Annotated in this window: 47 protein-coding genes, 1 pseudogene and 1 riboswitch; of the genes and pseudogenes, 24 read left to right on the top strand and 24 right to left on the bottom strand. The window is 35.9% G+C overall.

Features of this window, described 5'->3' with window-relative positions:
• Positions 1–263: 263 nt before the first annotated feature.
• From C7H19_RS19230 to glgX, 4 genes are all read left to right on the top strand, one after another.
• A complete protein-coding gene (locus C7H19_RS19230; protein WP_106458549.1) occupies positions 264–1,418 on the top strand; it encodes a glycosyltransferase in 1,155 nt (384 codons plus the stop codon).
• A 21-nt stretch (positions 1,419–1,439) separates the two neighbouring features.
• Complete coding sequence (locus C7H19_RS19225) at positions 1,440–2,732, top strand: glycosyltransferase (RefSeq protein ID WP_106458548.1); 1,293 nt, start codon at positions 1,440–1,442, stop codon at positions 2,730–2,732.
• Positions 2,733–2,737: 5 nt separating this feature from the next.
• Positions 2,738–3,562, top strand: coding sequence for an MOSC domain-containing protein (locus C7H19_RS19220; RefSeq protein ID WP_106458547.1), 825 nt, complete (start codon positions 2,738–2,740; stop codon positions 3,560–3,562).
• A gap of 105 nt (positions 3,563–3,667) precedes the next feature.
• On the top strand, positions 3,668–5,755 hold the full coding sequence (gene glgX / locus C7H19_RS19215; protein ID WP_106458546.1) for a glycogen debranching protein GlgX: 2,088 nt from the start codon (positions 3,668–3,670) through the stop codon (positions 5,753–5,755).
• 16 nt (positions 5,756–5,771) lie between these two features.
• On the opposite strand, the gene dnaN is transcribed toward glgX, so the two are convergent.
• Positions 5,772–6,926 (bottom strand): DNA polymerase III subunit beta, encoded by a 1,155-nt coding sequence (gene dnaN / locus C7H19_RS19210; RefSeq protein WP_106458545.1) that lies wholly within the window; start codon positions 6,924–6,926, stop codon positions 5,772–5,774.
• An 83-nt stretch (positions 6,927–7,009) separates the two neighbouring features.
• Positions 7,010–8,110: a glycoside hydrolase family 10-like protein gene (locus tag C7H19_RS19205; protein WP_106458544.1), complete on the bottom strand. Its 1,101-nt coding sequence runs from the start codon at positions 8,108–8,110 to the stop codon at positions 7,010–7,012.
• 50 nt (positions 8,111–8,160) lie between these two features.
• On the opposite strand from C7H19_RS19205, the gene C7H19_RS19200 reads away from it, so the two are divergent.
• Together C7H19_RS19200 and C7H19_RS19195 are read left to right on the top strand one after the other, a co-directional pair.
• The gene (locus C7H19_RS19200) at positions 8,161–8,832 is read left to right on the top strand and encodes a Uma2 family endonuclease (protein ID WP_106458543.1); all 672 of its coding nucleotides are present in this window, start codon (positions 8,161–8,163) and stop codon (positions 8,830–8,832) included.
• A 9-nt stretch (positions 8,833–8,841) separates the two neighbouring features.
• The gene (locus C7H19_RS19195) at positions 8,842–10,314 is read left to right on the top strand and encodes a phytoene desaturase family protein (protein ID WP_106458542.1); all 1,473 of its coding nucleotides are present in this window, start codon (positions 8,842–8,844) and stop codon (positions 10,312–10,314) included.
• A gap of 40 nt (positions 10,315–10,354) precedes the next feature.
• On the opposite strand, the gene C7H19_RS19190 is transcribed toward C7H19_RS19195, so the two are convergent.
• On the bottom strand, positions 10,355–10,678 hold the full coding sequence (locus C7H19_RS19190; RefSeq protein ID WP_106458541.1) for a hypothetical protein: 324 nt from the start codon (positions 10,676–10,678) through the stop codon (positions 10,355–10,357).
• Positions 10,679–10,751: 73 nt separating this feature from the next.
• Positions 10,752–11,399 (bottom strand): MarC family protein, encoded by a 648-nt coding sequence (locus C7H19_RS19185; RefSeq protein ID WP_106458540.1) that lies wholly within the window; start codon positions 11,397–11,399, stop codon positions 10,752–10,754.
• A 91-nt stretch (positions 11,400–11,490) separates the two neighbouring features.
• On the opposite strand from C7H19_RS19185, the gene C7H19_RS19180 reads away from it, so the two are divergent.
• Positions 11,491–14,967, top strand: coding sequence for a WD40 domain-containing protein (locus C7H19_RS19180; RefSeq protein ID WP_106458539.1), 3,477 nt, complete (start codon positions 11,491–11,493; stop codon positions 14,965–14,967).
• On the opposite strand, the gene C7H19_RS19175 is transcribed toward C7H19_RS19180, so the two are convergent.
• From C7H19_RS19175 to C7H19_RS19165, 3 genes are read right to left on the bottom strand one after another with little or no spacing between them, the layout of a single operon-like run.
• Entirely contained in the window at positions 14,957–15,385 is a 429-nt protein-coding gene (locus tag C7H19_RS19175; RefSeq protein WP_106458538.1) for a plastocyanin/azurin family copper-binding protein, read from the bottom strand. The two genes, C7H19_RS19180 and C7H19_RS19175, sit on opposite strands and share 11 nt — an antisense overlap.
• A 54-nt stretch (positions 15,386–15,439) precedes the next feature.
• On the bottom strand, positions 15,440–16,312 hold the full coding sequence (locus C7H19_RS19170; protein WP_106458537.1) for an S-methyl-5'-thioadenosine phosphorylase: 873 nt from the start codon (positions 16,310–16,312) through the stop codon (positions 15,440–15,442).
• Positions 16,313–16,366: 54 nt separating this feature from the next.
• Complete coding sequence (locus C7H19_RS19165) at positions 16,367–17,155, bottom strand: pentapeptide repeat-containing protein (protein WP_106458536.1); 789 nt, start codon at positions 17,153–17,155, stop codon at positions 16,367–16,369.
• Positions 17,156–17,387: 232 nt separating this feature from the next.
• Here C7H19_RS19165 and C7H19_RS27125 point away from each other — a divergent pair.
• The 3 genes and pseudogenes from C7H19_RS27125 to C7H19_RS19155 form a co-directional block, all read left to right on the top strand.
• A pseudogene (locus C7H19_RS27125) lies at positions 17,388–18,926 on the top strand (SNF2 helicase-associated domain-containing protein); the annotation flags it as partial.
• Positions 18,927–18,932: 6 nt separating this feature from the next.
• Positions 18,933–21,917: an SNF2-related protein gene (locus C7H19_RS26875; protein ID WP_342752309.1), complete on the top strand. Its 2,985-nt coding sequence runs from the start codon at positions 18,933–18,935 to the stop codon at positions 21,915–21,917.
• Positions 21,918–22,038: 121 nt separating this feature from the next.
• Complete coding sequence (locus tag C7H19_RS19155) at positions 22,039–23,460, top strand: serine/threonine-protein kinase (RefSeq protein ID WP_106458534.1); 1,422 nt, start codon at positions 22,039–22,041, stop codon at positions 23,458–23,460.
• Between the two features lie 7 nt (positions 23,461–23,467).
• On the opposite strand, the gene hisH is transcribed toward C7H19_RS19155, so the two are convergent.
• Positions 23,468–24,103, bottom strand: coding sequence for an imidazole glycerol phosphate synthase subunit HisH (gene hisH, locus C7H19_RS19150; RefSeq protein WP_106458533.1), 636 nt, complete (start codon positions 24,101–24,103; stop codon positions 23,468–23,470).
• 76 nt (positions 24,104–24,179) lie between these two features.
• On the opposite strand from hisH, the gene C7H19_RS19145 reads away from it, so the two are divergent.
• Both C7H19_RS19145 and C7H19_RS19140 read left to right on the top strand, forming a co-directional pair.
• Positions 24,180–24,692 carry a pyroglutamyl-peptidase I family protein gene (locus C7H19_RS19145; protein ID WP_106458532.1) on the top strand — a complete coding sequence of 171 codons (513 nt, stop codon included), beginning with the start codon at positions 24,180–24,182 and terminating at the stop codon, positions 24,690–24,692.
• 201 nt (positions 24,693–24,893) lie between these two features.
• Entirely contained in the window at positions 24,894–26,474 is a 1,581-nt protein-coding gene (locus tag C7H19_RS19140) for a CPBP family intramembrane glutamic endopeptidase (protein ID WP_106458531.1), read from the top strand.
• Positions 26,475–26,488: 14 nt separating this feature from the next.
• On the opposite strand, the gene C7H19_RS19135 is transcribed toward C7H19_RS19140, so the two are convergent.
• Complete coding sequence (locus C7H19_RS19135) at positions 26,489–28,798, bottom strand: NACHT domain-containing protein (protein ID WP_106458530.1); 2,310 nt, start codon at positions 28,796–28,798, stop codon at positions 26,489–26,491.
• Between the two features lie 461 nt (positions 28,799–29,259).
• Between C7H19_RS19135 and C7H19_RS19130 the strand changes: the two genes are divergently transcribed.
• The gene (locus C7H19_RS19130) at positions 29,260–32,013 is read left to right on the top strand and encodes a hybrid sensor histidine kinase/response regulator (protein WP_106458529.1); all 2,754 of its coding nucleotides are present in this window, start codon (positions 29,260–29,262) and stop codon (positions 32,011–32,013) included.
• An 18-nt stretch (positions 32,014–32,031) separates the two neighbouring features.
• Positions 32,032–32,922, top strand: coding sequence for a response regulator (locus C7H19_RS19125; RefSeq protein ID WP_106458528.1), 891 nt, complete (start codon positions 32,032–32,034; stop codon positions 32,920–32,922).
• On the opposite strand, the gene C7H19_RS19120 is transcribed toward C7H19_RS19125, so the two are convergent.
• Together C7H19_RS19120 and C7H19_RS19115 are read right to left on the bottom strand one after the other, a co-directional pair.
• Positions 32,913–33,167 carry a hypothetical protein gene (locus tag C7H19_RS19120; protein WP_106458527.1) on the bottom strand — a complete coding sequence of 85 codons (255 nt, stop codon included), beginning with the start codon at positions 33,165–33,167 and terminating at the stop codon, positions 32,913–32,915. The genes C7H19_RS19125 and C7H19_RS19120 overlap by 10 nt on opposite strands.
• Positions 33,168–33,251: 84 nt before the next feature.
• Complete coding sequence (locus C7H19_RS19115; RefSeq protein WP_106458526.1) at positions 33,252–34,250, bottom strand: glycosyltransferase family 2 protein; 999 nt, start codon at positions 34,248–34,250, stop codon at positions 33,252–33,254.
• Positions 34,251–34,308: 58 nt separating this feature from the next.
• Here C7H19_RS19115 and C7H19_RS19110 point away from each other — a divergent pair, with 58 nt between their 5' ends.
• Positions 34,309–35,301: a glycosyltransferase family 2 protein gene (locus C7H19_RS19110; protein WP_106458525.1), complete on the top strand. Its 993-nt coding sequence runs from the start codon at positions 34,309–34,311 to the stop codon at positions 35,299–35,301.
• Here C7H19_RS19110 and C7H19_RS19105 read toward each other — a convergent pair.
• Complete coding sequence (locus C7H19_RS19105; protein WP_106458524.1) at positions 35,290–35,760, bottom strand: DUF29 domain-containing protein; 471 nt, start codon at positions 35,758–35,760, stop codon at positions 35,290–35,292. The two genes, C7H19_RS19110 and C7H19_RS19105, sit on opposite strands and share 12 nt — an antisense overlap.
• A 153-nt stretch (positions 35,761–35,913) precedes the next feature.
• Positions 35,914–36,912, bottom strand: a complete 999-nt coding sequence (locus C7H19_RS19100) for a phosphoribulokinase (RefSeq protein WP_106458523.1) — start codon at positions 36,910–36,912, stop codon at positions 35,914–35,916.
• Positions 36,913–37,402: 490 nt separating this feature from the next.
• Here C7H19_RS19100 and petH point away from each other — a divergent pair, with 490 nt between their 5' ends.
• From petH to C7H19_RS19085, 3 genes are all read left to right on the top strand, one after another.
• Positions 37,403–38,605, top strand: coding sequence for a bifunctional rod-capping linker CpcD/ferredoxin--NADP reductase PetH (petH, locus tag C7H19_RS19095; protein WP_106458522.1), 1,203 nt, complete (start codon positions 37,403–37,405; stop codon positions 38,603–38,605).
• 564 nt (positions 38,606–39,169) lie between these two features.
• The gene (gene argJ, locus C7H19_RS19090) at positions 39,170–40,411 is read left to right on the top strand and encodes a bifunctional ornithine acetyltransferase/N-acetylglutamate synthase (protein WP_106458521.1); all 1,242 of its coding nucleotides are present in this window, start codon (positions 39,170–39,172) and stop codon (positions 40,409–40,411) included.
• Between the two features lie 53 nt (positions 40,412–40,464).
• Positions 40,465–40,521: riboswitch (Glutamine riboswitch) on the top strand.
• 36 nt (positions 40,522–40,557) lie between these two features.
• The gene (locus C7H19_RS19085) at positions 40,558–40,827 is read left to right on the top strand and encodes a hypothetical protein (protein WP_106458520.1); all 270 of its coding nucleotides are present in this window, start codon (positions 40,558–40,560) and stop codon (positions 40,825–40,827) included.
• 98 nt (positions 40,828–40,925) lie between these two features.
• On the opposite strand, the gene C7H19_RS19080 is transcribed toward C7H19_RS19085, so the two are convergent.
• Positions 40,926–41,495, bottom strand: coding sequence for a thylakoid membrane photosystem I accumulation factor (locus C7H19_RS19080; RefSeq protein ID WP_106458519.1), 570 nt, complete (start codon positions 41,493–41,495; stop codon positions 40,926–40,928).
• Positions 41,496–41,543: 48 nt separating this feature from the next.
• On the opposite strand from C7H19_RS19080, the gene C7H19_RS19075 reads away from it, so the two are divergent.
• Both C7H19_RS19075 and C7H19_RS19070 read left to right on the top strand, forming a co-directional pair.
• Positions 41,544–42,020, top strand: a complete 477-nt coding sequence (locus C7H19_RS19075; protein ID WP_106458518.1) for a J domain-containing protein — start codon at positions 41,544–41,546, stop codon at positions 42,018–42,020.
• A 23-nt stretch (positions 42,021–42,043) separates the two neighbouring features.
• Positions 42,044–42,316: a DUF3143 domain-containing protein gene (locus C7H19_RS19070; RefSeq protein WP_106458517.1), complete on the top strand. Its 273-nt coding sequence runs from the start codon at positions 42,044–42,046 to the stop codon at positions 42,314–42,316.
• A gap of 33 nt (positions 42,317–42,349) precedes the next feature.
• Here C7H19_RS19070 and C7H19_RS19065 read toward each other — a convergent pair whose 3' ends face one another.
• The 3 genes from C7H19_RS19065 to C7H19_RS19055 form a co-directional block, all read right to left on the bottom strand.
• Entirely contained in the window at positions 42,350–42,694 is a 345-nt protein-coding gene (locus C7H19_RS19065) for a hypothetical protein (protein ID WP_106458516.1), read from the bottom strand.
• Between the two features lie 137 nt (positions 42,695–42,831).
• A complete protein-coding gene (locus C7H19_RS19060; RefSeq protein ID WP_106458515.1) occupies positions 42,832–43,185 on the bottom strand; it encodes a hypothetical protein in 354 nt (117 codons plus the stop codon).
• 114 nt (positions 43,186–43,299) lie between these two features.
• A complete protein-coding gene (locus C7H19_RS19055; RefSeq protein ID WP_106458514.1) occupies positions 43,300–43,887 on the bottom strand; it encodes a hypothetical protein in 588 nt (195 codons plus the stop codon).
• A gap of 305 nt (positions 43,888–44,192) precedes the next feature.
• Here C7H19_RS19055 and C7H19_RS19050 point away from each other — a divergent pair, with 305 nt between their 5' ends.
• The gene (locus C7H19_RS19050) at positions 44,193–44,837 is read left to right on the top strand and encodes a calcium-binding protein (RefSeq protein WP_106458513.1); all 645 of its coding nucleotides are present in this window, start codon (positions 44,193–44,195) and stop codon (positions 44,835–44,837) included.
• Between the two features lie 90 nt (positions 44,838–44,927).
• Here the strand turns inward: C7H19_RS19050 and C7H19_RS19045 are convergent, their stop codons facing one another.
• From C7H19_RS19045 to C7H19_RS19035, 3 genes are all read right to left on the bottom strand, one after another.
• Entirely contained in the window at positions 44,928–45,302 is a 375-nt protein-coding gene (locus C7H19_RS19045) for a response regulator (RefSeq protein WP_106458512.1), read from the bottom strand.
• A gap of 80 nt (positions 45,303–45,382) precedes the next feature.
• Positions 45,383–46,051, bottom strand: coding sequence for a response regulator transcription factor (locus tag C7H19_RS19040; RefSeq protein WP_106458511.1), 669 nt, complete (start codon positions 46,049–46,051; stop codon positions 45,383–45,385).
• Positions 46,052–46,061: 10 nt separating this feature from the next.
• A complete protein-coding gene (locus tag C7H19_RS19035) occupies positions 46,062–47,513 on the bottom strand; it encodes a sensor histidine kinase (protein ID WP_106458510.1) in 1,452 nt (483 codons plus the stop codon).
• 343 nt (positions 47,514–47,856) lie between these two features.
• Between C7H19_RS19035 and C7H19_RS19030 the strand changes: the two genes are divergently transcribed.
• Positions 47,857–50,202, top strand: coding sequence for a heavy metal translocating P-type ATPase (locus C7H19_RS19030; RefSeq protein WP_106458550.1), 2,346 nt, complete (start codon positions 47,857–47,859; stop codon positions 50,200–50,202).
• A 115-nt stretch (positions 50,203–50,317) separates the two neighbouring features.
• Here the strand turns inward: C7H19_RS19030 and C7H19_RS19025 are convergent, their stop codons facing one another.
• The 4 genes from C7H19_RS19025 to acnB all read right to left on the bottom strand — a co-directional run bounded on the left by C7H19_RS19025 (position 50,318) and on the right by acnB (position 55,562).
• Complete coding sequence (locus C7H19_RS19025) at positions 50,318–50,968, bottom strand: Uma2 family endonuclease (protein ID WP_106458509.1); 651 nt, start codon at positions 50,966–50,968, stop codon at positions 50,318–50,320.
• A gap of 37 nt (positions 50,969–51,005) precedes the next feature.
• On the bottom strand, positions 51,006–51,347 hold the full coding sequence (locus C7H19_RS19020; RefSeq protein WP_106458508.1) for a XisI protein: 342 nt from the start codon (positions 51,345–51,347) through the stop codon (positions 51,006–51,008).
• Between the two features lie 162 nt (positions 51,348–51,509).
• On the bottom strand, positions 51,510–52,781 hold the full coding sequence (locus tag C7H19_RS19015) for a Swt1 family HEPN domain-containing protein (protein WP_106458507.1): 1,272 nt from the start codon (positions 52,779–52,781) through the stop codon (positions 51,510–51,512).
• 174 nt (positions 52,782–52,955) lie between these two features.
• Positions 52,956–55,562 carry a bifunctional aconitate hydratase 2/2-methylisocitrate dehydratase gene (gene acnB / locus C7H19_RS19010; protein ID WP_106458506.1) on the bottom strand — a complete coding sequence of 869 codons (2,607 nt, stop codon included), beginning with the start codon at positions 55,560–55,562 and terminating at the stop codon, positions 52,956–52,958.
• 243 nt (positions 55,563–55,805) lie between these two features.
• On the opposite strand from acnB, the gene C7H19_RS19005 reads away from it, so the two are divergent.
• Positions 55,806–55,997, top strand: coding sequence for a hypothetical protein (locus C7H19_RS19005; RefSeq protein ID WP_106458505.1), 192 nt, complete (start codon positions 55,806–55,808; stop codon positions 55,995–55,997).
• 10 nt (positions 55,998–56,007) lie between these two features.
• Positions 56,008–57,063 carry an RNA-guided endonuclease InsQ/TnpB family protein gene (locus C7H19_RS19000; RefSeq protein ID WP_106458504.1) on the top strand — a complete coding sequence of 352 codons (1,056 nt, stop codon included), beginning with the start codon at positions 56,008–56,010 and terminating at the stop codon, positions 57,061–57,063.
• Positions 57,064–57,133: the final 70 nt, after the last annotated feature.

Here is a 57,133-nt window from a genome sequence, read left to right as displayed (position 1 = left end):
CTTTGTTTCTCAGGACGGTCTCCTTTCCATTTTTTGACAGGTTAATTAATTTTCTATCCTCAAGTGACAGAAGAGGGTCTTATCTCAATTCCTAAATCATTTGTACTAAACCAGTTTTAGTATCTACCAGATGAGCTAAAAATAGTGTAAGATAAACTGCTGTTGCTCAAAGATTTTCCCTTCAAAAATAAATTTAGGACAATAAGCATTTTTTAAAGATACAATCTTATAACTGATGAGCTAGTAAGGAATTCTTTTTAAAAATGCAGACAAATCAAGACATAAACCGTTCGTCTCTTCCCAAAATAGCGATCTATTATCCTTATTTTTTAGGAGGTGGTGCGGAAGCTGTTGCACTTTGGATGCTAGAGGCTTTAAAAGATAATTATGACTTAACGCTATTTACTTTCTCAGATGTTGATTTTAACAAGCTAAATTTAATGTATGAAACTCATCTTTCAAATGAACTGATTAAAACTCAAACAGTTTTTCCTAAATCTTTAAATCATTTTAGTAACTTTCTCACGTCTAATAATCCACATTTTAGACAATTTTCTTTACATTCTGTTTTGCGGTTAATTAAATCTAAGCGAGATGATTATGATCTTTTAATTTCCGCTTACAATGCCGTAGATTTAGGAAAGCCTGGATTACAATACATACATTGGATTAAAGTAGTAGAAGGAGAAAAGTTAGCTCAAAAATATTATAATAAATTGTCCGATTTTTCTGTAGAGCGACTTAAACAAAATATTTCTTTGGTCAATTCTCAAGTAGTCCAAGAACAAGTTTCTTTAAATTATAATATTGAATCAACCGTTGTTTATCCTCCAGTTGTAATACAAACTCATGATATCCCTTGGGAAGAAAAAGAAGATGCTTTTATTTGTAGTGGAAGATTAGTAAGAGCAAAACAACCTCATAAAGCGATACAAATTCTTAAAGCAGTTCGAGAAAAAGGTTTTAATGTCAAATTATATCTAACGGGTGGTGGGGGTGGCGGACAACAAGATTATATCCGTTTTCTTAATAAAATGATTAAAGAAAATTCCTCTTGGGTTAAACTTTGTAAAAACATGAGTTATGAGGATTATACAAAAGTTCTTTATAACTGTAAATATGGACTACACTATAAGCAAGAACCTTTCGGGATTTCTGTAGCAGAAATGGTTAAAGCAGGGGTCATTCCTTTTGTTAAATCTTCGGGTGGACAAATTGAAATTGTCGGCAAAGATAATCAAGATTTATTTTATAAATCTGATGAGGATGCCGTTAATGCTATTGTTAAAGTTTTGCAGAATCAAGACAAAATTATTCAAATTAGACAATCTTTGAAATTGCAAAAAGATTTATTTTCTACTGACAATTTTATGAGCCAAATTAAACGAATTGTTCAACAAAACTTAAATCGTATATAAATATTTATTTAAAGGAAAAATATGAAAATTATTATACCTATTGAATTTTACAGAAAAGGTGGTGTAGAAAGAGTCATTATTTCTTTAGTCATTAGTTTAATTAAATATGTTGATCAAATTATTTTAGTTCTACCTAATAAAGAAATACCATACTTTAAATCTTTACTTCCAGAATCTGAAAAAATATGTTATGAAGATTTTCAACCCTTAAGTTTTAATTTACCATTAAAAATCTTAAATTTTTTAGGACGAGATGCGATTCCTTTTGAAAAAATTGCAGGAGCAAAAGCAAAAATATATTTAAGTAACAAAACTTATCAAGTAAAAATTCAAACTAAACTAAATGAATTAATTCAAAAATATCAAGCAAATTACTGTATTTATGGAATTATTAATAAGATTAATCCTCCAAAAGTTAATGCTAGTTTAAGTGGCATCGCTTATGATTTATTCTGGATGTTTGCTCCTTTAACATATTCTGAAGAGTATCGTCAAAATTATAATGAACCGTTAGAAAAATGGCTAAAATCTGCCGATATAATTTTTACAATTTCTGAAAAAACACGTGATGATATTTTAAAAGTTTTCCCTAACTCTAAATATCAAAAAAAATTAAAACCAGTTCCCTTGTCTGGTTATTTAGTAAAAAGTGATGAAAATTATATACAAAATGAACAAATCAATACACCTAGCCAAACAGTACAGTTTTATTTTCCTTCGTCTTTTGGAATTTATAAAGATCATCTCACTCTTTTAAAAGCAGGTGTTATATTAGCTCAAAAAAATCTAAATTTTAAAATTATTTTATTAGGACGAGAAACCGATGGTTTAATTCAAGGACAGTTAAAACTATCACAGCAATCAAATACACAAGAGTATGCAGATTATATTAATCAATGTCAAGAATTATACAATCAGCATCAGGCAATTTTTGATAAATATTTTGAAGGTTTAGGATACTGTGATTATGAAAAAGTAGAATATTTATATCAGGGTAGTTCTTGTGTAATTATGACTTCTCAATATGAAGGATTTGGGTTAGCGGTTTCTGAAGCTATTGTACGTGGTTTACCTGTTATTGCCTCAGATTTAGATGTCTTCAAAGAACAAGTAAATTTATATCAATGTTCAGATCGCGTTCGCTTATTTCCCGTCGGAAATGTAGAAAAACTAGCGGAATATATGGAAGAATTTATTAAAAATCCTCTGCCAAAATTAGCAGACGCAGAAATTCAAGAACGCTTTTCCCATTGGACTTGGGATACAGTAGCACAAGCTTATATTAACGCTTTACAATCAATTGACAAAAAGTAAAAAATATGATAGTTTCAGAACTTAATATCTATCCAATAAAATCTTGTCGGGGTATTAGCAAAAACCAAGCAGAAATCACTCAAAAAGGGTTTTTGTGGGATCGAGAATTTATGCTAGTCAATTCAGCAGGAAAATTCTTGACACAAAGACAATATCCTCAGTTAGCAACCGTTAAAGTAGAAATTCAGGATAGCCAAATTACTTTATCATCCTTAGATCAATCTTTAAGATCTGTTACTTTTAGTCCGACATTAATAGGAGAAAAAATTAAAGTAGAAATTTGGCGCGATCGCACAACTGCTATTTTGCAAGATGATCAGGTTTCCCAATGGTTTACGACTCTTTTAAATACACCATGTTATTTAGTTAGACAATCTCCTGATTATATTAGATCGATTGATGAAAATTATGCACCTAGTAATAATTTACCCGTTAGTTTGGCCGATGGCTATCCCTTTTTAATCACCAATACAGCATCATTAACCGAACTCAATAGAAGACTCAAAGAAACCTACAATAATGAAGCTCAAACCGTATCAATGAATCGATTTCGTCCCAATATCGTCATTGAAACAGAAGTCCCCTTTATTGAAACAAAATGGAAAATAATTAGAATTGGCGAAATACAATTTTCACTTGTCAAACCTTGTACTCGATGTATTATTACAACAACTGATCAAATCACTGGATATCGTAACCCTCTACAAGAACCTCTAAAAACATTAGGGACATTCCGTAAATTAGCCCAAGGTATTATGTTTGGTGAAAATATGATCCCTCTCAATTTAGGAATAATTCGCGTGGGTGATTCAATCGAAATTATAGAATAGTTAGAATGATTCGTTATATTTAAGATTTATAAAAAATCTAGCGTAAATGAGAATTAATACCCTAAAAGTGAGACGATGGGATAAACTATAGCCCAACTTAGACTCATGCTGTTCGCCACACTTCCCGGTAATAGTCATCCAATTGGTGCAACCGTTGAACCTGATGGGGTTAATTTCTGTGTTTTTTCAAAAAATGCCACAGCTATAGAATTATTGCTATTTGAGCAGCCTAACGATCCTAAACCCGTTATTACTATTCCTCTAGATCCCAACAAAAATCGCACTTTTTATTATTGGCATATTTTCGTTAAAGGAATTGGTGAAGGACAAGTGTATGCTTATCGGGCGCATGGGCCTTTTGAACCCGAAAAAGGACATCGTTTTGATAGTTCCAAAGTACTACTTGATCCCTATGCTAAATCGATCGTCGGTTATACAACATATAATCGAAAAGCAGCGATCAAGCCAGGGGATAACTGCGCTAAAGCCTTACGGAGTGTAGTCGTTGATACAAGTAACTATGATTGGGAAGGAGATCACCCGCTACGCATTCCCTATTCCCAAAGCGTAATTTATGAATTACACGTTGGAGGTTTTACCCGTCATCCTAACTCTGGTGTGAAGAGCGAAAAACGCGGAACTTATGCCGGATTAATCGAAAAAATCCCGTATTTAAAGAATTTAGGAATTACCGCAGTCGAACTATTACCTATTCATTATTTTGACCCAGAAGATGCGCGACCAGGATTATGTAACTATTGGGGATATAGTACGATCGGATTTTTTGCACCCCATCGAGGCTATACTGCTGATAAATCGGGAGTTGGGGCGGTTAATGAATTTCGGGATATGGTGAAAGCCTTACACCGCGCAGGAATAGAAGTGATTTTAGATGTCGTTTTCAATCATACCGCCGAAGGGAACGAGCAAGGGCCGACTCTCTGCTTTAGAGGATTAGATAACGAAGCGTACTATATTCTAGAACCAGACATGATTCACTACGCTAATTATAGTGGTTGTGGAAATACTTTTAGAGGAAATCATCCCATCGGAGGCGGCTTAATTTTAGATTCCTTGCGCTACTGGGTATCCGAGATGCACGTAGACGGATTTCGTTTTGATCTTGCCTCCGTTTTATCTAGAGATTCGCGGGGCTTTCCCATTGAAGCTCATACCATTAATATGAATCATATCATCTGGGCGATCGAATCAGATCCCGTTTTAGCAGGAACAAAACTAATCGCAGAAGCTTGGGATGCAGCAGGTTTATACAGTGTTGGGCAGTTTGTCGAATATGCGGACTGGTTTTCCGAATGGAATGGCCCCTATCGAGATGATATCCGTCGTTTTGTCAAAAGTGATGCGGGAATGATTCCTAATTTAGCCGCAAGAATTCTAGGAAGTCCAGATATTTATCACCGACAGGATACCGATATTAACCGTAGTATCAACTTTTTCACTTGTCACGATGGCTTTACGCTCAATGATTTAGTTTCCTATAACGAGAAACATAATGAAGCGAATGGGGAAAATAGCCAAGATGGAGCCAATCATAATTTTAGCTGGAACTGTGGCATTGAAGGGCCAACCGATGATCCAGAAATCGAAGCATTGCGACTACAACAAATCAAAAACTTTTTCACCATCCTTTTTATGTCCCAAGGTACTCCAATGATCCAAATGGGGGATGAAATTCGACGTACCCAAAAAGGCAATAATAACGGCTATTGTCAAGATAATGAATTAAGTTGGTTTGACTGGAGTGGTGTTGATCAAGAATTTGACCTGTGGTGCTTTGTACGGCGATTAATTAATATTACCCAAAATTTGCAACTTTTCCACCAAGAATGTGTTCTAGAGGTCACAGATGCCAGTCACAAACCACATTTATCATGGCATGGTATCAAATTAGGTAAACCAGACTGGTCAAAAGATTCTCGTAGTCTTGCTTTTTCTTTGCATCATCCTAAAGCGGGGGAACATTTACACGTGATGATGAATGCTTACTGGGAAACCTTATCTTTTGAATTACCTGTATTAGGTAAAAACGAAAGATGGTCGCGCATTGTCGATACTGCCCTTCCCTTATCAGAAGCCGTTTGTGAGTTAGAGTCGGCAACGGATGTGAAAGAAAAAACCTACTCAGTGGCAGGGCGTTCAACGGTTGTTTTAATGGTCAAACCTCTTGCGTGAACTACCCCGCGTTAGTTTAATTGCGTATTTGGACAGGCATGACCAAATAAGTCATTTTTAAGCCATCTAACGGACTAAAAATCACCGGTTGAGTACTTTCATTCAGTTGCATTGATATCTGAGATGCGGGTAATGCTTTTAAACCATCCATCAGATACTTGACATTAAACGCAATATCTGTATTGTCTCCACTCATTTCGGCAGGCATTAGTTCCTTTGCACTACCAAGATCAGGAGATTCAACGGATAAGGTTAATTGTCCTTTATCCCCATCGAGACTAAATTTAACTAAATTATTTTTTTGGTCGGCTAATACGGCAACTCGTTCTAAACTACTTAATAATCGTTTACGTTCTAAAGTCACAGAGCGATCGAACTTTTTCGGTATAAGTTGTTGATAAGCGGGGTATGCACCTTCTAACTTACGACTGGTTAACTTTTGATCCCCAATTTCAAAGATAATCTGTCCTTCATCAACGCGCAGCGTCACTAAATCTGTGGTTTGATTAACCGATAGAATACGTTCTAATTCCCGTAAAGTTCTCGCGGGGATAGTAACCCCAAAACCTTGAGTAATATTAGAGGTTTCGGCCTCTTCTAATGGAGTTTGTACAACGGATAAACGATGACCATCGGTGGCCGCAAATTCTAAACTATCGGGTGTCCCAGTCAGATGAACTCCTGTCAAAACTTGTTTGGTTTCATCGGTACTCGCAGCGAAAAGGGATGCTTTTAGACCCTCAGTCAATGCAGTAATGGGTAAAATAATTGTTTCTCCATTCTCAATAGAAGGAAGTTGTGGAAATTCTGTCGCAAGCATTCCTCTAAGCTGAAACCGTCCTGAAACAGAGGTTAGCGTGGCTAAAATCTGTTCTTCTGCGTCGTCTTGTTCCTCCACAACAAGAGTGATTTCACCATCGCTGAGACGAGATACAATATCATTAAGAAGTTTTGCGGGTAAAGTAACTGTCCCACTTTCAGAAACGGTGGCTTGAAAACTGGTTTTTATCCCTAAACTCAGGTCAAAAGCAGTAAGGCTAATTTCTCCTTTTTCTTCATCTGCAACAAATAAAACGTTTCCTAAAACAGGATGATTTGGACGAGAAGGGACAGCACGACTAACCAAGGAAAGGTTAGTATTTAATTCATTTTGGGCGCAGGTAAATTTCATTGGTCGTAATCAGCCAGTTCGATAGTTTAATTGTACTATTGTAGGATAAGAGTCACGATCTATTATTATCGCTTATTCAAATTCTAAGTATCGTTGGTTGTACGACAAAAAGTGGGAAGTGAAGCCATCCGATCATATACTCCCTTTGTTTTTAGTGCCCTTGCATTAGCTTTATTGTGGGCTAATAATCCTTCATAGTGAAAGAATACCTGACCCTGTAATCCTTTTTTACGATTAAGTTCAACGCATTTTAAAATATCATTTGGTGTTAAGTTTACCCCATTTGCTCTAAAAGCAATACCAGGAGAGATTTTAGCTTTTTGAATTGTATCCAAACTTAGATTTATTTTATTAACTTCAATTTCATACCTTTGAAAATTCTCCCGATAAAATTGTGGATGCAGTAAATCGACAATTCCTAAGTTTAACCATGTTGGAGAATCTTGTAATAAATGATGATAACAAAAAGGATATACAGCAGGTGCCATCGAAACAATTAAATTAGGATTAATCGCTTTAACTTGAAAATAAAGACGACGTAAAAATAAAGTAAGTTGATTTGCTCTCCATTGCATCCATTGTTGATCTTTTACATTTAAAGGGGGTTTAGCTCGATTTCCGTATTCTTGTTGATATATTTGTAGTGTTGTCTCATCATAACCGCCACCAATGGGCATAGCAGGAAAGCGATCGTCACCTTGAATCCCATCTACAGGATAATTTTGTACAACTTCTAAGATTAAATCTAACATAAATTGTTGTACTTCTGGATGTAAACTATTCATCCAAGTTAAACCACCTTTGATAACTGGATTTTTTCCTTGATCAAGAGCTAACCAATGAGGATTTTTTTCGATTAAATATCCACCATCAACAATAGGAGAAGCAGCAAAACCATATTCAAACCAAGGAATAACAGCAATATTTCTACTATGTGCTTCTTTGATTAAAATCTCTAATGGATCAAATTTATTTGTTTTAAAATAAGGAAAAGTTTTACGAAATCCTTCTTGCTGCATTCGTTCACTTGGATATAAAGTATAACCTTGATTCCACATCACAGGAAAAACAACATTAAAGCCGCATTTCTGTAAAAAATTCATACTTTGAGCAATATTCTCAGGTGACATCAATACTCTACTATGAGGAATATTAGGAATCCAAACACCGCGTATTTCTTGCATAATTAATTGTTTTTTGTAATAATTAATATTAGATATATTTTGATGAAATTATGATTTCTTCTATTTCTGTTGAATCAGAATCACAAATATCTTTAATACCCGAATGGAAACCCGCTACTTGGGATGATTATCTTGCTTATCGAGATGATCCAACAATCGAACGGGTTAAACTATTTTTTTATCATAATCAACTTTTGGCAGAAATGGGCGGCGAAGGCATCAATCATTCAAAATTTGCTGACTTGTTAATCATGATGCTATTTGTCTGGTTTACACAGCATCCTGAGCAAGTTTTTTGTTCATTTAGTCGGTGTCAAATTGAAAAACCAAAAACAAAAGCAGGCGCACCAGATTTAGTATTATATATTGGTGATAACTATCCACGATGGGAAGAAGGAGAAAAACGATATATTAATTTAGAATATCATCGAATTCCTAATTTAGTCGGTGAAGTTGCTGATACTACTTTAGCTACAGATTTAGATGAAAAAAAACATCTTTATGCAGAGTTAGGTATCCCTGAATATTGGGTAATTGATGTTAGAGGAAAACGGGTAATTGCTTTTATCTTACAAGACAATAATACATACAAAGAGATTGAAACATCTGTGGCTTTATCTAACTTACCGATAAAATTAGTAGAACAAACAATAAAAAAACTCGAACAAGAATCTAATGTAAATGCTGCTAATTGGTTCGCTCAACAAATTAAAAATCTATAAGCTTTAAATATGGAACCAGAAATCATTATTATTGGTAGTGGAATTGGTGGTTTATGTGCGGGATCAATCTTAGCTAAATATGGCAAAAAAGTTTTAATTTGTGAAAGTCATACGATTGCTGGTGGTGCTGCACATAGCTTTGTTAGACAAGGGTTTCACTTTGATTCTGGCCCATCTTTTTATTGTGGTTTAGGTCATCAAAATCCGAGCCGAAATCCCCTAAAAGAAGTCTTAGATTTAATCGAAGAAGACATAGAAGTGATTCCGTATGATCCTTTAGGATACTATCATTTTCCTGAACATACATTCCCTGTTTATTGCAATTTAAAAGACTATCAAAAAGAAATTGCAAAAATTACACCTCAAGGAGCAAAAGAATTAGAAAAATTTTATGCACGTCTTCTGGAGCTATATGATTGTTTAAAAGATATATGTTTACTAAAATTAAGAGCAGATTGGCAATTAATCCCCAATTTAATCTTAAACTATGCTCCAAGTTTATTAAAAACTTTACCCCAATTAAAAATTATCAATTCTTCGGTGGGTCGAGTCATGGATCAATATATTACCGATCCTTGGGTGAGACGTTTAATAGACTTAGAATGTTTTTTACTTTCGGGTCTAAAAGCTTATGGTACAATTGCGCCAGAAATTGCCTTTATGTTAGGGCAACGGAATCAGAGGAATGTAGAATATCCTGTTGGTGGAAGTGGTGCGATCGTTGAAACATTAGTTAGAGGATTTAAAAAATTTGGTGGTGAATTAAGATTAGGGACTCATGTAGAGAAAATCTTAGTCAAGTCAGGAAAAGTTAAGGGTGTAAAACTGCGTAATGGTGAAACAATACAAGCAAAAATAGTAATTTCTAATGCGACAGTTTGGGATACATACCAACAGCTATTAAACCCCGAAGACTTACCCCCATCCTATCGAAAAAATGCCATAGAAACACCAGCGATAGAAAGTTTTATGCACCTACATTTAGGGATAAAAGCGGATGGTTTAGAAAATTTAGCGGGTCATCATGTGGTTGTACATCAAACAGAAAAAGACCTAACTGAAGCGGGAAATACTTGTATGATTTCCATTCCTTCTGTATGGGATAAAAAATTGGCACCCAATGGACATCATGTGATTCATGGGTATACATTAGAACCCTATTCTAATTGGCAAAAAGATCAAGGATACAAAGAAAAGAAAAAAGAACGATCGCAATCATTATACAAAGCTTTAGAAAAAATCATCCCAGATCTTCGCGCCAGAATTACCCTAGAATTAATTGGGACACCTTTGACTCATGCGCGTTATTTGCGTCGTTATCAGGGAACCTACGGCCCTGCAATTGCCGCAGAACAAGGAATGTTCCCCAGTTGTCACACCCCCATTTCGGGACTATATCGCGTCGGTGATAGTACCTTACCTGGAATTGGTGTACCTGCTGTCGCTGCATCAGGGATTTTATGCGCCAATAAATTATTATGAATCAAAAAAAGGGTGGGATAGACCCACCAAAAGAAGATTTTTAGACTTGTTCAGCAACAGGAATAGCTAAAGAATCTTCAAATTCATTTTGTACTATCGGACTAGATACAGGAGAAAAATGATTAAGACGACGCGCAACAACCCAACCCGTAGTCAATAAACCTACTGTTGCAGCAATGCCAAACATCATATCAGAGTGAGTTTTTTTGATAGCAAAGGGTAAGGGACTATTGGGGTTATTTTGTAGATCAAGTGTACCCGAATTGCGAGCAAATGGACAAGCAGCAGCAGCATCATTATGTCCTAAAACAGCAGTAACAGAGATACCTAGAACAATAGCAGACAGAGCTAGGGTTTTTTTCATATTGCTTTAGATTAGTGTTGAGTAAGTCTTTGTTTGAAATTATAGTAAATAAAAGAGAATTGAAATAAAATTTTTAGCTTTTTGTTATCAGTCCCAAATTTTTGAAAGCCTTTAAAATTACGTCTACTGCTAATCCTGCTTGTAAAATTGCCAAAATCCAGCCAACAATCTGCAAAGTTGCGATACCAATCCACCGCATGATATGGTCTGCTAGTAACATTCCGATAAAATTAAGTGTCATAATCAGTAATAATAAGCCAAAGATTGTGATTTCGAGAGCTAAATTATTGCGTGCGATCGACATAAAGAGTAGAATAGCAACTACACCGTAGGGTGTGACGATAACGGGAACAGCTAAAGGAGAAATTGCTAACAGGCGAAGGGGTTTATTTTCCTGAATTGCAGATGTTTGAGGTGTTGAAGGCTTAGAAAAATGCGAGACAATTTCAAAAGCTTGGATAAACAAGAAAATACCGCCTACGATGAGAATTGCATCTAAAGAAACTTTCCAAGTATCTAGAATATGTAGACCAATTAAAGCAATAAGCCCAGCTAAAATTGCTCCGATTAAACTACTTCTTAAAGCTAGGAAAAAACGGTCTTTTTGTTCAAGGTTTAGGGCTATTTTGTAGAAAACAGGAATTGTCTTCATTGGTCCCAAAGTCAAAAAGAAAATTGTAAAGATATATTGAATTTGGGGTAATTCTTGAAATTCATTCATATTTGTGAAAAATTAGATTTAATCTAAACATATTACAACAGTTAATTAACTAATTTTGTTAAACTGAAATAATATTTTATACAGTTCATCAATGACATACGAATATCGCATCGGTGGAAGTTTAGCCTACAACCATCCGACATATGTTGAGAGAAAAGCGGATAAAGATTTATTAGAATCCCTCAAAGCTGGTGAATATTGCTATATTTTTAACTGTCGTCAGATGGGGAAATCTAGCTTACGGGTTCGTACAATACACCAATTGCAAAAAGAAGACTTTATTTGTACATCAATTGATATTACCAGCTTGGGGAGCGAGGTTAATCTACAAAAGTGGTACAATGGCTTGATTATACAGCTTTTTTTAGGATTTAATTTAGGTAAAAAGTTTAACTTAAAAGCTTGGCTAAAAGAGCGAGAAGACATCCCACCCGTTCAAAAACTTAAAGATTTTTTAGAACAGATTATATTTGTCGAATTTCCACAACAAAAAATTATTATTTGTTTTGATGAAATTGATAAACTAATCAGTTTAGATTTTTCATCCGATGATTTTTTCTCTTTTATTCGCTTTTGTTATAATCAAAGAGCCGAAAATAAAAATTATGAACAATTAACATTTGCTTTATTTGGGGTAACGACTCCATCAGATTTAATCCGAGAAAAAACTCAAACATCTTTTAATATTGGTCAAGCTATTGAATTAACTGGTTTTACACTAGCAGAAGCAAAACCTTTAGAAGAAGGATTAATCGAAAAAGTAGAAAATCCTTATTTAGCTTTAAAAGAAATTATTTATTGGACAGGTGGGCAGCCTTTTTTAACACAAAAAATGTGTCAATATGTAAAAAAATATTCAGACTTTATTTATTTAGAAAATCAGTCAGAAATTATTACAGAAATAGTCAATACATCTTTAATTGAAAATTGGGAATCACAAGATGAACCCGTACACTTTAAGACTATTAAAGATCGCTTGCTACGAAATGAGCAAAAAGCAGGAAGATTATTAGGACTTTATCAGCAAATTCTTAAACAAGGTTGGATAGAAGTTGATGATAGTCCAGAACAAACCGAATTAAAATTATCTGGTTTAGTCGTTGTAAAAAATAATAAATTAGTTGTATATAACCCAATTTATCAAGCTATATTTAACCAAGAATGGTTGATGAAACAATTAGAAAAACTTCGACCTTATTCAGAAGCGATTAATGCTTGGGAGCTATCTAACTATGAGGATGAATCACGCCTTTTACGAGGACAATCTTTAAAAGATGCTTTGGTTTGGACAGTCGGAAAAAGTTTATCTAATTTAGATTATCAATTTTTAAATGCGAGTCAAAAACTCGAACAAAAAGACATAGAAGTTAATTTAGATACAGAACGAAAAGCTAATCAAATTTTAACCAATGCTAATCAAAAAGCCAAACAGATGATCCGCGTTGGTTCAGTCATTTTAGGAATATCTTTGATCAGTGCGATCGGTTCTGCGATCGCTACATTTCAAGCCTTAGAAAAGCAACAAGAAGCACAATTAGGTACACAACTTCAGCAAACTAGCGAGACAGCATTAAGACAGTTTCAGTTTCAACAATTAGAAGCTTTAATATCTTCAATGCAAGCGGGACAGCAACTCAAATCTATTGTCAAAGATCAACGTATTTTAGCTCAATATCCTACCACCAGTCCAATGATTTCGCTACAACAAATATTAAGACAAATACAAGAAAAAAATCAATTAGAAAGTCATCAACAAGCGGTTACAAGCGTGGCTTTTAGTCCCAATAATAATTATTTAGCAACAGCATCTAGAGATAATACTGTTAAACTATGGACTCGACAAGGACAAGAATTAAGAACATTAAAAGGACATCAAGGGGCAATTTATGGTGTAGCATTTAGTCCAGATAGTAAAACAATAGCAACAGCGTCTCAAGATAGAACAATTAAATTATGGAATTTACAAGGAAAAGAATTAGTAACATTACAGGGACATCAAGGATCAGTTTATAGTGTTAGTTTTAGTCCCGATGGTCAATTTATTGCCAGTACATCGAGAGACGAAACAGCGAGACTCTGGAATTTAAAAGGACAGCAATTAAAGGTTTTTCGAGGACACCAAAAATCTGTAGATGATGTTAGCTTTAGTCCCGATGGAAAAAAAATAGCCACAGTTTCACGAGATGGTAGTTTAATTATTTGGAACCTAGAAGGAGAAAAATTATTAACCATTCAACAAAAATCTCTTCCTTTTTATAGCGTTAGTTTTAGCCCCGATGAAAAATATATAGCCGCAGCCACCAGCGATGGAATTACTAAAATGTGGAATTTGCAAGGAACACTTGTATTAACCTTAAAAGGACATCAAGAAAATGTAAATAGTGTTAATTTTAGTCCAGATGGAAAATCGTTAGTAACTGCTTCTAGCGATGGAACGGCTAAAATTTGGACTCTACAAGGTCAAGAAATTACAACCCTTAAAGGACATCAAGAACCTGTCTACGAAGCAGTATTTAGCCCAGATAGTCAGTATTTAGTAACAGCATCTAGTGATGGAACGGCTAGAGTTTGGAAAATTCATTCACCTTTTTCTACAGAAAAGAATGTATCAGAAATAGGAATTACTAGCGTTGGTTTTAGTACCGATGGAAAAGAAATCGTTAAAGCAAGCAAAGATGGTTCTATTTATCTAGAAAATGTTCAGAGTAAACAAATTTCTAAATTTCCATCTGATTTAGAATGGATTTATGATATTAATTTTAGTCCAAATAATCAAAAAATCGCCGCCGCTTCTAGAAATGGTATTGCTAAAATCTGGGATATTAAAGGAAATGTATTAGCTGAGATTGAAATTGATTCTACTCCCGTTTATAGCGTTAGTTTTAACCCCAATCAGTCAGAAATTGCCATTGGTTTAGGAGATGGTAGAGTGGAAATATGGAAGATTCAAAATCAAAAACCTCAACTTAAAAAAAGTATTCAAGTTGATATTAATCCAATTTCTAGTATTGCTTTTAGTTCTGATGGAAATCAATTAGCGAGCGCTTCAAGAGAAGGAATAATTAAACTTCTAAACTCTGAAAAACAACTTAATATTAATATTTCAAGCAATCAAACTAGAATTGAGCAAATTATTTTTAGTCCTGATGGTCAAAGAATAGCGACTGCATCTCAAGATGGTACAATTAAATTATGGAACGGACAAGGACAATTAATAACGACTCTTAGAGGTGATTTATTTCCTGTCAATAGCCTTGTTTTTAGTAATGATGGAAAATTATTAGCAACAGCATCTAGTGATGGAACTGCTAGAATTTGGGACGAAAAAGGACAACTAAGATCAGAATATAAAGGAGAACAAAATAGTCTTTTAGGAATTTATTTTACATCCAATAATCAAGAAATTATTACCGTTACTCAAAATGGTAAAATTCAAAAATGGCAAGTAGAAAATGAATTATCTAGACTAAATTATTTACTCAATCAAGGTTGTCAGTGGTTAGAAGATTATCTAAATACTCATCCACAAGAACGAGAAAAACTAAAAGTTTGTCAGCCTAATTCGTAATAATAATTTCTCCTGTCATTCCTGCTTCTGTATGTCCTGGAATAGAACAACGTAACAGATAAGTTCCTACTTTTTGTGGCACAATTACCCATTCTGCTACAGCAGTTGGTTTTAATTCTAATTCATGAATTGCCCCTTTAATCTCAACTTTTCCCGCTTCAACTTTTTGTGTCCAACTCGCATCAGCAAAATCTTTAGCCGTAAAATAATGTTTTGTTGGACTAGGATTATCTAAAATTAATTTATATTTTTGTCCAGCAACAAATTTAAGATTTTCTGGAAAAAACTTTAATTCTCCTGCTTTATTTCCTAAACTGACATTAATTTCAGTTGGTAAAGTTTTAGCAAATGCAAATGATGATTCAAGTGTTAACCAAAAACAGAATATTATCGCAATTAGTTTCAGTATTTTTCCCATAATATTTTTTACTGTAGGGGTTTGATCGCCAAACCCTAACTAAAAATTCTACGACTACAAATATTTTTGCAAGAATAAAGATAGCTTTTCTTTAGTTTCAGTGGGTGCTTTTTCTAAAGGAGTAATGATTGCATATTTTAAAGCAGAATGAGCCGTCGATACAAAAGGACGATCGCTAATACGGTGTACTGTTTCTTGAATCACTTTTTGAGCATTAGTCGCATTTTTATGTAAGTTGCCAATGACCATTTCTACAGTTACTTGATCATGCTCAGGATGCCAACAATCATAATCGGTAACTAAAGCTAAAGTAGCATAAGCAATTTCCGCTTCTCTGGCTAATTTTGCTTCTGTTAAATTGGTCATTCCGATAATACTTGCGCCCCAACTTCGATACAAATTAGATTCAGCTTTCGTCGAAAATGCTGGCCCTTCCATACAGATATAAGTTCCGCCACGATGCAAATCTACATCAGTTAAATTTAAACTTTCCACCGCATCCGCTAAAACTTTTGCTAATTCCAAACATACGGGATCACCAAAAGCAACATGACCGACAATTCCCTCACCAAAAAAAGTAGAAATTCTATTTTTTGTGCGATCAATAAATTGATCTGGTACAACTAAATCTAATGGTTTCACTTCCTCTTTTAGAGAACCCACCGCCGAAGCTGAAATAATGTATTCTACTCCTAATTGCTTCATGGCATGAATATTAGCCCGAAACGGTACTTCTGTAGGGGTTAAATGATGAGTGCGACCATGACGCGCCAAAAAAGCAACCGTAACCCCATCTAATGTACCTGTAATGATGGCATCAGACGGAGAACCAAAAGGAGTATCTAGAGTAATTTCTTGAACATCTTTGAGAGCCTCCATTTTATAGAGTCCACTACCGCCAATGATGCCGATTTTTGCTTGTACCATGATTAAAAATTAGCGAGATTACTTAACTATTGTAAGTTATCAGTTTTGTTGCAATCAAAGAGCGAAAAAGGCGAACTGTGCCAACTGGATAAGCAAACCGCCCACCGACTGTACCACCTGTTCAAACTGACTGACTCCCTCATCTGGTTTTAACGCCTCCTTCATCGCTATCATTCCTTGAAGAAAGTTATCAGATGCTTCTAAACCCGTTGCGTTTTGTTGTTCTTCAAATAACAGCGCCGCCATTTGAGCACTTTGTTCCGCTTGTTGCTCTTTGCCCATCCGATAATAAGAGATGCCACGAGCTAAATAAGCAGGAGCATAATTTTGATTAATTGTCAAGGCTTGGTTAAAATGCTCAATTGCAACACGATGATTTCCCGCTTTGGCTTCTAAAAGTCCCCAAGCATAGAAAGTATCGGGTGTACCTGCACTGACTGGAATTCCCGTAGCCCCTTGTAAATAAGAAGTACTGATGTTCGCTCCCGTTAAATTGGCATTGACTAAGTAGGTATTTCTTAAATCTGTACCATTTAACATCGCTCCGTTGAGGTTGGCCCCACTCAAGTTAGCCCCGTGTAAAGATGCCCCGCTTAAATTAGCCCCGCTCAAATTAGCCCCACTAAGATTCGCTTGACTGAGATTCGCCCCACTCAAATTAGCCCCGCTTAAGTTCGCTCCACTCAAATTCGCCATCACTAACCCTGAACCGCTTAAGTCACACTGCTGACATTGCTTAGTTGAAAGCAGTTGGGATAAATGTTCTATGTTTTCGGCTTGGGCTGCGACTCCCAAACTAAAGGGCATTAAAATAGCAAGAGAGGTAATTAAAATTTGCTTCATATTTTTTAACTTAATTGAGTCATAATTTAGACTTGTCTTACTTTAAAAGAAAACCTTGAGAAAAAGGAAAAGGTCAACTACAATACAGTATAATTACCCAATTTCCGAATTGTTGGGGCTTTCGCTATTGCTACTTACTTGTATTTTGCAACAGCCTTGACAAGGCTTCTATTAGAAGTGTACCCAAAGATTTAACTTATTATTCATTCAGATCAGGAATTTATTAAAACAAATGTCTACTCTACATGGCAGTTGGATTGAAAATCAGTATTTTTTCATTTGGGGCGAAATCTGGCGCACTGTAGAAACAGAAACGCTTTCTCTAGAATCTAATTCTGATGGTATTTCTGGGCATCCTTTTAATTTGACTCTTCCAGAATTACATTCATTTTTACGCTTGCATTCATTCGATGTACAAAAATTAGGAACGGAAAAAGTTATTAATATTACTTTACCGAGTTATAAACCGTATCGAAAAAAATATACTTTACCCTTATTATCGAACCAAGTAAACGAAGAAGCCTTTAATAAAACTACTTTTATATTACAACCTTGGCAAGTGAGCGGACAATTATTGACTCCGTTAGAAACCGTTGATTTTTTCTCCCAAATGTCGTTAGGCGAAGTTTCTTATTTAGGTCAAGATATCCAGTTTTGGAGTCATGTTTATCGATGGATTTTAGATTTACTAGCGAGAGGAAAATATATCCCAAGTTGTTTACCCCAAACGGGAGAAAATTTTTTAAGTTTTTGGTATCCTTTATTAGATAGTACTCTCGATCAAGCTCGTTTTGCAAGATTTACTCAAGCAATGCCATTGATTTGTAAATCCTATTTATCTGGCAATAATTTAGAAGATTTTTTGAGTAATGAAGAAATTATTTTAAGCTTTTTAAGAGAAATATTAGACAAAAAAATCCGTCAAACCATAGAAACACCAACTAATTTAGCTAAAAATTTAGAAGTGTTACCTTGGCTACAATCATTAACACAAAGTTCTAGAGATTTTCAAATTTCTGAAAACTATATTAAGCGATTAAATCATGCTCTTGATAACTGGACTTTAGCCATTCAAGATTATTTAGTTACACCCGATAATCAACAGTTAGGACAAAATCAATATAGAGTTTGTTTTGTTTTAGAACCACCCGCACCCGACATAATAAATTATGGTGATGCAAATTGGTCATTAAATTATTATCTACAAGCCTTAGATAATTCTGATTTTCTCATCGATTCTCGTCAAATATGGACACATTTAACCGATAGTTTTATAGTTCAAGGTCGAGAAATCAACCAACCTCAAGAAACCTTACTAAAAGGATTAGGTTTAGCCTCGCGTCTTTATGAGCCAATTGCCAATAGTTTATCAGAAAGTCAACCCATCAAATGCGAAATTGATCCCATTCAAGTTTATCAATTTATTAAAGCGATCGCGTGGCAATTACAAGATAATGGATTAGGTGTAAAATTGCCATTAGGGTTAGAATCAGGAAATAGCGAACAACGCTTAGGAATCAAAATAGAAGCCGAAGTAACACCCAAAAAAGGCGAACGATTAAGCCTAAAAAGTCTGCTTAATTATAACTTAAAAGTAGTCGCGGGAGATGCGGTTATTTCTAAGCAAGATTTTGAACAATTATTACAACAACGCTCACCCATTGTTAAAGTTGATGAACAATGGATTATGCTACAACCGACGGATGTTAAAGCAGCCCAAGAAATTCTCAATCAAACCTATGAAACGATTAATTTATCAGTAGAAGATGCTTTAAGAATGAGTATTGGTGATAATAATATTATTGCTAAATTACCCGTCGTTAATTTTGAAGCATCAGGAGTTTTAAAAAATTTAATCAACAACTTAATGGATAATAAATCCATCGTACCAATTGAAAAACCAGCAGGATTTAAAGGAGAATTACGCCCTTATCAAGCTAAAGGTGTTGGTTGGTTAGCTTTCTTAGAACAATGGGGTTTAGGTGCGTGTCTCGCGGACGATATGGGATTAGGAAAATGCGTCGCTAATGATACACTTATTTTGATTAATGGAACACTACAAAAAGCCGAAGAAATTTGGCAAACTTATGCTACTGATGAAATTGTTTTTGATGGTGAAGGTTTTTGGTCAAACCCTAAAGCACCTTTATCGGTTAACTCCATAGATGAAAAAACAGGAAAAATTGTACAATCATTTGTCAAATCTTTATATCGACAATTGGTACATGAAAAACTGAAAAAAATTACTCTTCAAGATGGAAGTGTGATTACAATTACACAACAACATAAGCTATTAACTCATCAGGGTTGGAAAAATAATTTAACTGAAGAAGATTATATTTGTGTTCCTTCTAAACAGATTTGGCGAGGTCAATTACAAGATTTTGATTTAATTAAAATGTTAGCTTGGCAAATTGCGGAAGGATATGAATCAGAAGAAAACGGACATCTTGCGATTAGTCAAAAAAATGTAAGGCTTTTAGAGGAGTTATTAGATACTTATATTTTTCTAGCAAAAAAATATAATTTTAAAGCCAATACTCCTCAAATAAAAATTGAGCAAGAAAAAACACCAGCTTTAAGAATTTGTAGTATTACTTATCGTCATTTTCTTGAGGAAAAAGGGTACATTTGGGGTAAAAGATCAGCAGATAAATCCATTCCAGAATTTATTATGCAATCTGATTTAGAAAATGTCAAAGTTTTCTTAAGTCATTATTTTGACGCTGAGGGTTCTGTCATTCCTCAAATGAGATCAGTTGAAATTAGTACAGCATCACCTATAATTATTCAACAACTCGCAAGTTTATTGCGTCGCTTTGAAATTTGGTTAAGAATTTCTGCTAAACAAAAATGTGCTACTAATGGAAGTAAAATTTATAAAACTTATTATATAGGTACATTTGGTGGCAATTCAGCGCGTAGATTTTTACAAAAAATTGGGTTTAATGAGCGAGTCAAACAACTAAAATTGGAAAAAATATGTTTAGAAAAAAATAATACAAATGTTGAAGGTATTCCCGCTTCTAAAATTGTCGCTGAAGCCGTCAGACAAACACAATTACCTATCCGTCATTTGGGGATTAACAATACTGTTTATATTAATGGTTCTCAGCAGTTTAGTCAAACAAGTTTAAAACAAGTTATTCAAAGTATAGATTCTATTATTACAGGGAATGCTGAACAAGAATATCGTAAGTTAAAATTATCTAAATGGACAAATAATACTTTAGAAGCTTATCTTAATATAGATAATATATACTTACAAAACACTAAAAATGAGCTGGAAAATTTATTAAATCAAGAAGTCTTTTACTGTGCCATCAAAAAAATAGAACAGATTGATTATACAGGTTGGGTTTATGATTTAGAAGTTAGTGAGTATCATAATTTTGTTGCCAATAACATTTTATGTCATAATACGATTCAAACAATTGCTTTTCTTTTAAATCTTAAGCAAAATGAAATGTTAGCCAAACCAACTCTTTTAATTTGTCCAACTTCTGTAGTAAATAACTGGGAAAGAGAAGTACATAAATTCGCGCCGACACTTTCAACAATCATTCATCAAGGCAATCAACGTAAAAAAGGAAAAGCTTTCCTAAGAGAGATTAAAGATAAAACATTAGTGATTACAAGCTATCCTTTAATCTATCGGGATGCCGAAACATTAGCACAAGTTGAATGGCAAGGAATTGTATTAGATGAAGCGCAAAATATTAAAAATCCTCAAGCGAAACAATCACAAGCTGTACGCAATTTAAAAGCAGGTTTTCATATTGCTTTAACAGGGACACCCGTCGAAAACCGTTTAGCAGAATTGTGGTCAATTTTAGATTTTTTAAATCCTGGTTTTTTAGGTAGTCAATCCTTTTTTCAGCGTCGTTTTGCAATTCCTATCGAAAAATATGGAGATCGAGAATCACTAAAAACATTACGCTCATTGGTTCGTCCCTTCATTTTACGTCGTCTCAAAACTGATCAAGAAATCATTCAAGATTTACCCGAAAAACAAGAAATGAATATCTTCTGCGGTTTATCAGAAGAACAAGCGAATTTATATCAAACTCTAGTTGATCAATCATTAATAGAAATTGAAGAAAAATCAGGTATTCAACGACGAGGACTCATTTTAAGTCTTTTAGTAAAACTCAAACAAATTTGTAATCATCCCTCCCATTTTCTTAAAGAAGATCAAGTTAATACCGCACAAAGATCGGGGAAAATGTTACGTTTAGTAGAAATGTTAGAAGAATTATTAGCGGAAGGCGATCGCGCTTTAATTTTCACTCAGTTTGCGGAATGGGGAAAACTTATGCAAACTTATTTAACAAAAACATTAGGACAAGAAACCCTGTTTTTATACGGACAAATCCCGCAAAAACAAAGACAAGAAATGATCGATCGCTTTCAAAATGATCCTAATGGTCCACCGATATTTATTCTATCACTCAAAGCGGGTGGAACTGGCTTAAACTTAACCCGTGCTAATCATGTTTTTCATATTGATCGTTGGTGGAATCCAGCAGTAGAAAACCAAGCAACCGATCGCGCTTTTCGCATTGGACAAAAACGCAATGTACAGGTACACAAATTTGTTTGTACAGGTACATTAGAAGAGAAAATTAATGACATGATTGAAAGCAAAAAACAATTAGCAGAACAAACAGTCGATGCAGGTGAAAACTGGTTAACTGAATTAGATACAGATCAACTCCGAAATCTTTTATTACTTGATCGTAATGCTGTTATTGATGAGTAATACCAAATCCTCCATAAATCCAGTTAAAAAGTAGGTTTGGAGACCAAACCCCTACAATATTCCTGTTTGGCGACAATTTCTCTAAATTTGGTATTATTGTTATATAATATTGGATAATTTTATGAGTGTATTTCCTGACTTTTCTCCCTATAATTACCAAATTAAAAAAATCTTAGGCAAAAATCGCGCAGGAGGTAGAGTAACGTACTTAGCTACTCATCGTCTGACTCATCAAGATGTTGTTATTAAACACTACCAGTTTACTGAACCCGAAGCAAGTTGGAGTAACTATCGAACTTATCAAAATGAAATTAAAGTTTTACGCTCTTTTTACTGTGAAAACATTCCTCGTTATTTAGATTTTTTTGAAGTTGAACAGGGTTTTTGTTTAGTCCAAGAATATAAAAATGCACCATCTTTAGCAGAAACACGCCCTCTAACACCTCAAGAAATCAAAAAAGTTGCTATTGCTCTTTTAGAGGTGTTAGTTTACTTACAAAAGCAGATTCCTTTTGTTATTCACGGCGATATTAAACCAGAAAATATTTTAATAGATTTATCGGAACCATTAAAAGTCTATTTAATCGATTTTGGTTTTGCTCGTATGGGAAGTAAAGATATGAGTAATAGCAGTGTGATTAAAGGAACATTAGGCTTTATTCCACCAGAAGAAATGTTTAATCGAGATAGAACAAAAGCCTCTGATTTATACAGTTTAGGTGTTACACTCATTGTATTATTAACACAAATATCATCGAAAAATATTAAAAATCTTGTTAATGAAAAAAACTATCAACTTGAGTATAAACATTTGCTCCCGTCACTTCATCCAGATTTTATTAACTGGTTAGATAAAATGACTGCACCCAGTGTTAAAGATCGCTTTCCCCACGCTTTAGCTGCTTTAAAAGCATTAGAAAATATTCCAGTTACAGGAAATCTGACTTTAAGCGATCGCTTTTACCGAGGTGAATTCTATTCTAAAAAACTCGCGACAATCAGTTTAGGCAGTTTAGCACTTATCGGATTAATTGGATTTTTGGGGCTAAAATATTGGCAAGGTCGCCCTCTACAACAATTATTAAATCAGAAAACTTGTTCTAATTGTGAGTTAACTTATATAAACTTGCCTAATACTGATCTTAATGGCGTTAATCTCGTACAAGCTAACCTTTATGGAGCTTATTTACGAGATTCTAATTTAAAATCAGCAAATCTTCGAGGCGTTAATTTAGAAAATGCGGATCTTAGTGGAGTTAACTTAGCAGGAGCTAACTTAGAATCAGCCAATTTAAAAGGAATAAAGCTAATAGGTGCTAATTTGACTGAAGCTAATTTAGAAGATGCTCATTTAGAAGACGCTAATTTAGAAGGGGCTAATTTAGCAAAAAGCAATCTTAAGTTTGCCAATTTAATTAACACCATACTAAAAGATACTAATTTAGAGCAAGCAAATTTAACCTCGGCTAATTTTGGGGGAACGAGTCTAGAAGGTGCTATTTTAAATGGTACAACAATGCCAGACGGGAGCAAAAAACCTTGATTATTTCCTAAACTGCTACTTTTTCCCGAATTTGACTGACAAAATTATGTAGAATTTTTAAACCGCTATCGGCTGATTTTTCAGGGTGAAATTGTACAGCAACAATGTTATCCTTTGCGATCGCTGCTGTCACCGTTTGTGAGCCATGTGTCACCATCGCTGCATTCACACTCGGATCAAGAGGAGCGACATAGTAAGAATGAACGAAATAGACATAAGGATTGATGGGTAACGCTTGCCACAGCGATAATTCTGGCTGTCTCATCTCAAGTTGATTCCATCCCATATGAGGAATTGTGACACCGGGTTCGGAGCGAAAACGGCGCACTGTTCCTGGTATAATACCTAAACCTGGTTCTGTGCCTTCTTCCGAATCATCAAAGAGAATTTGTAAACCCAGACAAATACCTAAAAAAGGTTTACCACTTGCGATCGCCTCTTTGAGCGGTTTTTCCAAATGACGCGATCGAATTTGTTGTACAGCCGGATCAAATGAACCAACGCCGGGTAAAATAACAGCATCTGATGAAGCTATTTCTTTAGCAGAGTCGGTTATCTTGGGAGTGCCGCCCGCTTGTTGAATGCCTTTACAAGCAGAGTGCAGATTCCCCATATCATAATCAATAACAGCAATAATCGACATTGAAAGCAGTTAATCTAATAAAAACTTACTCTTATTTTACGAATTTTAGCGACGTTAAAATCAATTTATCTTTTTTATGAGTCGAAAAATTCTTTTAACCTCTTTTGATACTTGGTTGTCTCATCAATCGTCTAACGCTTCCGATGATCTATTAATACAATTGCACAAAAATGCTTTATTTTCGGAAAATTTGCTATTTTTACGACAATTACCCGTAGAAATACCTAGAGCCAGCGAAAGAGTCATCAAAGCGATCGACTCTCTCAAACCTGATTTAATTATTTGTTGTGGCATGGCAGAAAGTCGCTATCATCTTGCGCTAGAATCGAATGCAAGAGGAAATCAACAAAGACGATTTACTTCAATTAATCTCAATCAATTAATCAATCAACTTTCTTATACAAGTATTAGTCATGATGCGGGGCAATTTGTTTGTGAAGGGTTGTATTACCACGTTTTGAGCTATTTACAAAACACCTCATCTCAACGTCAGGCTTTATTTATTCATGTTCCCATTATTACGGTTACTAACATTCCTAAAATTAGGCAAGATGTGCAACAAATTTTAAAGTTAAATGAGCAGAAATAATTTAATCGAAGATAAATTTTAATTGAATTAAGCTATAGATGTAATGTAGGGGTTTGGTTGCCAAACACTCTAGATTTTTTTTCAATCAATCAATTTTAAAATGATAAAAAACTTAATATAAATTCGTGTAAAAAACAGCTAACTTTCTTTTTACCAAAAAGCTTAGTATGATAAAAAGAAGACAATTATCTTAATTTATACATGACGATTAAAAAACTAATTATTGTTCTAGTGACTATTATTTCGCTATTTCCCGTTATTTTAGCTTTAGTCAGTAGTGTCAATCAACCTCAAGTACAATCTAATCTGCAACTGTATCAAACTAATCTAATTCTACAAGCCTCTGAGTTATCAGATTCTAACGATTCTGAGGCTGTAGATTTAGCCCCAGTGAAAATAGCCTTACTAGGTACTAATCCTTACTTAACGGCCAAAAATCAATATCAAGAAGTCAAAAAACTAACTCAAGAAAATCTTGATACTCTTTCAACAAAACTGACAAAAATCCCAGAAAGTAATCTTAATATAGATAACAATAACGTACTCACTAAATCTAGATTAAACTCAGCCAAAAATTTTGATCAAAAAGAAATCAAAAAACAAATTACTCAAGACGAAAGATTTCTACATAAAATTGATTTATCTCTAGGAATCATTGAAGCAAAACAGAATAATATTGAGCAATCCTTACAGCTTTGGAATGGAATTATCAAATCATCTGATGAGCAATCTATTAAAACAGCAACCGTTTTAACAGGATTATGGAATCAACCACCTGAAGCTATAACTAATACAGAACAAATCCTTAATAGTCAGTTAAAAGGGTGGTTTCGCAACGAAGCTTTAAAACAATATTATCAAGTTACTGAACAAAAGCAAGCATTAATATCTTTACAAAAACAAGAAAATGAAATAGCAACTCAAGCCATTACTAAATTAACTTTAGTGGGTGGAATCCCACTCATTAGCGGTTTATTAGGTGTGGGAATTTTAGTGTTACTCATTATTCAGTTATTTCTCAAAGGAAAATCAGCAATATTAGCAAATAACAATGAATTAGCTTGGGAAACTCCTTGGAATGGTGAAGTCATTTGGCTTGTTTTAATTGTCGGATTTTTCTTTATCGGACAAATTATTTTACCTCTATTTTTTGGAATTATAGGAAGTATTTTTAAGCTTAGTGTTGCTACTTTAACTTTACGTTATAAAGCAATTTATGTTTTAGTTAGTTATCTAACAATGGCTATTACTGGTTTACTGGTTATGTATTTTTCCATTAAACCTTTTTTTCCATTACCCAAAGATTGGTTTAAATTTAACTGGTTAAGTAATTGGATATTATGGGGAATTGGTGGATATTTTGTCGCCTTTCCTCTCGTAGTTATTGTGTCACTAATTAATCAACAAATTTGGCAAGGAAAAGGAGGAAGTAACCCATTATTATTATTAGCTTTAGAATCGCAAGATAAAATTGCTTTGAGTATCTTTTTTATCACAGCATCTTTAGCCGCTCCTTTGTTTGAAGAAATCATATTTAGAGGATTTCTTTTACCCTCATTAACGCGTTATTTTTCCGTTTGGGGTGCGATTATTGTTAGTAGTTTAATCTTTGCTTTGGCGCATCTCAATTTATCGGAAGTTTTACCTTTGGCAACATTAGGGATAGTACTCGGATTTGTTTACACACGTTCTAAAAATTTGTTATCGTCCATGCTTTTACACAGTCTTTGGAATAGTGGAACATTAATCAGTTTATTTATTCTGGGCAGTGGGAATCAATAAAATTACTCTGTTGTTTAGGGCGGCAATAATAACCCATCTTCAATAGTCTCCCGAACCTGTTTTGTAATCTGACAATCACTTTGAAGACACTCTACTAAAAATTGATTCATCCGATAATATTGTTGCCAGAGTTCTTGTTGAGTTGTAGATAAATTTAAGTCATATCCAATTTGACGATGTTGAATTAGCAATTGGCGAAACTTTTCTACCCATTCTCGCCCCTGATTTTTCCACCAAATTTGAAGATGCTCTTGAGATATTTCAAGTTCGGGCAGTTCTTTTTTTAAATGATGTAAAGCTTGTTGAAAAGTTGATTCTAAAGTAAATTTAGTTTCTATATCTAAAGAAAAATAAAAACTCAATATTTTTTTTATATTTAATTCTGAGCTTTTTAGAAGATTTAAACTAGCCGTTAAAGCACGAGCTAAAGCTAGATCTAAATTAAGGGGATCTGGCAAATTATTTAAACTAGCAAAATTTACATCTAATGAAACAGCTAAATTAAAGTCTCTATTTTGTAGTAAGGTGAAATAAAAAGCCCGTCCAGCAGAATCTCGATAAGGTAAATTTATTAAATTGACTTTTTCCTTTATACTCATTAAAAATGATTTTAACATTTGATCTTGTTCAACAAAAATATCAATTTCTTGTCGAATTTGCTCCACTAATAAATCAGCATTTGGTAACATACTAACTGTAAGTAAAATGACTTCTCGCCAACGATAATCTTGAGTTTTTTGAGCTAATTTAATTAATTCTTGTTGTAATGTTTGAAGATTAGGGCTTGCGACAATTTTTCGAGCAGTAAGGTATTCTTGAAAAGTCAAATGAGAAAAAGAATAGATATCTTTTGCTCTTTCGACTAATAGCCCATGTTGAATTTCAATTGCTTTTAAAACAGCTTCACTATTTAACCATAATGTTTCGGGATCTGTGTTAACATTAGGTAAAGTTTTTAAATAATCTTCAATCAGATATAAAATATCGCTACTTTCAAAAAAATAGTTATTTTCTTCAAAGGTAGTAGCGGCAATTTGACATAAAAGCTTAATTTTTTCAGTTAAAGAAAGACGACGATAAATTTGATCCCTTTGAATGCCTCTCGCTTGATCCCATCGCTGTAAAAGAATATCCAAACCTGCTTGATAAAGTTTCGCTCGTTTGGTTGGAAAACTGGCTTTTTCTTTAAACACCGAGCAAATTAAATTCAGTAAAATAGGAGTTACTCCCAAATCACGAATTGGTTGATTACTGGGTTTCTCTAATTGCTCCAAAAACTGTTTAGCTTTTTCGCTGGCTTCAGCATTATTAGTAGTAGCTAAAAACCATCTTTGAGCAAATTCTTTAATTTGTTGCTCATTAAAATCAGAAATTTCTACATAACTAAACCCAAGAAAATGATATTTTTGAGTTCCACTTCTGCAAGTCAGATAAATCGTATTTTTGTAATAGCTTTTAACAAACTGATTAATTTCTTTAAAAATTAACTCGCCTTCGGCATCAGCCACTTCATCAAAACCATCAATAAGTAATAAAAATTTTCCTTCTTCAACCAAAATCATTACTTGTTCTTGGGACAGTGTGTAACGTTTACCAAGCTGAATCAGTTGTCCGACTAAATTCCATTCTTTGCCTTCAGATAACTCTAAACTTAAAGTTCTTAGCTGAATAAAAATGGGAATTAGTTCTGGCTTATATTTTCCTTGAATACATTGTAGAGCAAGATATTGTAAAAAAGTGGTTTTACCAGCACCAGGCTTTCCTAAAATCATCAGCTTGTCTTGTTGCTTAACCACATCTAGACTAGGAATAGCTTCTTGAATGTTCGAGGCTAAATTAGGACGTGAAAAGGACGATTGAATATCTTGTAAATCGGAAACTTCTAGCCATCTTTGATTACTCGGTTGCGGCAGAATATTAATTAAAACATAAATTTGCTCCAAAAGGGGTTGAGTTTGATCAAAAGCTGATTGCAAAATATTACATTGGGTTTGAATTTGCTCTTTTAATTGAAATCGCCAAAAACTGACCCAATTTTCCAAACCAGCATTTATATTTAGAGTTTCTTGCGTTGTTAAGAGTAAATCTAAACCCTGTGCTTCAGGCAAATCCGCCATCTCTTCCCAATTAAGATCTAGTTTAAAACAAATTTCTTTGTACAAATAACGCTCAATCGGCCGACCCGTAAAAAATTTCCAAATGGATTGACGACTTGATAATCCTACTTCAGCAGCTAAATACTCTTGAGTCCATCCCTTCCTGTCAAATGCTTCTTTTGTCTTGATAATGCCTAATGGTGAAGATTTGAGTGAGCGTTTGGCCATTCGTTTGACTTACCTAACATCTTGATTGAGTCAAGTTTAACTCTGATTCTTTGCTTTTAATATAAAGTATTTTGGATTTGTGATCCAAAACACAGATTCTATGTAACTGAAATCATCGATTTTAATTACGTTATGGGTCAAGCTAGATATTAAGCTAATTTCTGACTGACCATAAATTAACAATTCTTATTAATTGAGGAATTGACAAAATAATAGGGAAATATAAATGATTAAGCTTAAAAATATAGTAAAATTGTTTAGGTCTAGTTTTTCTAAAAATATTTTTAGACAATTTTTCCCTAATCATGATGATCATATCCTTGAAATTGATAACTCGTTTATGCAAAGCCAAAAAATTTAATACTAAATATCATAAGGCAAAAAGCAGCATTTCTTTGTCAAGTTAGCTTCAACAAAATAGTTCCAAGGAGGCGAATCCTCGACAATTAAGGATAACAGGCATGAAAAACCATCACACAACTAGACTAAAACAATTGAGTAATAACTTGGTATTTCGTTATTTGGGACTTACCAGTATTTTATTAGTAGGAAGTCAAGTTATCCTCGGAACCATCCAAGCGGGTTGGGACTATACCCAAAGAATTACTAACTTAGAACAACGAGTCGAAGAAGTCGCTAACTTTCTAAGTGCGATTCCTCAAGAATCAAATTTAAAATTTAAAGATACAGCTTTTACTCGGCTTTTACGACAAACCAGTGTTGACGCTAATCTAGTCTATAGCGTTGTTATCGACAATCAAGGTGAGGTCTTAAGTAGTTTTCTTAATCCTAGCTATTTTAGTATTACTTTTCAAGAGCAAGATTATCAAGAATTAAATATTATCGAAATTGTCAACTCTTTAAAGATAAAAAAACAAATCCGCGAATTTCGTAGACCGATAATTAATACTCAAGGCTATATCGGTGAAATTCGTCTTGGTTATTCTGTTGATCCGAGAAAACGAGAAATTTATCAGGAAATGGGATTAATTCTCTTAAAAGCCCTGTTAATTAGTACAAGTATAGGAGTTGTGTTATTCATTATTTTTTATTATGAAATTTACGCACCTTTGCAAAATTTAGCTCAATGGACTTACGAAAATACTAAAGATGATCTTGAATCTCCAATAAAAAAAGATGAAGCTCATCTTATTAATCAATTAGAAACTAATATCAAAAGCCTTTTAGCTCAATTTTTTCATTTAAAGAAACAACTGGCTCAATCAACTAATTCATCAATCTCAAACGACTCCCAAATAGACGCAGAAAACCTAGCCAGAAGCCGATTTTTAGCCATGATTGGGCATGAATTACGAACCCCTCTTAATGCAGTCACTGGCATGACTGGCTTACTGATTGATACTAAATTAAATAGTCAACAACGAGAATTTGTATCAATCATTCGTAGCAGTAGTGAAAATTTGTTAACGATGATTAATAATATTCTCGACTTTGCCAAAATTGAAGCCAATAAACTAGAACTAGAAAAACAACCTTTTGAAATTGGCTTGTGTATCGAAGAAGCTTTACGCTTATTTGTACCTCAAGCCACCGAAAAAAAACTAGAATTAGCCTATCTCATTGAACCGCAAACCCCTACGGCAATCTTCGGCGATGTTACTCGCTTACGACAAATTCTCGTCAATTTATTAAGTAATGCCGTCAAGTTTACCGAAAGTGGGGAAGTCGTGGTATATGTAAACGCCACCGCCAAGCATGATGAGGAAAATTTAGATCTTGACTCTCAGTTATATGAAATTCGCTTTGCTGTCAAAGATAGTGGAATTGGCATACCCGCCAATCGCATGGATCGTTTGTTCCAATCTTTCAGCCAAGTTGACGCATCGACTACACGTAAATTTGGTGGCACAGGTTTAGGGTTAGCCATTAGCAAAAATCTCACCGAAATGATGGGGGGTAAAATGTGGGTTCATAGTGTTGAGGGAAAAGGATCAACTTTTTACTGTACTATTCTTGCCGAAGCCGCCCCCAGTTTTTCTCCCGCTAATTCTCATACTGCCGAAGAACTATTAGGAGGTAAACGTCTACTAATTATCGATGATAACGTCACTAATCAGAAAATTTTGACCTTACAAGCTCAATCTTGGGGAATGTTTACCTGTGCTGTAGAATCGGGCTATCGCGCTTTGGACTGGCTAGAACGTGGTGTACGTTTCGATGTCGCTATTCTAGATATGAATATGCCCGGAATGGATGGATTGACCTTAGCACAAAAAATTCGTCAAAATCCAAATTATCAAGATCTTCCCCTCGTGATGCTCAGTTCATTAGGTAAACCTGAACACTCTAAGCAAGTTGAAAAATTGAAATTTGCTGCTATTTTAACAAAGCCCATTCAACAAGCCCAACTTTATGAAATTTTAGTGCGAATTCTCACAGAAAGACCCATTAAAATTACCCAATCTATTATTAATCACGATCTGAGCAACCTAGCCGAAAGCAATCCTCTACGCATATTAGTCGCTGAAGATGTTACGGTTAATCAAGAGGTTATCCGGTTACAATTGGAGAAATTAGGCTATTTATCGGCTGATTTTGTGAGTAATGGCTTGGAAGTTCTACAAGCATTACGTCGGCAAACCTATGATGTGATCCTTATGGATGTAAGAATGCCCGAAATGGATGGGTTAACGACAACCTATCGATTACAACAAGAATACCCCCCCTCTCAACGCCCCAAAATTATTGCTATGACAGCAGATGCTATGCAAGGCGATCGAGAAAAATGCTTAGAAGTCGGAATGGATGATTATTTAGCTAAACCGGTTCGATTAGACGATTTACGCCGCACTTTACAACAAATTACACCGCTTATCGCTCCAAAACCGATTTTAGATCCAAAAGTTCTCGACGCTTTACAAGCAATGGCAGGTAAACGCGCTCCTAAAATGTTAATGGAGTTGATCGAGCATTATTTAGAAGATTCGGCTTTACGTTTAGAGGCGATCGCAAATTCGATTCACAAAAATGATTCGGTCACTCTTTGGCAAGCGGCTCATGCTTTGCGCTCCTCTAGTCTACAGTTAGGAGCTACCTCATTCGCTGTTCTATGTCAGGAAATTGAAACAATTGCTCGTTCAGGATCTCTAGTCGGAGTTAGCGAAAAATTTTTAGTGTTGGAAACTGAGTATAATCAAGTCAACAAAGCTCTTAAGCAGCAAATGGCAAGCCTTGTCACCACCATTAAGGCATAGTTGCTATAAAACAAATTCATGAAAACCACTCAATCTACCCCTTTAATTTTAATTGTTGATGACGATCGAGCCACCCGAACACTACTCAAAATAGCAATGGAAGAAGAGGGATATCGGGTAATAGAAGCCAAAGATGGTCAACAAGGTCTGATCGAATATCAGCGCTATCATCCTGATATGATCTTATTAGATGCGGTAATGCCCGAAATGGATGGATTTACTTGCTGCTCTAAACTATGTCAAAATGACGACGGCTATCTTCCCCCCGTTTTAATGATTACTGCCCTCGATGATCAGGATTCCATCGATCAAGCTTTTGAGGCTGGCGCGATCGATTATGTCACTAAACCCATTCACTGGGCTGTCTTAGCGCAACGGGTTAAACGTCTTTTAGCCACTAATCAAACTCTACAACAACTTGAAACTCTACAACAAAGAGTACATCAACAACAGCAATGGTTACAACTTTTTGGACAAATCACTAATTCTGTTCAGCCTTCTGATTTATCCTTGACAAATTTATTAAAATATGCTAATGAGACAATTAAGTTTGATCGCATCATTGTCGATTCATATTCGACGGCAGATCGTATAGAATCAACACTCGAAAACATTCTAACAACGGCAACACTATCGAGAGAGCAGATTACACTCGAATTATATAAGCAAAATCAAGATAAAATTGTGGCGATCGCAGATTTAATAGAAAGTGATCTGCCAGAAAAAGTATACGCCCCTCTCGTTCAACTACATACTCGCGCCGTTCTTATAATACCCATGAAGCGACAAGATACTTTATGGGGATTACTCTATATTCATCAATGTCATCCTCATCAATGGCAAGACTGGGAAATCGAGCAATTTAAGATATTCGGCGATTTACTGATGAATATCATCGCTTATTCTTGAATATCAGGTTTTTCGGCTTCTATTGCCTGAAGCGTTTCAATTAAAGTCGCCGTTTGGGAAGACAATACAGATTGACTCGACTTTTGAGAAAGTAAAGACACAATTCCTTTATCATAATTAGAAGCAATGGCTAAAAATGCTCCAGCTATGACATAAATCGGTAATGGTAAAATAAATCCTTTTGCCCATTCATAAAATTGAACTAAAGCAAACAAAATCAAACAAGTTACCAGCCAAACTCTCATAAAACCCTTTTTTTACCTCAAAATATAATTAGATATATAGCACTTTTATCATTGATCGGGTTTTGTTACCTTTCCTTAAAACAATTAAACCCGATATTCAATTAAAGTAGACTTTTTCGCTCCTAAACGGCTTAAATAAAATTGAAATTGACCATAGACTTGAGGAAACTTACTTAAAACACAAAATAAAGCATAGAAAAAAGCATCTTGATTATTCACACTTTCTTGTCGCTTTCGGCGATAAATTCGATAAATCAATAAAAAATAAACCCCAAATAAAATTAAACCCCAACCCTGAGTAAAACAAGCTAAAATCACCACAAATAAAGGAAAAAATAAACCCCAAAACCCGATACTTAAGTTTTCTCTAACCCAATGATATTCAGGTGGTTTCCCGTGTAACCATGCCCCTTGAGCATAAGCATGACCCGATCGAATACTCCGTTTCCACCACTGACGAAAATGTAACATCTGAGCATCATGATAAGCCATTTCCTCCTTAATGCGCCAGATCGTCCATCCAGAGTAACGTAAACGTACACAAAGTTCTGGTTCTTCACCGGCAATTAATTCAGGGTTAAACCCGCCTACTTGTTGCAACGCCGCAACACGCATCATCACAATACCGCCACAGGTTTTCATTTCACCAACGGGAGTATTCCACTCCATATCACACAGTCGATTATATAAAGAATATTCGGGAAAACGTTCTCGCAATCTTCCACAAACAATAGCAGCTAAGGGACGGTTATTAAGTTCTTGTTGTGCCGCTTCCAGCCATCCAGAGATCATTTCACAATCTCCATCAACAAATTGAACATATTCAACGTTAGGATTGATCTGTAGAAGATGCTCAAAACCCGCATTTCTAGCACGGGCAGCCGTAAAAGGAATTGAGAGATCGAGTTCAACAACACAAGCCGATAAAGATTTAGCCATTTCGACACTACCATCTGTTGAGCCAGAATCGACATAAATAATATTAGTAGCCTGATCCAACACCGATAAAAGACAGCGCCGTAGTCGTTCACCTTCATTTCGTCCGATGACAACGATCCCAATTTTAGGGGTTTTTTGCTCCATGATTTATGCTCAAAACTTTTACTATTAATATTGTTCTGTTTTCTTTGCTTTACTCTTTATGTTGCCCCAAAAGTCTCTTGATCTGACATCTTCATTATTAATTGTTATCGTCAACTATCGTACTCCTCAACTGACGATCGACTGCTTAAAGTCATTGTACCCAGAAGTTCAGGCAATACCTAGAACACAAGTGATCGTCGTTGATAATAACAGTGGCGATCGCTCAGTTGAACAAATTCAAGAGACAATCAATATACAAGGTTGGAACAATTGGGTATCGATACTCGCCTCAAACCATAATGGCGGTTTTGCCTTTGGTAATAATTTGGCAATTCGTCCCATTTTAAATTCTGCTTCACTTCCTGCTTATTTTCTGTTACTCAATCCAGATACGATCGTTCTTTCTGGTGCTTTAACAAGTTTAGTTACTTTTATGAATGAGCATCCAAAAGTCGGTATTGCAGGAAGTCGCTTAGAATCGAATGATGGGACAATTCAGCCTTCCGCCTTCCGTTTTCATAGTATAGCAAGCGAATTTGATCGAGGTTTACAGCTTGGTATTGTCACCAAATTATTATCTAAATGGGTTGTAGCAAGGGCTATTCCGACGACGCAGTGTCAAACAGATTGGGTATCGGGAGCAAGTTTAATCATTCGCCCTGAAGTATTTGAATCGGTGGGTCTGATGGATGAAGACTATTTTATGTATTATGAAGAGGTCGATTTTTGTCTACAAGCTAAAAAAATGGGGTGGAGTTGTTGGTATGTTCCCGAAAGTCGAGTGATTCATCTTGTCGGACAAAGTTCAGGAGTTGATCAACCAAATAGTACACCGAAACGTTTACCGCAATATTGGTTTGATTCTAGACGACGTTATTTTATTAAAAATCATGGTTGGTGGTATGCTGCTTTAGCAGATTTTTTGTGGCTATTCGGTTTTATCAGTTGGAAAATTCGTAGTGTATTACAAAGAAAACCCGATCTTCATCCACCCTATTTACTCAAAGATTTTTGGCAAAATAGCGTATTTGTGACTCGTTTAATCAATTAAATCACTGGGTTCGCCTGGATAGTAACGAATATCAAGAATTTCGGCTAAATTATAGAGACATTCTAAGGGAAATGTTTTTAGAGATAGGTTTGTTTCTCCCATTGCTAAATCTTTAGCATTTTCGTAGGCTTCTTTTACTGCTTCATCTAAATACGGTTTAAGACTAGGATTATCTTGAATTAATCGTGCTATATCCCGACGCTGGATACGAATCGTTGCTAACCAACTTCGACTACGATACTGTGGTTGATATTCCCATTTCAACAAATGAGCCAGTAATATACTAAGTCTATTTCGTAGTTCTTGACGTTGTTGCTTCCCCAAAGCTTCAATTTCCTCAATAAGATTTGTTAAATCTAGTTGACTCCATTGCTGGCTCTCCAGTAATGAAACTTGCTTTTGTGTCCAAGCATAAAAATCTTTTTCGTAGAGATTTGATTCTGTTTGCGGTATGTACATCAAGAGCCTCGAACCTAAGTTATATTTATTCTATTCGATAAAAAAAGAGAAGGGTTTGGCAACTAAACTGCACCGCGATTCGGATTTGAAATTCCGCGAAACGACGTGCAGTGCATTCCGCACCCTTACAAATCGGTGAATTATAACTAAAAACTAAACATTAGCTGTTTCTTTAATCGGTGCGATCAATTTTTCGTAGGTTTCTCTCATTTTCAGACCAACTAAAACTTGGAATAATCCAGTACCATTATTAGAACCAGGATAATCTTTATGTTTGAGGAGTAATTCCGTCATTTCTCCATAGTATTTAGTACCAATCTTGCTCAGATGACTTTCGATGTAGATCATTTCTTCGAGATTATCGAATTGACCATCAATTTCAAGCATTGAAACTTCATTACCAAGGAAATTATCTGGCCCGTAATATAATTTAATTCCTGGATAAGCACAAGTCAACTTACGTCCACAAGGCCGCCAATCAATAGTAGAACCTTCATCAAACAGATAAGCGGGTTCAAAGTTTTCTACCCCTTCTTTTTGGACTAAACGCACTCGCAGAATTTTGCTTTCATTATCATCAATCAGTTTGGTAGGTAAGACTTGAATAACAACGTCAGCGTATTGTCTTTGGGGGTCAATATAAGCCGTAAAATCAGGTTTTCTAGAATTAATTGCAGCGAGTACATCATCATAAGTATGACCCCGTTCTGCCATATCTCGTTGTATTTTCCAGTTAATTTTTACTTCTTCGGAAATATCGAGATAAACACTAAAATCTAATAAAGAACGAACTCGCTCATCATAGAGAGGATGTAACCCTTCAATTACGATAACCTTATTAGGCTCGATTTTTTCGGGTGGATCAATCATCCCAGTTTCATGATTATAAATCGGTTTCATAATCGATTGACCTTCTTTAAGAGCTTTGATTTGCTCCGCCATTAGATCAAAGTTATTAGCTCTAGGATCGAGCGCCGTAATTTTTTGTTCTTTTCTTTGATAACGATCGAGACTATGATAGTCATCTAGACAGATAACCGTCATAAACTCAGATCCAAATAAATCTGTTAATCGACGTAAAAAAGTTGATTTACCGCAACCGGAATCACCGGCGACACCAATAAGAACCACGCGATCTTGCTGAGTGGTCATAGCTTCCCTCTAATGCCAAACTGATTGTTAACCCATAAGATTTAAGCGCACCGAATCCCAAGCCTAAAAAATAAGTGACCCATTCTCATTAAAGCTTCTTCTTAAAAAAGTGATTTAAAAAAGATTACTTCATGTAATGAATGGATAGCCTTCTGGGTCGTTGACTCAAGTCTAGTAAGTATTTAATACTAGATACTATTCCTAAAATCATACCAGAAGCGTGACTCCCTTACAAGCTTATGATCAGTTAATCTAATCTTTGGTTTGTTACTATGCTAAAGTTTTAGGTGCCTTTAGTAAAGAAAAAATAAAACTGATGCAATTTTAACAGTTTTTGCCGCGAAAGTTTTCTACCTTGATAGGATATCTCAATAGGTCAGATGGTAGAGAGATTGAATTTTCTCTCAATTGCCTGTAGAAGAACTACCAATGGTAGGCTAAACTATGTGGCAATAATTTTGATTTGACTGTCTTTGGGAGTTATAGAAATATGTACAGTACTGGTGCAGTAGAAAACCGTCTATTTGTCTATGAAGTGGTGGGGCTAAGTCAGAAAGGAGTAACGAACGATTCTGTAAACCCAATCCGTCGCAGTGGCAGTGTATTTTTTACTGTTCCTTATCGTCGGATGAATCAGGAGATGCGTCGCATTATCCGTATGGGCGGTCAAATCGTGAGTATTAAACCTCTAAATGGTGATACCCCTTTACAAGTGACAGCTAATCAACTTACTGGAAACAGTCCAGCTTCTGCACAACCGCAAAGTACGGAAAAAACAAACGGTAAAGTTATGACACAAGCGAAAGCCAAAAATACTGATATTCCAGTTAATATCTACCGTCCCAATAAACCTTTTATTGGCAAATGTATTGAAAACTATCCTTTAGTGGCAGAGGGTGGACTTGGTATCGTTCAACACCTCACCTTTGATCTTTCTGAGGGAGATTTACGTTACATAGAAGGACAAAGCATTGGTATTGTTCCCCCTGGAACCGATGCCAACGGGAAACCGCAAAAGCTTAGATTGTATTCGATCGCTTCGACTCGTCATGGGGATCATAAAGATGATAAAACCGTCTCTTTGTGCGTGCGTCAGCTAGAATACAAACACCCCGAATCGGGCGAAACGGTTTACGGTGTTTGCTCGACCTTCCTTTGTAATTTGGGAATTGGTGATGATGTAGCCATTACAGGCCCAGTTGGTAAAGAAATGCTGTTGCCTGAAGAAGAAGACGCGACCATCATCATGTTAGCAACTGGAACAGGGATCGCCCCTTTCCGTGCTTATCTGTGGCGAATGTTTAAAGAACAGCATGAAGATTACAAGTTTAAAGGCTTGGCTTGGCTGATTTTTGGTATTCCTTACACGGCTAATATTCTCTACAAAGATGATTTAGAACAATTAGCCGCCGAATATCCTGATAACTTCCGTCTCACCTACGCCATTAGTCGTGAAGAGAAAAATGCTGAAGGCGGTCGGATGTATATTCAACACCGAGTAGCTGAACACGCCCAAGAATTATGGGACAAGATGCAAAGTCCCAAAACTCATACTTATATGTGTGGTTTAAAAGGCATGGAAGACGGCATCGAAGAGGCATTAGGTTCAATAGCCGCACAAAATGGCATCGCTTGGCCAGATTTCGTCAAACAGATGAAGAAAGAGCATCGTTGGCATGTTGAAACTTACTAATGTTTGAGATGAAAGCTAATCGATTTTAGCTTTTTTCCTCAGAGAACGTCCTTAGCGGCGTTCTTTCCTTTTTCTGTTTTATAAATTCGTTTTATTCAATGATAAATTAAGTATGATTCGCAATTTTTGCAATAATTCTATGCTATTTTTAGATAAAATAATTGACGATGATAAAACTTAAAAATAATTTAAAAAATTGAGAATGAATCCCTTATAAAATAAGCGTGCTACACTTATGGTAGTAGATGCACCCTGATTATCGAGGAGAGTTTGTAATATAGCTCTCCTTTTTTGTTTGTGTCTTCTTTTTTTGTCAACGTTTCATCATCATTGAAAAAATAGAGGATTTGTCTGATCTTATTCATCACTTCAAAAGAACACTCATAAATCCCTCAGAAAATAAGCGTGTTAGACTTAGAACAGTAAATGTACCCTGATGACTCTCTCTATTTAAGATAAATGTGACTGGTATAAGCTCAAATAAGATTTCACCAACAAAAAAATCACTCAATTTCCTTAGACTGATATAATCAGCATTGAGATAACGCTTAAAGGGCTTTTAAGATGGCAGATTGGCAAGTTATAGAAGGCAGTATAACCGCACCCAAAGGATTCAAAGCAGCAGGAATTACAGCAGGTTTAAAACCCTCTGGCTTACCCGATTTAGCCCTCATTTTCTCGGAAACGGAAGCGATCGCCGCCGGAGTCTTTACAACGAGTCAAGTCCGTGCGGCTTGTGTTGATTATTGTCGGTCTAGTCTTCAAAAGAAAGCCAGAGCCAGAGCCATTTTATGTAATGCCGGTCAAGCCAATGCCGCAACGGGAGAACAAGGCAGGCTCGATGCCCTCCGTAGCGCACAAGTTTTAGCCCAAGAACTCAATATCTCTCCTGATTCCATCTTACTCGCCTCTACAGGAGTCATTGGACAACGAATTAAGATGGATATCCTCGAAAAAGGAATCCCCACCCTCGTCGCCGCTTTATCGGAAACTGGAGGCGACACCGCAGCAAGATCGATTATAACCACTGATTTAGTCCCAAAATCTATCGCCCTAGAAACATCCATCGAAGGTCGTCCCGTTAGAATTGGAGGCATAGCTAAAGGTTCGGGGATGATACATCCCAATATGGCGACAATGCTTTCTTTTGTTACCTGTGATGCTGCCGTTTCTACTTCACTATGGCAACAAATGCTTACGAATGCCGCGAACGCTAGTTTTAATCAAATTACGGTTGATGGTGATACCAGTACCAATGATAGTTTAATTGCTTTAGCAAATGGTCAATCTCGAACCGCCGCAATTACCGAAATGAACAAAGACGGGCAAAAACTCGAAGCTATGTTGACCGAAGTGTGTCAGTATTTAGCAAAAGCGATCGCAAGAGACGGCGAAGGCGCGACCTGTTTAGTAGAAGTACAAGTATCTGGTGCTGCCGATGACGAAGATGCCCGCAAGGTTGCTAAAACCATTGTCGGTTCCTCTTTAGTCAAGAGTGCCATTTTTGGACGCGATCCTAACTGGGGTAGAATTGCAGGTGCAGCAGGACGCGCCGGCGTGACATTCCATCAAGAAGATCTAAAGATTAAATTAGGCAATTTTCTAATGATGGAAAATGGTCAACCTTTACCTTTTGATCGCAATGGTGCGAGTAATTATCTAAAACAAGCCGCCGCAGGAGCTTATTTAAAAGAAGATACGGTACTCATTTCCGTTTGTATTGGGAATGGTTCGGGTACGGGTGTCGCCTGGGGCTGTGATTTGAGCTATGACTATGTAAAAATTAATGCGGAATATACTACTTAAACATAGATTGTAATTTCCCAAAAGTTTCTGTATAATATACTACAGAAAGTAAATTCGTTCATCCCTGTTGTGGGGACGGAAGTAGGACGGATTGTCCGAAGGAACGCGCTTCAATGTCTCAAATCTATTGAGTGGAGCGTTTAATTATGGATAATTTACACCGCAATCATCTTGTACTGGTTGATCCTATTTTGAGTAGAAATAGTCAACCGACTATCTGGCGAAAAATTCAAGAGTTTTGGACGGCCTTTGGTTGGGAAAGAAATATGCTATCTCTTGACCCAGAAATTAGACAAGGGGGTCGTAATTGGTGGTATGTTTACGAATCAACGATTAATCAACTTACTTATCTAGAATCTGAACAAGATATAGATATGTGGCTTGAGCAGTCGTTCCGCAATCAGTCTGAGACTTAAATAATACAAGAATAATTAGACTAACAAATTTGTATAAAATGTCTTCAAACAAGAAGAATGTAAGGGTTTGGAAACCAAACCCCTACTAGATCTATTTATTATTGTGGAACTAATTCAGTATTAAACTCATTAAATGAACGTCGCTTTAATGTAGTAGATTCAGTACGAGGGACAAGATTAAAAACCTTTCTGAGAACATCATCGACTTCTTCAAAAGGAACAATACCTTTACCGTTATAAACTGTTTTTCCCTTTTGATCGAGAATGACGGTTTGAGGGACTACGTTGTTATAATAATAACCCGTTTCATTGGGAGCGTAAGAATTTTTAAATGGAATCCCATCAACGTTGACGGGAATAATAATAGCTGCTTTGCCGTAAAATTCTTGCATCCGCGAAACAACGATCGCAAACTGTTTACAATCTCGGCTGTCATCTAAGTAATACACTAAAATAACAGGTGTTTGACTATGGAGTGCATCAGCAAGGCCTACCTTAGACGGAACTAGAGAACCATTTCCCGCATAGACCACATAAATATTACCATCGAAGCGATCGTCATCAATTCCCGCATTCACTGGTGCAACCCCCAAAAGTTGAAAACTTAGAACGAGGGTGATTAAGATCAGTAGAAAAAAATTTAATAAACGTTGAGAGTAAGATTTCATGAGTAACTCAGCTAAAATATTGATTCAATAGAAGAAAGAAAAAATCTTGTGACCCAAGAGCGACCTAACCCACAATCGACTTCTCGCGCCATTCCCCTGTCAACTCGTTTGGCAGATACTTATTATGGCATTTTAGGGGTACATCCGTCTGCCTCTCCTCTCGAAATTCGTCGCGTTTATCGGGAACTGAGTAAGCAGTATCACCCCGATACTACTACATTATCCGCAGCAGTGGCTACAGCCAAGTTTCAACGCCTAAATGAAGCTTATGCCACATTGAGTAATCCTGAGCGTCGATCATTATATGATGTTCGTATAGGCTATTCTCGCGTCAATGTGATTCAAGCTCCACCAGAGTTAAATAAAATGGATCAAGATCGATGGTCTCGTTCCGCTTATCTTGATCCAACCGATCGACCTCTTTCAGGCGGAGAGATTTTTGCTTTATTTATAATGGGAGGTACTCTTGTGGGATGCTTACTATTAGCGATCGCTGTGGCGATTCTACGAGGGGAAACGTTCTAAACTACTATTTTTGAATTAATCTTATGAGTTTTCCGACGGCTGACACCCCTTTATATAATCATCCCTTACCTATCATCGAAAAATGGCTATTAGATTTAGGCTGTACTCAAGATGATCAGAAACTTCATTTTTGGACGGTTGAACGTCCGAATTGGAAAGCTGAACTTTCATTAGATATCGAAGAACTGACGGTTCGTTATCTTGATGCGGCAGAAAATGGTAATGATTTGATTCGATCTTTCAAATATTCTTTGAGTCGCCAAGATGTTGAATCAGCCGTTTTTGGTGGTCCTTAAGCGTATATAAGGAGATTTGTCAATCTCCTCGTGCTAAAATTTTACTTTTGTTCCAAGCCAATCTGTAATGAGTTGGGGACAATTTTTCTTAAACCAATACAAAGCTACTACTCTAAAAGCAGGCCGAGTTAATTTAGCGATCCATTTCATCATCCGATTTAAAGGACGTGTTGAAAATTTTTTATTAATTAAATTAATTGAACCGACATCATACAAACAATCCAAAATTTTTTTAACTGTAACTTCTTCGCGTTCGACTAACTGTTCTAGAAGCAGTAAAACATCCTTCATTCTCTCTTGTTTAAGACGTTCTTCTTCAGTGATAGCAGAAACGACTAGGGGAAAGTTAGCTGGATTGTCTTTTCGGGAAGTTAACATATGGGATAAGCGAGTAACACAATAAGCGAGCGCTATAAATTCTAGCTTGAGAAACGAAGATTTAGGTAAAGATTGTCAAGCAGAAAAGACAAACGCAGTTAAAACAGCCTCTTTTTGGTTACTTTCCCCGACTAAGTTCAATACAGTCGTTTTACCCCTGAAGGTGGAATACTGCGGACTCTTTGTATATTAAGATCTCTGTTAATAGTTTGTCCCCCTCCACGACGATAAAAACGAAAAGGATCATCTTGTCTGTAACAATCGTCACTATTAATGTTAATAATTACATTTCCCCCAGACGGTCTGTAATAATCTGAGTTGTTTCGGTAATACGATCGTCTGTTATTGTAATAAGAGCGACCTGTAACATCGGAATTAAAGTCTCGAATCACCGTAATGTTAGAAGAACGAGCATTTTGAGCTTGTGTCACGGGAGCGACTCCCAAACTCAACAGACCAATACATAATAATAAAATATTTGATTTATTCATAATAACTCCATGTAATGAGCATTACTTACGAGAGCGTCTTCCAATTAAACCAGAAATATTTTGATATTTTTACTCAGTTGAATGATCAACTAATTCTAATCTTATTTTAACAAGTTAAACCTTAATCGAACTAGGTTTATTAACCGCCGCGATAATCCGATGACAACCAGATTCAGGTTTAGCCCACTGATAGATATATTCCTTTGGATTGCCCCAACATAGACCCAAGTATATATCAGTTTGAGCCGCATCAATCTCCGCCCATTCTGCTTGTTGAATCATCTCATCGATCATATTTTGAGAAATCGGAAACCGACTATCAACTGCTAACCAAAAATTCATATTTTGCGTCATTTCGCGCCAAAATGAAAGAATAGACTCTTTAGCCGCCATTAAAATTTCTTTATCACCCGAAACAGCAATTAATTGATTATGAATTTCAGGAAACTGTATCTTTTGATTGCCAAAAGTGCAAACTCGCCAAATCACACCAGATACATTATATTCACGTTGATACTCATGAATTTGACGACGAAAATCTTGATAAGCAAAAACCTTACCCACCTTCTCTAAGTCTAACGCTTTGGCTAGTACGGGATTATCAATCCGATTGGCACAATTCAAAAGAATACGTTTTCCATTACACGTAGCCCGCATTTCTGTTTCGAGAATATTAATCAGTTGTTGCGTCGTGTAAATCATAGCTCAAAAGCCATTTAACAGGGTTTTACTAACATCAGTGTACACAGAATTTTTAGCTTTGATCACAATTGCTTACAGTTTTCCTTTTATAGCGATCGCAAAATAAATCATGTTTTCATGAAAGATTTCTCATCCTTGTTTCATTCTCATTTCACTTGCGCCTATCAAACTAATAATTAAAGCAAAGTTCGGCATGACTCTGGTTAAAGAAGTGAATACAGTTTACTAAAAACTCAATTTTTCTTTACCTCATCTTAATTTTGCGCTTAAACAAGTTCAAAAGCATTTGCAAAGAGTAAAAGGATATGACACAGATTTTAGGTAATGAAAGCGATAACTTTCTCATTGGTAACTTAACCGTAGCCACTAATGAGACGATTAAAGCCTTTGCAGGTAATGATACACTAGAGGGGATAGGTGGTAGAGACACCCTCCTCGGTGGTAAGGATGACGATTATTTGTTTGGGGGTGTGGGTAACGATTTGTTGTCAGGAGATGGCGACTCCATTACGCGTAACAGCAATGGTAGTTATAGCCTAAACAGTAATGCAGATAAGGGTAATGACGTTCTCATTGGTGGCAAAGGGACAGATATTCTGGTAGGATGGGGTGATGATACCCTTGTTGGGGGTGGACCCAATCGTTATAGTTCCCAGTTGATTAGTAATTTAGGAAATGATCCCTTTGCGACTTCAATTACCCCAGATGGACAAAGAGACACTTTTGTCGCGTTAAATAAGGATCAAGTTGACTATACACTAACGATCGCTGATTATGAAGTTGGTATTGATCGTATTGATCTCAGAGCTTTTGGAGTAACCAGCGTTAATGGTTTTGAGGAAATTCAGGATAAAGGTAGCTTTTTTGAACTTAAAACGCCCACTGTTGGACAAGCGGAACTCGTATTAAGAATTAATGCCGATCCTTCTACTTTAACTTATATTGCTTAAATTGCCTGATACCAATTTTTTAGTTGTAGAAGACATCATCATGTAGAGACGGGGTATATCGCGTCTCTACCTTAGTGCAAATAAACTGTTTTATTCGTTTTCAAAATTGCGAGATGTATGATTCTTTAAATACTTACGAATTTTTTCTAACAAATTTTGGAAGCGAAAAGGTTTAATTATATAATCTTGAATTGGATAGGATTGCGGATCAATGTCATCACGAGCAGTTACAACAATGACAGGCATTAATTTTCCTTGATGGCGAAGCTCTTGTAAAACAGTCCAACCGTCCTTGATGGGTAAGCCTAAATCGAGCAATAATAAATCAAAATTTTGACGATAAGACAATTCTAACGCCTGTTCCCCATCAGTTGCGATCGCTGTATTATATCCATTCTTTCGCAATCCTTTTTCTAAAAAAGCAGCAATTCGAGCCTCATCCTCGACAATCAAAATCCAACTCATGAGAATTTTTTCTGATAACTAGCCAATATTAACCTATCAAGACAGAATAAATTGATTATAAAAATTAGATGAGACTTTTCTTAGGATTTCCAACGATACCCCATTCCTCTAACCGTTTCAATCAAATCACTACCGACTTTTTTTCGGAGATAACCGACGTAAACATCGACAATATTTGAGCCAGGATCGTAGTTATATCCCCAGACATGATCTAACAGTTGCTCACGGCTTAAAATTTGACCTTGATGACGAACTAAAGTTTCTAAAAGCACAAATTCTCGCGCTGATAAATCAATATTTTTTTCTTTAAAAAACACTTGACGATTTCGTAAATTTATGGTAATATTTTCATCTACTAAAAGCATTTCGTCTTTGGGTAAAGAGTTTTGATGATTTCGCAAACGTAAACGAACTCTGGCTAATAGTTCCTCAAAACGAAAAGGTTTAGTGACATAATCATCAGCCCCCCCTTCAAGTCCAGCTAGTTTGTTTTCGATATCATCTCGTGCCGTCAAAATAATGATGGGGAGTTCTGCACCTTGTCCTCGTAATTCTTCTAAAACAGTTAAACCGTCTTTACCCGGAAGTCCTAAATCTAATAAAAGTAGATCAAAATTGCCGCTTAATGCCATATCGATCGCATGATCGGCTCGCTCTGCAATTGTTATGATAAAACCACTAGCTCGTAAGCCTTTTTCTAAAAAAGCAGCGATCCGAGATTCATCTTCAGCAATGAGAATACGAGTCATTTTTCCTCTTTTAAAACGATTTTAAAGGTAAAACTAATGTAAATGTTGAACCTATACCAGGTTCGCTCTCTAATTCAACGTAACCGTTATGAGCGATCGCAATTGCTTTAACGATCGATAATCCTAAACCTGAACCATCACAATGAGGACGACTGAAACTACCACGAGCAAAACGCTCAAAAATTCTTTGTTGATCGGCTTTTTGAATACCCTCTCCAGTATCACTAACCCATAGACAAAGATAGTTATCTTTGACTAAAGAACCTAAAGTAATGGTGTCTGTTTCAAGAGTATGTTGAGTCGCATTAACCGCTAAATTCATTATCGCCTGTGTGATCCGTTGACGATCAATTTTGATTAAACCTCGTCCTTTTGCTTCTAGTTGCCAATTACGGGGGGCAATAGCGATCGCTTTATGGTAAAGTTCTTGGGTCAACACATAAATATCTAGGATTTCCAGTTGTAAAAAGTCTGATCGCTCTGATTTGGCCAAAATCAGTAAATCATTGACTAAACGACTCATGCGATCAAGTTCATCGATAACTAATTCTATTGTTTCTTGCTGCTCTATAGGATCATCTCCTATTAATTCTAAATGACCTCGAATAATCGTAATCGGGGTTCGTAATTCATGCCCTGCATCATTAATCAAAGCTCGTTGACTGACTAATGCAACTTGTAAGCGTTCTAACATTGCATTAAACGTTTCTGCTAATTCTGCCATTTCTCCAGTGCCTTTGACTGGAATTCGTTGAGTTAAATCAATTTCATTAATAGATCGAGCAGTGGCGATCAGGTTTCGCAAAGGGGCTAAAATTTTACCTGAAGCGATCCAAGCTAAAATAAACGCTAATCCTAAAACTGTCAATAAAACTTTAATTACAACACTAACAATATCAGTCGCTTCGGCAATTTCTCCTGCTGTGGTATGAGCAACGACATACATCCCCCTGACTTGTCCATTAATGGTCACAGGATAACAATGATAGAGAATATTACCAATACTTGGATCATTTGTTTGAAATACGCCATCTTCATGTTGTGTCATTTTTGCCCAACGCATCATCAATTCTGAATCTTCTTGTAGCGGTTTCGGTTTTGCTCTTGGACTAGAGTTATAAAACTTACCATCGATCATCGTAATAAAAAACGTATCATCTTCCGGAATATAGCGAAGTAAAAACTTTTGAAAAATATTGGCTAGTTCAATTTTATTTTTTGGTTCATTCTGTTGTTTAATAAAGCTGTCAAAGTATTTTATATCTTTGTTTAAATCTCCTTGTACCCTTGTTTCTACTTGATTTAAAGCCAATTGAGAAAAAATTGGAATCGAGAAAACGATAAAACCCGTCATTAGTGCTGTATAGCAAACCAGAATTCGAGTTCGAGCTTCCCATAAAAAACCACGATGTTGAACGAAAGGATTAAGAATTGCTGTTTTATTTCTAAACTTGTCAGTCATAGTCAACTTTGTTGTTTTTCTAGTCCTAAATTTCTCCAATAATTATTTTATTTATCAGGTAGACTTTATGCGTATTCGAGCGATATTTAAAGCGTAAACATAAAAGAACGGGATGTCAGTCCTCTAAAAAAGGGAAAAAAGTAGAATAATTTCTTCTTTTGATTATTGCTCATTGATTAAAATTAATAATATCTATCAAGAGATATAAATTATATTTCCTGATTAATCACTCGTTGTGGGGAAATTTCTTCAAAAACTGAAAAGTGAGTCAGAGGTAGTAGTATCGCAAGGATCTGGAATTCGCACTTGTTATCATGAGAAAAGGAATTTAACTAAACCCTCTATGATTCAATCGCCTGAAAAAACAACCGTACAACAGAACTTAAAAACAGCTACACTCGATGTTAAAGGGATGAAGTGTGCAGGTTGTGTAAGCGCTGTCGAAAAACAATTAACCCAAAATACGGGCGTAACTTCAGCTTGTGTTAATCTCGTTACAGAAGTCGCGGTTGTTGAATATATCCCCGAAGTTGTTCAACCCGAAAACTTAGCCGAAAAACTTACCTTACTTGGTTTTCCCTCTCAACCTCGCATTAGTCAAACCATTGAGCAATTAAGCCAAAAATCCACACAAAAGCGAGAAATTGAACAAAAAGAGCAAATTTGGGGTTTAGTTGTTGCTCTCATGTTACTTTTTTTCTCGACACTAGGACATTTGGAGCATAGCGGGGGTCCGAGTATTCCTGTTCTAAATTATATTGGCTTTCATTGGGCTTTAGCGACACTGGCTCTATTTATTCCAGGTCGTCCTATTTTAGTCGATGGTTGGCGCGGTTTGTGGCACAAAATGCCCAATATGAATACTTTAGTCGCTTTAGGGACTGGAAGTGCTTATTTAACGAGTTGCATTGCTTTAGTATTTCCTCAACTGGGTTGGGAATGCTTTTTCGATGAACCGGTGATGTTATTAGGTTTTATTTTACTCGGTCGTACCTTAGAATCAAAGGCAAGAAGTCGCGCATCTGTCGCATTAGAAGCCTTAGTCGCTTTACAGCCTCCCATTGCTTATTTAATTGGTAATCCTCATAGTTTAGAGCAAGCTGGTATCGTTATTCCCGTTGAACAAGTGAGAGTCGGTGAATGTTTGAAGGTTTTGCCTGGTGAGAAAATACCGGTTGATGGAAAAGTGATTAATGGACAAACGACGGTTGATGAATCTTTATTAACGGGTGAGTCGATGCCTGTAGTCAAGCAATTTGGGGAAAATGTGACGGCAGGAAGTTTGAATTTATCTGGTGCGATCGCAATTCAAGCCACCCGAATCGGTTCTGATACGACTCTAGCAAAAATTATCGCTTCTGTCGAAGAGGCACAAACTCGCAAAGCCCCAGTACAAAAATTAGTCGATACCGTTGCGGGTTATTTTGCTTACTCAGTGATTACTTTTGCGACTCTAACCTTTTTGTTTTGGTATTTTATCGGTGTCAAGCTATTTCCTTGGGTTTTAACCAGTATGGAAATGAGTCACGAGATGGGGATGATGATGACACCTTCTCCGATGATCTTAAGTTTAAAGCTTGCGATCGCAGTTTTGGTGATTGCTTGTCCTTGTGCATTGGGTTTAGCGACTCCTACCGCGCTGTTAGTGGGTACGGGAATCGGTGCAGAACGGGGTATTTTAATTAAAGGTGGCGATATTTTAGAAAAAGTTTATCGTTTGCAAACAATTGTTTTTGATAAAACGGGTACACTCACTGTAGGACATCCTCAAGTTACTGATTGTATTAGCTTGACAGAATTGACAAATGATGCGTTATTACAATTGGCGGCAACGGTAGAAAGCGGTACGACTCATCCTTTAGCGACTGCGATACTCGATGCAATACAAGAAAAAGAATTACCTCTTTTATCTGGAAATGATTATCAGACAGAATCTGGGTTTGGGGTATCAGCAAATATTGCAGGAAAACGGGTTTTATTGGGAAATGAGGCATGGTTAACCACTCAAGGGTTAATTTTGCCAGAAAATATCTCCAATACGGTTGAACCGCTTTTAATGGCGGGTAAAACGGTGGTTTATCTGGCTAGTAATGATCAGTTGCTTGGTATGATTGCTTTACAAGATCAATTACGTCCTGATGCACTCTCTACGGTTAGACAATTGAAAGAATTAGGATTAGAGGTTATTTTAGTTACAGGCGATCATGACGTGATTGCTCAAGCCATTGCTAAACAACTTGAAATTACTCAAGTTTATGCAAATATTCGTCCACAGCAAAAAGCAGAATTAATTAAATCGTTCCAGAATAATTCTTTAGTTGCTATGGTGGGAGATGGGATTAATGATGCTCCTGCTTTAGCTCAAGCTGATATCGGTATTGCTTTAAAAGGGGGAACAGAAGTAGCATTAGAAACAGCAGGAATTGTTTTAATGAGCGATCGATTATTAGATGTTGTAGAATCAATTCGATTAAGTTTGGGAACTTTTAACAAAATTCGTCAGAATCTATTCTGGGCTTTAGGATATAATATTCTCGTGATTCCCATTGCTGCTGGTCTTTTACTTCCTCGATTTGGTTTTGCTTTGAGTCCTGCTGTTGCGGGTGCTTTTATGGCTTTTAGTTCAGTTACAGTCGTTACCAACTCTTTATTATTGCGTCGTCAGTTTTCTAATTTTAAAATTGAGTGATCTTAGTTTTATCTAATCAAGCCACTTTATTTTCTACTCAATCTGCCATCAATTTTATCTTTAAATTTATCTAAATTAAGAAGAGGGTTTGGAGACCAAACCCCTACATTTATCTTCAAAAATTTTTATTAAATTGTTCTTTGACCCAGTTTCTAAAATTTTTCATTGTTTTATTTCTTCCTGTACTTTTCACCATTTCTAAATACTGTGGAATAATATCTTTAAGAGGTAGATTAGGAAAATGAGGACTAAAATCTATCTCGGTATAATGTCCATTTTGTAACACATTAATCTGTAATTTTCTTTTTTCAAATCTCCACAATTCAGGAACACCTAAGTTTGCATAAATCTCCCGATGTGTTCGAGATGTTACATCAATTTCTAAAGCTAAATCTGGCGGTGGATCTACTGTTAAATCTATTTTATCTTTTCCTCTAACTTTTGCTTCATTTTCAATATAAAAACAGTTATCGGCTTCAATTCCTTCTTGCATTAATTCATTTTTAAAAGTAGTTGAACCAAGAGAATAGAACTCAATGTCTAATTCTTCAAGAAGTGCTTTAATTAAATCTCCAATAATTTCTTTATTACTTTCATGTTCTGGTAGAGGTGTCATAATTTCTAAACGATGATTACAATAAGCAATTTTAGCAGCCCGATGTTCTCCTAACTCATTTAAAATCTGTTCAAATTCTGACCAAGACACATCTTTTAAATATACTTTTTGTCCTGGTATAATATCAAATCTTTTTAATTCTAATAACATTTTAACCACCCTATCATTAAATACAACTTAAATTCAATTAAGCAATAGCAAAATCAGTATACTTACGATCTTCTGGAGGATGAAAAGCCAAAACAATATCACTAGCAGGAACATTTAATTTTAGTAACTCATTAGCAATTCCTTCTTCTGTCCAATCTTCTTCGATCCAAATCTTGTTATCTTTGATTCTAATATGAACTTGAGTATTCTTAGTTCTCTTTTTACCTTGCCAACCTAAATCTATCCACATATAATGATCATGCTTTTCATCAAAAACTAAACAACTTTCACTGTTCTGATTTGATGAACCTGAAACCCATTCATGATAGTCTGTTAAAATATTCTGAATTAATTTTCGATAATTTACAAGTTTATCCATTGCCTAATTTCCTCCTTTTCTAGAGCGACTACAATTAGATTAAATAAGTTCAATATACCGCCATGAAATGAATTTCACGGCTCAAAGCTAAAGTCCGTTTCAACGGACTAAAACCTATATAGTGAATCGGTTTTATCCGATTTTAGCTATAAGACAGAGAATTTATTCTCTGGCAGACTCTGAAAGTTTTATAGCTTTTGTTGGTCTATCTCCTTTAGGATTCTTGACATCATATAATTCTATTTTACCTTTATCTGCTAAAATATTAATGACAGTATACGAAGTATTAACAGCATACCCTAGGGAAGCTAATATATTTTTTACAAAAAAACCTAAACCTACAAACTTTTTATATTCTTCTTCAGTGTTCTTTAAGTGTTTTATAACTTCTTCTTCTGTTATAGTTTTACTCTTGTAAATTTGAAGATGATCTTCCTCCGAATACCCGTTAAAATTGTTTTCCTTTTTACTTTCATTTATTTCGTTAAAATGAATTTTTGATTGATTAGCTTCAGCTACCTCAATCGCTATTTTAATTGACTCTTTCTCGGCAATGTTAAAAACAACTTTATCTATTTTTTCATCAGCGTTATTAATAATAATTTTTAATTCTTTACATAATTCAAGAGTATCATCTAAATCTTTTTGTGTAAATAAATAATTATGAGCTACTTTATTTCTTATTTCAAAACATCGTTTCCATTTTTTTTCAAAATACTGACGCTCAAAATAGTCTTTAAAATATTTTGAATAGTTACCTTGAATTTCACTTTTTAATTCTTCTAAACTAGATGCTTGATTAACTCTTTGTATTATATCTTCTATCTTGCCAAATGCAGTTTTTTGTTGACATATAATTTCACCCAGTTCATTAAAATCAATTAGTTCAACATTAGCATTTATAATTTTTGATTTGGTAAAAGTTTCTTCATTATCAATTCTAATCTTAGCTTTATCTTTAACTGTATTTGGAACAGTAATATCCCACCAGTTAAGACCAATTTTTGTTGTAAAAAATTTAACTACATATCTTCTCAATAAATTTTCTACTTCATTTAAAAAAGGATAAATCTTAACAGCTATTTCTTTAGACACCTCGTCATTTAAAATTCTTAAATGATTAAAACCGATTTTTCTTAAATCATTTAAAAGTTTTAATCTTAGAGGCTCTAGACTATTTAAGTCGCCTTCAACTGTTAAGATAAAAGCAGAGGAGAATAAATCACTAACTAAACTTGTAGTATCTAGTTGTTGAATATACCATTTTACATTTTTGGCTTCATCTAAAAAGTAATTATCTTTTTTTTGTGGTTGACCATCCCATAGTTGTTCATTATAGGCCAAAGCACTAATAAATTTATCTTCTTTACTAAATTCGACTTTACCATTTTGATCAATACACAAAACTTCAAACTTAACAACTTCAGAACTCATAAAGTTAATATTAGTTTTAATTGCTAGTCAAGGTAAGTAAAATGACTTTGAAAGTCATTTTACTTACCTTGTTTTCTTTTCCTAGAATTCCCAATTTATCGACAAAACTAACATCAAATCCGAAAATATTAGTAGATAAAAGCCCCCTACCTTTTAGGGAAGGGGGTTGGGGGGTTAGGTCGTACCGACGGGCATACCTAAAATATCCTCAATTTGGGGCATTTCATCAAGAGGAATAACACGACCTTCATCTTCAAAATTAGCAATTTGATCGAAGTTAAGATAACGGTATAAATTATCCTCAAAAGGCTTAATTTTTTCCGCAACAATTGATAAATATTCCTCTACAGTTGGAATTTTTCCAAGTAATGCACAAACTGCCGCTAGTTCCGCAGAACCGAGGTAAACTCGTGCATCTTTCCCCATGCGGTTGTTAAAATTACGAGTAGAAGTAGAGAATACTGTCGCACCATCGGGGACTCGCGCTTGGTTGCCCATACACAGAGAACAGCCTGGCATTTCAGTTCTTGCACCCGATGCAGCAAATACACCGTATACGCCTTCTTCCCGTAACTGTTGTTCATCCATGCGAGTTGGAGGACATATCCAGAGTCTCGCTTTGGTTTGCCCGACACCTTCTAAAACCTTAGCCGCAGCGCGATAGTGTCCAATATTGGTCATACAAGAACCAATAAAGACCTCATCAATTCTATCACCTGCACACTCTGAGAGTAGTTTAATGTTATCGGGGTCATTGGGTGCAGCGACTATAGGTTCTTTAATATTATTCAGGTTAACTTCAATAATATCCGCATACTCAGCATCTGTATCCGCTTCCATCAGAATAGGATTAGCTAACCATTGTTCCATTTTAGCGACACGGCGTAGAATGGTTCTAGCATCTGAATAACCTCTTGCAACCATATTCTTCAACAGAGCAACATTAGAACGCAAATACTCAGCCACCGTATCGGTACTCAGTTTTATTGTACTTCCCGCGCAAGACCGTTCCGCCGTTGCATCGGTTAATTCAAATGCTTGTTCTACTTTTAAGTCGGGTAAACCTTCCATCTCCATAATGCGACCATTGAAGACGTTTATTTTATTTGATTTTGCGACAGTCAGTTTACCTTCAAGCATGGCAATATAGGGAATAGCATTCACAATATCCCGTAGTGTAACTCCCGGTTGTAATTCTCCCGTAAATCTGACTAAAACTGATTCTGGCATATCGAGGGGCATCACGCCTAATGCTGCGGCAAATGCGACTAAACCTGAACCTGCTGGAAAAGAGATACCCAAGGGAAAACGAGTATGAGAGTCGCCACCTGTACCCACCGTATCGGGTAACAGCATTCGGTTTAACCATGAATGAATGATACCGTCACCTGGGCGTAAGGCAACACCCGCACGTGTCGAGAAAAAGTCGGGTAATTCGTGGTGTGTTTTAATATCTACAGGTTTAGGATAAGCTGCGGTATGACAAAAACTCTGCATCACTAAGTCCGCATTAAACCCAAGACAAGCGAGTTCTTTTAATTCGTCTCGCGTCATGGGGCCTGTGGTATCCTGAGAGCCGACTGTGGTCATGATGGGGTCGCAAGATGTACCCGGACGTACCCCAATTAAACCGCAAGCCTTCCCGACCATTTTTTGCGCCAATGTGAAGCCTTTTCCAGTGTCTTCGGGCATGATGGGACGGGCAAAGAGATCACTCGTCGAGAGTGCTAATGTTTGGCGAACTCTGTCGGTTAAACCACGTCCAATGAGTAGAGGAATACGACCACCTGCGCGGACTTCATCTAAGATAGTGACAGGTTTTAGTTCAAAGGTGGAAATAACTTCCCCTGCTTCGTTAGTGATTTTACCTTCATAAAGATAAATTGTGATCACATCCCCTGTATTCATTGTAGTAACATCACATTCGATGGGTAATGCGCCAGAGTCTTCGGCTGTATTAAAGAAAATGGGGGCAATTTTTCCGCCTAGAATATAGCCGCCTGAGCGTTTATTGGGAATAAAGGGGATATCTTCGCCAATATGCCATAAAACGGAGTTAATAGCGGATTTACGCGATGAACCTGTTCCGACAACATCACCCACATATGCTACAGGATATCCTTTTTGTTTGAGTTGTGCGATCGTCTCTAGTCCCCCAGGCATCCTGCTTTCTAACATATAGGTTGCGTGTAGGGGTATATCAGGACGACTGGTAGCCTGTGGTGCGGGGGATAAGTCATCGGTGTTGGTTTCACCAGGTACTTTGAAAACAGTAACAGTAATTTCTTTTTTGACTTTCGGTTTACTAATAAACCATTCTCCGCTTGCCCATGCGTCTAAAACTTGTTTCGCATACGGGTTAGTATCCGATAATTCTACAATTTCATTATATACATCAAAAACTAATAGGGTTTTACTTAAAGCTGATGCAGCAGTAGCAGCAATATTTGTATCTCTCGATTTTAGTAATTCGACTAAAGAATGTACGTTATACCCACCGACCATTGTACCTAATAAACTGACTGCACCTTGCGCCGAAATAATGGGAGTAGTTATATTTCCTTTTGCGACACCTGTGAGGAAACCTGCTTTAACGTAAGCTGCTTCATCTACTCCGGGGGGAACTCTATCTCGTAATAATTCTAACAATTCGCCTTTGAGTTCTTCGGGCGGATTTTTCAACATTTCGCAAAGTTCGGAAGTTTGTTGAGCGTTTAAAGGTAAAGGAGGAATGCCGAGTTTAGCTCTTTCTTCGACGTGTTGACGGTATTCTTCTAACATTTTGATGTGTTTCTCCTGATGGTTGCGCTGATGATTAGTCTAGTCGAATGACGAATGGCGGAAGGGTATCTATTGCTACCTTGAGTCATGCAGTGGAAATAAGTATAAGTTCACTCGCTGCTCTATTTAATCATGTTCTGTGTAATGTTAAGGAAGGATGACAAGGGTTTAGCTTTATTTATATTGTAGTCGTTATGAGTTTGTTTGATATTATAATCAGTACATACAGTTTCTTTGATTTTGATGGCAAAACTTTCTCCTGAAACTACAGAAATTATCAATCAACTTCGACAACAACTGACAGACATTATTAATGACGCAACAGCCGCAGAGTTCACTATCTTCGAGCGTCATCGAAAAAAAATGGGTCCTTTACCCCTAGGTTTACCTAGGCTTTACTTTTTAATTATACCATCTTCACAAAATATGTGCTAAAATGTGAAGCATGGAAAAAAGCTTTAATTACCGATTTTACCCAACACCCGAACAAGAGTCGCTTTTGCGACGTACATTAGGTTGCGTGAGATTGGTTTATAACAAAGCTCTCCATAAAAGAACTCAGGCTTGGTACGAAAAACAAGAAAGAGTAGGATACAACCAAACGTCTTCGATGTTGACTAACTGGAAAAAACAAGAAGAATTAAGTTTTTTAAATGAAGTTAGCTGTGTCCCTTTGCAACAAGGGTTGAGACATTTACAAACTGCTTTTACTAATTTCTTTGTTGGTCGTGCTAAGTACCCTAATTTCAAGAAAAAACATACTGGAGGAAGTGCAGAGTTTACCAAATCAGCCTTCAAATGGAAAGACAGACAAATCTATTTAGCGAAATGCTCGGAACCCTTACCAATTCGATGGTCTAGACAAATTCCTATGGGGTGTGAGCTTCGTCTCGTAACAGTCAGATTGCATCCTTCAGGTCGTTGGCATATATCAATTAGATTTGATGATTTGACTGTTAAACCCCTAAGAACTATCGACAAAAAAATCGGGATTGACTTAGGAATTAGCAGTCTGCTAGTTACGAGTGACGGAGACAAAATTGCCAATCCCAAGCATCTGACACAACACTACCGTCGATTGCGTCAAGCACAAAAAAGTCTAAGAAGAAAACAGAAAGGCTCTAAAAATCGAGATAAAGCGAGAATCAAAGTAGCTAGGATTCACGCTCAAATTACCGATACGAGAAAAGACCATTTACACAAGCTAACAACTCAACTGGTTCGTGAAAACCAAACGATAGTAGTTGAGGATTTAGCGGTAAAAAACATGGTCAAGAACCACAAGTTGGCTCAATCTATATCTGACGCTAGTTGGGGTGAAATTACTCGTCAATTAGAATATAAATGTCGTTGGTACGGGAGAAATTACATCGAAATAGATAGATGGTTTCCTAGCTCTAAGCGATGTAGTATTTGTGGTCACATCAATCCTGCAATGCCGTTAAAAGTCCGAGAATGGGATTGCCCTGATTGTGGAACCCACCACGACAGAGATAAGTAGCTATGTAAAATTAATTGTATATTTTTCTCCAAAATATTTGAGAATGTTTTCCACAGCTTCCACTAAAGTT

This window comes from Aphanothece hegewaldii CCALA 016 (assembly GCF_003007785.1).
Lineage (GTDB): Bacteria > Cyanobacteriota > Cyanobacteriia > Cyanobacteriales > Microcystaceae > Chroococcus > Chroococcus hegewaldii.
The sequence above is the reverse complement of the archived record's forward strand: the minus strand, read 5'-3'. Positions and strand labels throughout refer to the sequence as shown.

Bases quoted from the DNA above. Each gene is read 5' to 3' on its own strand.
- C7H19_RS19230 (WP_106458549.1), top strand. From the start codon at position 264: ATGCAGACAAATCAAGACATAAACCGTTCGTCTCTTCCCAAAATAGCG.
- C7H19_RS19225 (WP_106458548.1), top strand. From the start codon at position 1,440: ATGAAAATTATTATACCTATTGAATTTTACAGAAAAGGTGGTGTAGAA.
- C7H19_RS19220 (WP_106458547.1), top strand. From the start codon at position 2,738: ATGATAGTTTCAGAACTTAATATCTATCCAATAAAATCTTGTCGGGGT.
- glgX (WP_106458546.1), top strand. From the start codon at position 3,668: ATGCTGTTCGCCACACTTCCCGGTAATAGTCATCCAATTGGTGCAACC.
- dnaN (WP_106458545.1), bottom strand. From the start codon at position 6,926: ATGAAATTTACCTGCGCCCAAAATGAATTAAATACTAACCTTTCCTTG.
- C7H19_RS19205 (WP_106458544.1), bottom strand. From the start codon at position 8,110: ATGCAAGAAATACGCGGTGTTTGGATTCCTAATATTCCTCATAGTAGA.
- C7H19_RS19200 (WP_106458543.1), top strand. From the start codon at position 8,161: ATGATTTCTTCTATTTCTGTTGAATCAGAATCACAAATATCTTTAATA.
- C7H19_RS19195 (WP_106458542.1), top strand. From the start codon at position 8,842: ATGGAACCAGAAATCATTATTATTGGTAGTGGAATTGGTGGTTTATGT.
- C7H19_RS19190 (WP_106458541.1), bottom strand. From the start codon at position 10,678: ATGAAAAAAACCCTAGCTCTGTCTGCTATTGTTCTAGGTATCTCTGTT.
- C7H19_RS19185 (WP_106458540.1), bottom strand. From the start codon at position 11,399: ATGAATGAATTTCAAGAATTACCCCAAATTCAATATATCTTTACAATT.
- C7H19_RS19180 (WP_106458539.1), top strand. From the start codon at position 11,491: ATGACATACGAATATCGCATCGGTGGAAGTTTAGCCTACAACCATCCG.
- C7H19_RS19175 (WP_106458538.1), bottom strand. From the start codon at position 15,385: ATGGGAAAAATACTGAAACTAATTGCGATAATATTCTGTTTTTGGTTA.
- C7H19_RS19170 (WP_106458537.1), bottom strand. From the start codon at position 16,312: ATGGTACAAGCAAAAATCGGCATCATTGGCGGTAGTGGACTCTATAAA.
- C7H19_RS19165 (WP_106458536.1), bottom strand. From the start codon at position 17,155: ATGAAGCAAATTTTAATTACCTCTCTTGCTATTTTAATGCCCTTTAGT.
- C7H19_RS26875 (WP_342752309.1), top strand. From the start codon at position 18,933: ATGAGTATTGGTGATAATAATATTATTGCTAAATTACCCGTCGTTAAT.
- C7H19_RS19155 (WP_106458534.1), top strand. From the start codon at position 22,039: ATGAGTGTATTTCCTGACTTTTCTCCCTATAATTACCAAATTAAAAAA.
- hisH (WP_106458533.1), bottom strand. From the start codon at position 24,103: ATGTCGATTATTGCTGTTATTGATTATGATATGGGGAATCTGCACTCT.
- C7H19_RS19145 (WP_106458532.1), top strand. From the start codon at position 24,180: ATGAGTCGAAAAATTCTTTTAACCTCTTTTGATACTTGGTTGTCTCAT.
- C7H19_RS19140 (WP_106458531.1), top strand. From the start codon at position 24,894: ATGACGATTAAAAAACTAATTATTGTTCTAGTGACTATTATTTCGCTA.
- C7H19_RS19135 (WP_106458530.1), bottom strand. From the start codon at position 28,798: ATGGCCAAACGCTCACTCAAATCTTCACCATTAGGCATTATCAAGACA.
- C7H19_RS19130 (WP_106458529.1), top strand. From the start codon at position 29,260: ATGAAAAACCATCACACAACTAGACTAAAACAATTGAGTAATAACTTG.
- C7H19_RS19125 (WP_106458528.1), top strand. From the start codon at position 32,032: ATGAAAACCACTCAATCTACCCCTTTAATTTTAATTGTTGATGACGAT.
- C7H19_RS19120 (WP_106458527.1), bottom strand. From the start codon at position 33,167: ATGAGAGTTTGGCTGGTAACTTGTTTGATTTTGTTTGCTTTAGTTCAA.
- C7H19_RS19115 (WP_106458526.1), bottom strand. From the start codon at position 34,250: ATGGAGCAAAAAACCCCTAAAATTGGGATCGTTGTCATCGGACGAAAT.
- C7H19_RS19110 (WP_106458525.1), top strand. From the start codon at position 34,309: ATGTTGCCCCAAAAGTCTCTTGATCTGACATCTTCATTATTAATTGTT.
- C7H19_RS19105 (WP_106458524.1), bottom strand. From the start codon at position 35,760: ATGTACATACCGCAAACAGAATCAAATCTCTACGAAAAAGATTTTTAT.
- C7H19_RS19100 (WP_106458523.1), bottom strand. From the start codon at position 36,912: ATGACCACTCAGCAAGATCGCGTGGTTCTTATTGGTGTCGCCGGTGAT.
- petH (WP_106458522.1), top strand. From the start codon at position 37,403: ATGTACAGTACTGGTGCAGTAGAAAACCGTCTATTTGTCTATGAAGTG.
- argJ (WP_106458521.1), top strand. From the start codon at position 39,170: ATGGCAGATTGGCAAGTTATAGAAGGCAGTATAACCGCACCCAAAGGA.
- C7H19_RS19085 (WP_106458520.1), top strand. From the start codon at position 40,558: ATGGATAATTTACACCGCAATCATCTTGTACTGGTTGATCCTATTTTG.
- C7H19_RS19080 (WP_106458519.1), bottom strand. From the start codon at position 41,495: ATGAAATCTTACTCTCAACGTTTATTAAATTTTTTTCTACTGATCTTA.
- C7H19_RS19070 (WP_106458517.1), top strand. From the start codon at position 42,044: ATGAGTTTTCCGACGGCTGACACCCCTTTATATAATCATCCCTTACCT.
- C7H19_RS19065 (WP_106458516.1), bottom strand. From the start codon at position 42,694: ATGTTAACTTCCCGAAAAGACAATCCAGCTAACTTTCCCCTAGTCGTT.
- C7H19_RS19060 (WP_106458515.1), bottom strand. From the start codon at position 43,185: ATGAATAAATCAAATATTTTATTATTATGTATTGGTCTGTTGAGTTTG.
- C7H19_RS19055 (WP_106458514.1), bottom strand. From the start codon at position 43,887: ATGATTTACACGACGCAACAACTGATTAATATTCTCGAAACAGAAATG.
- C7H19_RS19050 (WP_106458513.1), top strand. From the start codon at position 44,193: ATGACACAGATTTTAGGTAATGAAAGCGATAACTTTCTCATTGGTAAC.
- C7H19_RS19045 (WP_106458512.1), bottom strand. From the start codon at position 45,302: ATGAGTTGGATTTTGATTGTCGAGGATGAGGCTCGAATTGCTGCTTTT.
- C7H19_RS19040 (WP_106458511.1), bottom strand. From the start codon at position 46,051: ATGACTCGTATTCTCATTGCTGAAGATGAATCTCGGATCGCTGCTTTT.
- C7H19_RS19035 (WP_106458510.1), bottom strand. From the start codon at position 47,513: ATGACTGACAAGTTTAGAAATAAAACAGCAATTCTTAATCCTTTCGTT.
- C7H19_RS19030 (WP_106458550.1), top strand. From the start codon at position 47,857: ATGATTCAATCGCCTGAAAAAACAACCGTACAACAGAACTTAAAAACA.
- C7H19_RS19025 (WP_106458509.1), bottom strand. From the start codon at position 50,968: ATGTTATTAGAATTAAAAAGATTTGATATTATACCAGGACAAAAAGTA.
- C7H19_RS19020 (WP_106458508.1), bottom strand. From the start codon at position 51,347: ATGGATAAACTTGTAAATTATCGAAAATTAATTCAGAATATTTTAACA.
- C7H19_RS19015 (WP_106458507.1), bottom strand. From the start codon at position 52,781: ATGAGTTCTGAAGTTGTTAAGTTTGAAGTTTTGTGTATTGATCAAAAT.
- acnB (WP_106458506.1), bottom strand. From the start codon at position 55,562: ATGTTAGAAGAATACCGTCAACACGTCGAAGAAAGAGCTAAACTCGGC.
- C7H19_RS19005 (WP_106458505.1), top strand. From the start codon at position 55,806: ATGGCAAAACTTTCTCCTGAAACTACAGAAATTATCAATCAACTTCGA.
- C7H19_RS19000 (WP_106458504.1), top strand. From the start codon at position 56,008: ATGGAAAAAAGCTTTAATTACCGATTTTACCCAACACCCGAACAAGAG.